Source organism: Actinobaculum suis, assembly GCF_900618115.1.
In the GTDB taxonomy this organism is placed as follows: domain Bacteria; phylum Actinomycetota; class Actinomycetes; order Actinomycetales; family Actinomycetaceae; genus Actinobaculum; species Actinobaculum suis.
Window position 1 is genome coordinate 1555596 of record NZ_UYIO01000001.1, and the last position, 57671, is coordinate 1613266.

Annotated in this window: 49 protein-coding genes and 2 tRNA genes (2 of these 51 cut by a window edge); 19 read left to right on the forward strand and 32 right to left on the reverse strand. The window is 56.4% G+C overall.

Going from position 1 to position 57671, the window contains the following annotated elements:
* Window positions 1–494, forward strand: partial view of an ABC transporter ATP-binding protein gene (locus H8274_RS06370; protein WP_049620147.1) — the 3' end only. The gene continues 1291 nt to the left of window position 1, outside the view; the window shows 494 of its 1785 coding nt (coding positions 1292–1785); its start codon lies off the left edge, out of view; its stop codon occupies window positions 492–494.
* Between the two features lie 219 nt (window positions 495–713).
* Here H8274_RS06370 and H8274_RS06375 read toward each other — a convergent pair whose 3' ends face one another.
* From H8274_RS06375 to H8274_RS06385, 3 genes are all read right to left on the reverse strand, one after another.
* Window positions 714–1376, reverse strand: coding sequence for an HAD-IA family hydrolase (locus H8274_RS06375; protein ID WP_185934116.1), 663 nt, complete (start codon window positions 1374–1376; stop codon window positions 714–716).
* Complete coding sequence (locus H8274_RS06380) at window positions 1373–1987, reverse strand: L-threonylcarbamoyladenylate synthase (protein WP_049620149.1); 615 nt, start codon at window positions 1985–1987, stop codon at window positions 1373–1375. Before H8274_RS06380 ends, H8274_RS06375 begins: the two co-directional genes overlap by 4 nt.
* A gap of 156 nt (window positions 1988–2143) precedes the next feature.
* Window positions 2144–2770 carry a hypothetical protein gene (locus tag H8274_RS06385; RefSeq protein WP_185934117.1) on the reverse strand — a complete coding sequence of 209 codons (627 nt, stop codon included), beginning with the start codon at window positions 2768–2770 and terminating at the stop codon, window positions 2144–2146.
* A 33-nt stretch (window positions 2771–2803) separates the two neighbouring features.
* Here H8274_RS06385 and H8274_RS06390 point away from each other — a divergent pair, with 33 nt between their 5' ends.
* Entirely contained in the window at window positions 2804–3259 is a 456-nt protein-coding gene (locus tag H8274_RS06390) for a hypothetical protein (RefSeq protein ID WP_185934118.1), read from the forward strand.
* Here H8274_RS06390 and H8274_RS06395 read toward each other — a convergent pair.
* On the reverse strand, window positions 3256–4023 hold the full coding sequence (locus H8274_RS06395; RefSeq protein WP_049619015.1) for an IclR family transcriptional regulator: 768 nt from the start codon (window positions 4021–4023) through the stop codon (window positions 3256–3258). The genes H8274_RS06390 and H8274_RS06395 overlap by 4 nt on opposite strands.
* Before the next feature lie 174 nt (window positions 4024–4197).
* Window positions 4198–5481 (reverse strand): enolase C-terminal domain-like protein, encoded by a 1284-nt coding sequence (locus H8274_RS06400; RefSeq protein WP_185934119.1) that lies wholly within the window; start codon window positions 5479–5481, stop codon window positions 4198–4200.
* 645 nt (window positions 5482–6126) lie between these two features.
* Here H8274_RS06400 and fucO point away from each other — a divergent pair.
* On the forward strand, window positions 6127–7278 hold the full coding sequence (gene fucO / locus H8274_RS06405; RefSeq protein WP_065415141.1) for a lactaldehyde reductase: 1152 nt from the start codon (window positions 6127–6129) through the stop codon (window positions 7276–7278).
* A 170-nt stretch (window positions 7279–7448) separates the two neighbouring features.
* Here fucO and H8274_RS06410 read toward each other — a convergent pair whose 3' ends face one another.
* From H8274_RS06410 to H8274_RS06460, 11 genes are all read right to left on the reverse strand, one after another.
* A complete protein-coding gene (locus H8274_RS06410) occupies window positions 7449–7955 on the reverse strand; it encodes a DUF3145 domain-containing protein (protein ID WP_049619018.1) in 507 nt (168 codons plus the stop codon).
* Between the two features lie 216 nt (window positions 7956–8171).
* On the reverse strand, window positions 8172–8663 hold the full coding sequence (gene def / locus H8274_RS06415) for a peptide deformylase (RefSeq protein WP_049619019.1): 492 nt from the start codon (window positions 8661–8663) through the stop codon (window positions 8172–8174).
* Between the two features lie 606 nt (window positions 8664–9269).
* Window positions 9270–9911, reverse strand: coding sequence for a TetR/AcrR family transcriptional regulator (locus tag H8274_RS06420; RefSeq protein WP_049619020.1), 642 nt, complete (start codon window positions 9909–9911; stop codon window positions 9270–9272).
* Window positions 9912–10333: 422 nt separating this feature from the next.
* Entirely contained in the window at window positions 10334–11056 is a 723-nt protein-coding gene (locus H8274_RS06425; RefSeq protein WP_176764458.1) for an HAD family hydrolase, read from the reverse strand.
* A gap of 99 nt (window positions 11057–11155) precedes the next feature.
* Window positions 11156–12730, reverse strand: coding sequence for a bifunctional phosphoribosyl-AMP cyclohydrolase/phosphoribosyl-ATP diphosphatase HisIE (gene hisIE / locus H8274_RS06430; protein ID WP_185934120.1), 1575 nt, complete (start codon window positions 12728–12730; stop codon window positions 11156–11158).
* A 306-nt stretch (window positions 12731–13036) separates the two neighbouring features.
* Window positions 13037–13741, reverse strand: a complete 705-nt coding sequence (locus H8274_RS06435) for a 1-(5-phosphoribosyl)-5-[(5-phosphoribosylamino)methylideneamino]imidazole-4-carboxamide isomerase (protein ID WP_074660543.1) — start codon at window positions 13739–13741, stop codon at window positions 13037–13039.
* On the reverse strand, window positions 13738–14457 hold the full coding sequence (gene hisB / locus H8274_RS06440; protein ID WP_221884773.1) for an imidazoleglycerol-phosphate dehydratase HisB: 720 nt from the start codon (window positions 14455–14457) through the stop codon (window positions 13738–13740). The genes H8274_RS06435 and hisB overlap by 4 nt, the downstream gene beginning before the upstream one ends.
* 142 nt (window positions 14458–14599) lie before the next feature.
* Window positions 14600–15580, reverse strand: a complete 981-nt coding sequence (locus H8274_RS06445) for a pyridoxal phosphate-dependent aminotransferase (protein ID WP_065415176.1) — start codon at window positions 15578–15580, stop codon at window positions 14600–14602.
* 58 nt (window positions 15581–15638) lie between these two features.
* Window positions 15639–16937 carry a histidinol dehydrogenase gene (gene hisD / locus H8274_RS06450; RefSeq protein WP_185934121.1) on the reverse strand — a complete coding sequence of 433 codons (1299 nt, stop codon included), beginning with the start codon at window positions 16935–16937 and terminating at the stop codon, window positions 15639–15641.
* Window positions 16934–17539 (reverse strand): ATP phosphoribosyltransferase, encoded by a 606-nt coding sequence (gene hisG / locus H8274_RS06455; protein ID WP_065415145.1) that lies wholly within the window; start codon window positions 17537–17539, stop codon window positions 16934–16936. Before hisG ends, hisD begins: the two co-directional genes overlap by 4 nt.
* Before the next feature lie 14 nt (window positions 17540–17553).
* Window positions 17554–18474 carry an ATP phosphoribosyltransferase regulatory subunit gene (locus tag H8274_RS06460; RefSeq protein ID WP_185934122.1) on the reverse strand — a complete coding sequence of 307 codons (921 nt, stop codon included), beginning with the start codon at window positions 18472–18474 and terminating at the stop codon, window positions 17554–17556.
* A 267-nt stretch (window positions 18475–18741) separates the two neighbouring features.
* Here H8274_RS06460 and H8274_RS06465 point away from each other — a divergent pair, with 267 nt between their 5' ends.
* On the forward strand, window positions 18742–19047 hold the full coding sequence (locus H8274_RS06465) for a YerC/YecD family TrpR-related protein (protein WP_065415147.1): 306 nt from the start codon (window positions 18742–18744) through the stop codon (window positions 19045–19047).
* Window positions 19048–19169: 122 nt separating this feature from the next.
* On the opposite strand, the gene H8274_RS06470 is transcribed toward H8274_RS06465, so the two are convergent.
* A tRNA-Asn gene (locus H8274_RS06470) sits at window positions 19170–19244 on the reverse strand.
* Between the two features lie 119 nt (window positions 19245–19363).
* Window positions 19364–19723 (reverse strand): hypothetical protein, encoded by a 360-nt coding sequence (locus tag H8274_RS06475; protein ID WP_185934123.1) that lies wholly within the window; start codon window positions 19721–19723, stop codon window positions 19364–19366.
* A gap of 133 nt (window positions 19724–19856) precedes the next feature.
* Between H8274_RS06475 and H8274_RS06480 the strand changes: the two genes are divergently transcribed.
* Window positions 19857–21158, forward strand: a complete 1302-nt coding sequence (locus tag H8274_RS06480; protein WP_185934124.1) for a lipid II:glycine glycyltransferase FemX — start codon at window positions 19857–19859, stop codon at window positions 21156–21158.
* A gap of 46 nt (window positions 21159–21204) precedes the next feature.
* On the opposite strand, the gene H8274_RS06485 is transcribed toward H8274_RS06480, so the two are convergent.
* The 6 genes from H8274_RS06485 to H8274_RS06510 all read right to left on the reverse strand — a co-directional run bounded on the left by H8274_RS06485 (window position 21205) and on the right by H8274_RS06510 (window position 29179).
* Complete coding sequence (locus H8274_RS06485) at window positions 21205–22449, reverse strand: carboxylate--amine ligase (RefSeq protein ID WP_049619028.1); 1245 nt, start codon at window positions 22447–22449, stop codon at window positions 21205–21207.
* 86 nt (window positions 22450–22535) lie between these two features.
* Window positions 22536–24815, reverse strand: coding sequence for a murein biosynthesis integral membrane protein MurJ (gene murJ, locus H8274_RS06490; RefSeq protein WP_244924542.1), 2280 nt, complete (start codon window positions 24813–24815; stop codon window positions 22536–22538).
* 276 nt (window positions 24816–25091) lie between these two features.
* Window positions 25092–25973: a 4-hydroxy-tetrahydrodipicolinate synthase gene (dapA, locus tag H8274_RS06495; RefSeq protein ID WP_065415151.1), complete on the reverse strand. Its 882-nt coding sequence runs from the start codon at window positions 25971–25973 to the stop codon at window positions 25092–25094.
* A 248-nt stretch (window positions 25974–26221) separates the two neighbouring features.
* Entirely contained in the window at window positions 26222–27001 is a 780-nt protein-coding gene (locus H8274_RS06500) for an amidohydrolase family protein (RefSeq protein ID WP_185934125.1), read from the reverse strand.
* A 40-nt stretch (window positions 27002–27041) separates the two neighbouring features.
* Window positions 27042–28319 carry an MFS transporter gene (locus tag H8274_RS06505; RefSeq protein WP_185934126.1) on the reverse strand — a complete coding sequence of 426 codons (1278 nt, stop codon included), beginning with the start codon at window positions 28317–28319 and terminating at the stop codon, window positions 27042–27044.
* 71 nt (window positions 28320–28390) lie between these two features.
* Window positions 28391–29179, reverse strand: a complete 789-nt coding sequence (locus H8274_RS06510) for an SDR family oxidoreductase (RefSeq protein WP_065415154.1) — start codon at window positions 29177–29179, stop codon at window positions 28391–28393.
* Window positions 29180–29373: 194 nt separating this feature from the next.
* Here H8274_RS06510 and H8274_RS06515 point away from each other — a divergent pair, with 194 nt between their 5' ends.
* Window positions 29374–30177 (forward strand): IclR family transcriptional regulator, encoded by an 804-nt coding sequence (locus H8274_RS06515; RefSeq protein ID WP_049619034.1) that lies wholly within the window; start codon window positions 29374–29376, stop codon window positions 30175–30177.
* Window positions 30178–30412: 235 nt separating this feature from the next.
* Here the strand turns inward: H8274_RS06515 and H8274_RS06520 are convergent, their stop codons facing one another.
* The 4 genes from H8274_RS06520 to H8274_RS06535 form a co-directional block, all read right to left on the reverse strand.
* A complete protein-coding gene (locus H8274_RS06520) occupies window positions 30413–31585 on the reverse strand; it encodes an N-acetylglucosamine-6-phosphate deacetylase (RefSeq protein ID WP_185934127.1) in 1173 nt (390 codons plus the stop codon).
* A 187-nt stretch (window positions 31586–31772) separates the two neighbouring features.
* Window positions 31773–31849, reverse strand: a tRNA-Ile gene (locus H8274_RS06525).
* A gap of 196 nt (window positions 31850–32045) precedes the next feature.
* Window positions 32046–34301 (reverse strand): DNA primase, encoded by a 2256-nt coding sequence (dnaG, locus tag H8274_RS09775; protein WP_244924543.1) that lies wholly within the window; start codon window positions 34299–34301, stop codon window positions 32046–32048.
* A gap of 245 nt (window positions 34302–34546) precedes the next feature.
* Complete coding sequence (locus tag H8274_RS06535; protein ID WP_244924544.1) at window positions 34547–35821, reverse strand: deoxyguanosinetriphosphate triphosphohydrolase; 1275 nt, start codon at window positions 35819–35821, stop codon at window positions 34547–34549.
* A gap of 294 nt (window positions 35822–36115) precedes the next feature.
* Here H8274_RS06535 and H8274_RS06540 point away from each other — a divergent pair, with 294 nt between their 5' ends.
* From H8274_RS06540 to H8274_RS06570, 7 genes are all read left to right on the forward strand, one after another.
* Entirely contained in the window at window positions 36116–38290 is a 2175-nt protein-coding gene (locus H8274_RS06540) for a choice-of-anchor M domain-containing protein (protein ID WP_185934128.1), read from the forward strand.
* A 377-nt stretch (window positions 38291–38667) separates the two neighbouring features.
* On the forward strand, window positions 38668–40305 hold the full coding sequence (locus H8274_RS06545) for an anchored repeat ABC transporter, substrate-binding protein (protein ID WP_244924545.1): 1638 nt from the start codon (window positions 38668–38670) through the stop codon (window positions 40303–40305).
* A gap of 209 nt (window positions 40306–40514) precedes the next feature.
* Complete coding sequence (locus tag H8274_RS06550) at window positions 40515–41681, forward strand: choice-of-anchor M domain-containing protein (RefSeq protein WP_185934130.1); 1167 nt, start codon at window positions 40515–40517, stop codon at window positions 41679–41681.
* Window positions 41682–41689: 8 nt separating this feature from the next.
* A complete protein-coding gene (locus H8274_RS06555; protein ID WP_185934131.1) occupies window positions 41690–42424 on the forward strand; it encodes an anchored repeat-type ABC transporter ATP-binding subunit in 735 nt (244 codons plus the stop codon).
* Window positions 42424–43284, forward strand: a complete 861-nt coding sequence (locus H8274_RS06560) for an anchored repeat-type ABC transporter permease subunit (protein WP_074660566.1) — start codon at window positions 42424–42426, stop codon at window positions 43282–43284. Before H8274_RS06555 ends, H8274_RS06560 begins: the two co-directional genes overlap by 1 nt.
* Window positions 43285–43458: 174 nt before the next feature.
* The gene (locus tag H8274_RS06565; RefSeq protein WP_143021719.1) at window positions 43459–45561 is read left to right on the forward strand and encodes a bacteriocin-associated integral membrane family protein; all 2103 of its coding nucleotides are present in this window, start codon (window positions 43459–43461) and stop codon (window positions 45559–45561) included.
* 104 nt (window positions 45562–45665) lie between these two features.
* On the forward strand, window positions 45666–46343 hold the full coding sequence (locus H8274_RS06570) for an ABC transporter ATP-binding protein (protein ID WP_218122526.1): 678 nt from the start codon (window positions 45666–45668) through the stop codon (window positions 46341–46343).
* Window positions 46344–46446: 103 nt separating this feature from the next.
* On the opposite strand, the gene dusB is transcribed toward H8274_RS06570, so the two are convergent.
* Window positions 46447–47733 (reverse strand): tRNA dihydrouridine synthase DusB, encoded by a 1287-nt coding sequence (gene dusB / locus H8274_RS06575; protein ID WP_185934132.1) that lies wholly within the window; start codon window positions 47731–47733, stop codon window positions 46447–46449.
* Window positions 47734–48123: 390 nt separating this feature from the next.
* On the opposite strand from dusB, the gene H8274_RS06580 reads away from it, so the two are divergent.
* Window positions 48124–48708 (forward strand): PRC-barrel domain-containing protein, encoded by a 585-nt coding sequence (locus H8274_RS06580; RefSeq protein ID WP_185934133.1) that lies wholly within the window; start codon window positions 48124–48126, stop codon window positions 48706–48708.
* Window positions 48709–48862: 154 nt separating this feature from the next.
* On the opposite strand, the gene H8274_RS06585 is transcribed toward H8274_RS06580, so the two are convergent.
* Both H8274_RS06585 and H8274_RS06590 read right to left on the reverse strand, forming a co-directional pair.
* On the reverse strand, window positions 48863–50032 hold the full coding sequence (locus tag H8274_RS06585; RefSeq protein WP_185934134.1) for a YibE/F family protein: 1170 nt from the start codon (window positions 50030–50032) through the stop codon (window positions 48863–48865).
* Between the two features lie 5 nt (window positions 50033–50037).
* A complete protein-coding gene (locus H8274_RS06590; RefSeq protein WP_065415182.1) occupies window positions 50038–51483 on the reverse strand; it encodes a glycine--tRNA ligase in 1446 nt (481 codons plus the stop codon).
* Between the two features lie 146 nt (window positions 51484–51629).
* Between H8274_RS06590 and H8274_RS06595 the strand changes: the two genes are divergently transcribed.
* From H8274_RS06595 to H8274_RS06615, 5 genes are all read left to right on the forward strand, one after another.
* Window positions 51630–52598: a metal ABC transporter substrate-binding protein gene (locus H8274_RS06595; protein ID WP_185934135.1), complete on the forward strand. Its 969-nt coding sequence runs from the start codon at window positions 51630–51632 to the stop codon at window positions 52596–52598.
* 141 nt (window positions 52599–52739) lie between these two features.
* On the forward strand, window positions 52740–53189 hold the full coding sequence (locus H8274_RS06600) for a Fur family transcriptional regulator (protein WP_176700802.1): 450 nt from the start codon (window positions 52740–52742) through the stop codon (window positions 53187–53189).
* 84 nt (window positions 53190–53273) lie between these two features.
* Window positions 53274–53918: a DedA family protein gene (locus H8274_RS06605; RefSeq protein ID WP_276330075.1), complete on the forward strand. Its 645-nt coding sequence runs from the start codon at window positions 53274–53276 to the stop codon at window positions 53916–53918.
* Window positions 53919–53937: 19 nt separating this feature from the next.
* Window positions 53938–54174 (forward strand): RNA-binding S4 domain-containing protein, encoded by a 237-nt coding sequence (locus tag H8274_RS06610; RefSeq protein WP_049619047.1) that lies wholly within the window; start codon window positions 53938–53940, stop codon window positions 54172–54174.
* Window positions 54175–54236: 62 nt separating this feature from the next.
* On the forward strand, window positions 54237–55535 hold the full coding sequence (locus H8274_RS06615) for a lipid II:glycine glycyltransferase FemX (protein ID WP_185934137.1): 1299 nt from the start codon (window positions 54237–54239) through the stop codon (window positions 55533–55535).
* 198 nt (window positions 55536–55733) lie between these two features.
* On the opposite strand, the gene dnaE is transcribed toward H8274_RS06615, so the two are convergent.
* On the reverse strand, window positions 55734–57671 hold the 3' portion of the coding sequence (gene dnaE, locus H8274_RS06620) for a DNA polymerase III subunit alpha (protein WP_185934138.1). 1596 nt of this gene lie beyond the right edge of the window; the window shows 1938 of its 3534 coding nt (coding positions 1597–3534); its start codon lies beyond the right edge, outside the window; it ends in the stop codon at window positions 55734–55736.

Here is a 57671-nt window from a genome sequence, read left to right on the forward strand (position 1 = left end):
CCCATATTGGCATGGTGCTGCAAGAAACTTGGCTGTTTGCGGATTCCATCTGGCGCAATATCGCTTTTGGCCGGGATGGGGCTACGAAGGCCGATGCGGTGGCCGCGGCCAAGGCGATTGGCATTGACAGGTTTATCCGTACTTTGCCGGGCGGCTATGATTCTCAGCTTGGCACCGACGGAGATAATATTTCCGCTGGTGAAAAACAGTTGCTAACGATTGCGCGGGCCTATTTGGCAGATCCGGATATTTTAATCCTCGATGAGGCCACTTCTTCGGTTGATACGCGTACCGAACAGCTCATTCAGAAAGCCATGGGTGAGCTACGTACGGGGCGCACGAGTTTCATTATTGCCCACCGGCTCTCCACGATCGTGGATGCAGACGTCATCTTGGTGATGGAACACGGAAATGTGGTGGAACAGGGCACGCACCACGAACTCCTCGAAAAGGGCGGTGCTTACGCCCGCCTGTACGCCAGCCAATTTGCCTAAGCAACAGGCGTTCGCCTAAGCAGCTAGCGGTTCACCTAAACAGCTAGCGATTTGCCAAGCAGCCAGCGAACCACCAAAGCAACCGGCAGCTTACCTAAGCAACCGGCAGCTCGCCAAAGCAACCAGCGGCAGCAAGCGCCCGGAAGGCCCCGCACCGAAACAATAATGTGCGGGGCCTTCCGGGCGCTTTTTATTTGTTTTATAGCTTGGCCAACGATTTTACAGCTTGGCAACGAGCTTGCCGATAGCAAAATCACCGAGCATTTGCTCTAGCTCTGCTACCGAGTCTGCTCTTCCCCAAGCTTGGTCAAATTCGCTTTGCGGGGCGTGGCTCCAGCCCACGAGAACCGTGGGAATCCCCCACCGGCCCGCGCCTTCAATATCGTGGATGCGGTCTCCCACCATGAGGGCGGAACTGGTATCCACGCCGCTTTCCGCTAGGCGGTCCAGGGCGTCGCGCACCACATCGGCCTTCGTATAGTTCGGCCGGTTCTCCGGATCCCCAGAAATAACCCGAAAATCCTTCGTGAGATTGTAGTGGTCGAGGATACGTAGCGTATTGCGCTCGTTTTTCGAAGTGGCAATCGCCAGGGGCACGCCGGCCCGTGCCAACCGCTCCACTATTTCCGGCATGTGCGGGAAAGGCTTCGTATCCAGCATTACCCGTTCGTATCTTTCACGGTAGCGCCGTGTGATTTCCACCGGGTCCGTTGCCCCCAGGAACGCAAAAGTTTCCATGAGCGGCGGGCCGATAAACTGCAGGTAGTAATCACGGGGATGTTCCTGGCCGAGTTCTTCCCGCACGGTTTCCTGCAAAACGCTGGTAACCACCGGAGCCGAATCGATCAGGGTGCCGTCAAGATCTATGAGGATTGGATTCACAGTTCAATTCCGGTGATGTCACCGGCTCCTTCCCTTCGCACCTCGCGAGTTACCAAATCCAAGACCGTAGTGGCGCCGCCACCTACCGGGCCATCGACGATAATATCAACGGCCTGGCCCAGCTTTTCTTCCACCTCTTCCCCAGTGGTTAAAGGCTCTTCTTCCCCGGGCAAAATAAGCGTGGAGGAAAGTACCGGTTCTTCATTGGCCTCCACGATTGCCTGCGTAATCTTGTGGTCCGGAATACGCACGCCGACCGTCTTCTTTTTCTTATTCAAAGTGGCGTTCGGGACTTCCTTCGTCCCCTTGAGAATGAAGGTATACGGCCCCGGGGTCAGTTGTTTGATCAAACGGAAATCCGGGTTGCTCACAATTACCAGGGTGCCTAGTTGCGCGAAGTTACGGCACAGCATCGTAAAATCATGCTTTTCACCGACCTTACGGATCGTCCGAATCCGCTCTAACCCGCTCTTATTAGCCATCCGGCTGATCAGGGCATAACCGGAATCCGTGGGGATTGCCGCGATGCCATCTTCCCGTAACACGTCCACCACTTTTGCCACATTTCGGGCCTGCGGATTATCCGGATGGATCTCAATGAAAGTTGCCATCTTTCCCTTTCTTGTTAACGCGTTTTCTCTTCCTGTCCCTTACCTATTCTATTTCTATTTACTTTTGAGTTGGGTAGGTCCGCTACAGGCGTGGAGCGGAATGAGTTGGATAGGTGCGCTACAGGCGTGGAATGGATTTTCCGGGCGGGTTAGAGGTTAGGCGGCGTCGCTGGGAGTAACAAGCGCGGCAAGTTCGCGTTTTTCGGCGTTATTTGCGTAAGGCACGTATTGGTTTGCATAGGTGCGGGCATCTTTCTCTCTCCCGGCTGCCAGAGCTGCTTCGATGAGGGCGCGTGCGGCCGCAAATCCGTGCGTGGCCGGATCCCAGTGGGCGAGCCCGAGGCTGAGAGCTTGGTCCGGCATCCCTGCCTGCGCCAAAATGTTTATGCATGCGGCCAATACTTGGCCGGAAGGGTTGCGGTCTGCCACGGTGTGGAGGCGACGCACGGCCCCGGAGGCATCTGCCGGCAAACTGAGTTTGGCCAGCTGCAGTTGCGGGTACCAAGAGGAAGGGTTGCCAGATAGTTCTTCGGCCAGCGCCCAGATCGCAAGATTGGCGGAAACCGCGGGCGCGGTACCGGTACCGGTGTGTTCGGCGGTGAGTGGATCGGCTGGTGGGTGTTGGGCTTCCGCATTTTGTGCTATTTCCACCAGTTCTGTGAAAGCCTCGATATCGTTTGGATCTGCAGAGAGCCTTTCGCGCAGGCGCTTCACCTGTGCCGGATGGTCACCAGGTTCGGCGGTATGCTGAAAGAGCTGTTTCATAAGATCCAGGAACGACATGCTTCGAGCGTACCAACTGAGAGGCGGGAAACCATGGACCACAATCCTCACGGCGCAGGAAACCGGCCCAACTCGGGCGCATCTACGCCGCCGGATGCTAATACCCCACTTTCTGGAGATGCCCTTGCTGCCCTTGCCAATCTGGGCGATCTAGCTGGGCTAAGTGATCTGGAGAGCTTGGATGAGCTTGCTGATCTAGCGGGTTTGGATGCTGTTTCTACTAGTGCTAGTAGTGCCGACGACGCCGAAACTACGCCCACAGCGGAGGACCCTCTCGCGGTGGAGGCTTTGGCAACTTTGACGGAAGAGGGCGTGCCGGAGCAGCATTGCCAGCTCGATCTGGAATTCGATTCGCCGTGGGTTGATAATTTGACGCGGTGGTCAGTGGCTGTGCGGGTGGAGGAGGCTGCCAAAAAACAGATTCCTGACGCTAAGATTCGGGAAGCGCGGACGGTGCGGGATTTATTGGCGGCAGTGCGGGTGGCTTAGTCTGCCGGATGGTATCCCAGCTGTTGGGAAATGTTGAGGGCGGCTTCTTTGACTTTTTCGGCGAGTTTGAGCCGCCGTTCTTCTCCCATGTACATGGCCGCACTCGAAATGGAGATAGCGCCGATTACTTCGCCGCTGGAATCGCGCACCGGCGCGGCCACGCAACGAATTCCCGGCTCGTTTTCTTCGATATCAGTGGTCCACCCTTGAGCTGCAAAACCTGCCATTTTGCCAATAAATTCGGCTACCGCTTCGGGTTTGGTGTCTAGCTGCATTTCTGCGGCTTCTTGGTTGTACAGTTGGGCCCATTGGGATGGCTGGTCAACAATTAATGCTCGGCCGAGCCCGGTGCGAGTAATGGAGCGGAAAGTGCCTACTTCGGAGCGGATTTGGATTCCGCGTTCGCCGTCGAACTTGAGCAAATAGAAGGCCTTGGAATCTTGTTCCATGCCCAGGTGCACGGTATCGAGGGTGACGCGCGAAAGTTCTTCCAGGATCGGGTAGGCCACTTTGATCAGCGAAACCTCGTTACGGGCCTGGTAGCCCAGGGAAATGAGGGCTGGGCCGAGCCGGTATTCGCCGCGGCCTTCGGTGCGCAAAAAGCCTTCGTTGCGCAAGGCCTGCAAAATCCGGTGTACTTTGGACCGAGACAGGCCGGTATCTTTCACCACTTCGGCAAGATTTTGGTTCCCATCTGCCACGCTACGCAAAACCTGCAGACCGTGCCGCAACGTCTGCGTTCCCGGAATATCTTCGCTTACCATAACCGTCAGACTAGCATTTCCCAACTATTGGAACATCTTTGACCACTTGCCGCGGCGCGCCCCATCCGGACCGCACCGCGGCAAACTCAGATATTCCAGATTTATTACTCTTGGCGCCGTTTCCTCGCTATCGTTAGCTAGTTTAACGACGCTTGCGTGCACTTAGGTTATTCCCTACCCGCGGTAGAGGTACTTTTCCGCAGTTTCTGGGATCATTTCGGCACCCGTGCCCGGCGCAGTTTGTGGCATGTAGTTGCCGTTCTTGATGATCGTCGGATGAACGAAATGTTCGTGTTGATTGTCTACGTATTCGATGGCGCGACCTTCCGTGGTCCCGGAAAGTGCCACGTAATCCCACATCGAGAAGTGGGCAACGGCTTCGCACAAGCCCACTCCACCAGCGTGCGGGCACACTTTCTTTCCGAACTTGTGGGCCAGCAAGAATTCGATAACCAGTTCTTGCGGGCCAGCCACGCGGGTAGCATCAACTTGCATAATTCCGAAGGCATTGAGTTGCAGGTATTGCTTAAACATAATGCGGTTGTGGATATGTTCGCCCGTAGCCACCGGAATCGGGTTGATAGCCCGCGCGATCGTAGCGTGGCCGACGATATCGTCCGGTGAGGTAGGTTCTTCTACCCAGGCAAGATCGAAATCATGGAATTGGTTGATCCAGGAAATCGCATCCGGCACGTCCCATACCTGGTTGGCATCTACCGCCAGGCGCACATCCGGCCCGATAGTTTCCCGCGCTAAACCAAGCCGGCGGATATCGTCTTCCACATTGCGACCCACCTTGAGCTTAATCAGCTTGAAGCCCTTTTCCTGCGTTTCTTCTTTGCACAGGGAAACCATCTTCTCATCCGAGTATCCGAGCCAGCCGGCCGCGGTAGAATACCCGGGGTAACCATTGCGGAGCAGATTATCAATCCGCTCTTCCTTGCCGCGCTGCCCATCGGTAAGGAACTCAATAGCTTCTTCCGGCCGTAACGCATCCGAAAGATAACGGAAATCAAGGGTAGCTACCAGTTCTTCTGGTTCCATGTCTGCAAGCAAACGCCAGAGCGGCTTCCCAGCGCGTTTAGCTTTAATATCCCAAAGCGCGGAAAGCAAAGCACCAATTGCCATGTGGGACACGCCCTTTTCCGGGCCCAGCCAGCGTAGTTGTGAATCGCCGACCAACAGATCCCAAGCCCGGCGCATATTATCGAGCAAGTCTTCTGTATTCTGCCCGAGCAAGTTGTGCGCCATGGAATCGATCGCCGCGCACACCACATCATTACCGCGGCCAATGGTAAATACGAACCCTACTCCCGTAATGCCATCATCTGCATCCGTTTTCACTTCCACATATGCGGAAGAGTAATCCGGATCCGGATTCATAGCGTCCGAACCGGAAAGAGTGGCGGAAGTGGGGAAACGAAAATCATATGTTTTAATGCTGGTAATCTTACTCATTTGAGCCCCTTTGCTATGTTCCTAGTAGGTCCTAGTAGCGTTCCTAGTAGAGCCGTGGCAAACGGCGCCACTTGCTTGCAAACACCTTCTGCACACACACTCACCTTCTGCGCACACACTGTGATTGCACTATATAAAGCCGTTGCATGCGTTCCGGTTCAGCATTTTCCGGCGGCGCTGCAGCTGCTTCTTCACCGATTCCTGCAACGAGGCTACTTCCCGGGAGGAATGGCCCCGCATCGGCTTATCCCATGTATTGGATACTATTCCCAAAATAAACAAATCGCAACGCCCCACCCGCCCCAGCTCCAACAAAACCCACTAGAGTCGCGAATCCTTGCCAAATACCAGCCATTTACGCAAGCTGTGCGGCCATCCGTGCGAAAACGACGCGGCAAGTCCTCACCCTAATCAACTATTGCCCAATCCCAACTATTGTTCAATCGGGTCACTTTTTGAGAAATTGTTACTTTGGTCCGTCGATTTTCTATGCGGGTGCTAGCTACCATGAAAGTGCGCGTGGTGAAAACGTGTGCGGTGCGTACAGCGGCGTCGTCCGTACTTATTCACCGCACACGCGTGCGCATACGTAAGCACCACCGCAAAGACACACCGTAAAACACTCAAGCGGAGGATAAACCTACTATGACGTACCGAATGATTCTCAATCAGACGGCCTATTTCGGCCGGGGCGCTCTCGATAATCTGGTTCCTGAACTGGAGCGGCGCGGTTTCCAGAAGGCACTCGTGGTGACGGACAAGGGTGTGGAAGAAGCAGGGATTTTGGCCCAGCTCACCATGAAACTGGAAGCCGCGAATTTTGCTTACGCCGTGTTCGCGGACGTGGTGCCTAATCCCCCGGTCGAAAATGTGCAGGCCGGAGTAGAGGCTTTGCACGCTGCCCAGGCCGATGTAATCATCGGCATCGGTGGTGGTTCCCCGCAAGATACCGCGAAGGCGATCGGCATTATTGGTGCCAATCCGGAGTTTTCCGATGTGGTCTCGCTGGAAGGAACGGCCGCCACGAAGAATCCGGCAATTCCGATTATTGGTATCCCCACGACGGCTGGTACCGCCTCGGAAGTCACGATCAACTACGTGATTACGGATACCGCGAAGCAGCGCAAGTTTGTGTGCGTTGACCCGCATGATATTCCGGTAATGGCGATTGTGGATCCTGATCTGATGGACGGTATGCCCCGCTCCTTGAAGGTCGCTACCGGTTTGGATGCTCTCACCCACGCGATCGAAGGTTTCGTTACGCCCGGTGCTTGGGAGCTTTCCGACGCCGTTCACGAAAAGGCTTTCCGCATGATTGCCAAGAATTTGCAGCCGGCCGCTGACGGTGATTCGCAGGCCTTAGAAAAGATGGCTTACGCTTCTTATATCGCCGGTATGGGGTATTCAAATGTAGGCCTGGGCTTGGTGCACGGCATGGCCCATCCTTTGGGTGGGCGTTACGATGCGCCGCACGGAGTGGCAAACGGGATCCTATTGGCCCCGGTAATGGCATATAACCAGGAGTACACGGGTGAAAAGTATCGGGATATTGCTGATGCTTTCGGAGTTGCCGATGCTTATTCGCGTCCTTTGGAAACCGTACGGGAGGAAGCTGTTAGTGCGGTAGCGAACTTGACGAAGGCGCTGGGTAATCCCACCAAGATTTCGGAAGTGGGAGTAACCGAAGCGGGACTCGATGATTTGGCCGCAGACGCCTATGCGGACGTTTGCACGCCTGGCAATCCCCGCCCCGCCACTTTGGAAGATATTCGCGCGATCTACGCATCCCTCTTGTAAACATTTCCTGCTCGGAAGCGCCTGCCTCGCAAGTATTCCTTGCCTGCCAGGCGCTTTTTGCTGGCAATTATCGGGAAACGCATAAAGTTTATTGCCAGGTGAGTTTGGCGTACGTGCAGGCCCTATTAGTTCCGAGCAGGCTCGAATAGTTACGTGCACGCCCGGTACTTTTATCCCACGCGGTGCAGCCAGCGGATCGGTGCGCCCGCCCCGGCATAACGGAAGGGTTCGAGTTCATCGTCCCAGGCCTGGCCGAGCGCAAGGTCTAGGCGACGCCGCAGTTCTATCGGATCATTACCGGCTTCTTCAATTGCGGCTCGCACCCGGTTTTCCGGGATCACTACATTGCCCGCCAAATCTGTTTGGGCATAGAAAATACCGAGACCGGGTGTGGCACTCCACCTTCCGCCCTCGGAAATCCCAGTTCCATCTTCGGTGATCTCATAACGCAAGTGCTCCCACCCGTTCAGGGCGGAAGCGAGTACCGCGCCGGTACCGATCTCCCCCGTCCAGGGAACCTCCGACCGGCTCATATTGGGTAGCGCCGGTTGCTTCGTCCACTCGAAGTGGGGCTCGTAACCGAGCACAGAAGCAACCGCCCATTCAACATGCGGTTGAACGGCCGGAGTTACCGAATGAATGAATATGACGCCTCGTGTGACGTGTTTTTCAGCCATTGTTACCTCCTGCGTCTGGGTGGCTTTCCCCTTGCTACCCGACCTGCAGGAATGCATATGGCACTACTGGTTTTTTACTATACCGGCGCAACCGCATTATGGAACAGGCCCTTTGGCCGTTCTTTACGGCAACCTAAAAGATGTGCCTTAAATTTAAAAAGGCCCCAGTACTGCCGGCCCGGAGACCCGCCGCAGCACATAGGGCCAAGGTAAGCCTTAAAGAATCAACTCGCGAATTTCCCGCATCGCCCGTTTCCGAACTTCTTTAGAAAGCCGATCAATATAGATGTGCCCATCTAAATGGTCCACTTCATGCTGGATGCAGCGGCCCATGAGTCCTTCGCCTTCTACGATCTTTTTCTTTCCGTCTAGATCGATCCCCTCCGCCCGGGCATACCAAGCGCGCTTCGTGGGGAAATATAGCCCGGGTACCGAAAGGCACCCTTCATCGCCATCTTGGAATTCATCCTCGGAAAGGGCGACGATCCGCGGATTGAGAATATAGTCAATCTCGCCGTCAATATTCCAGGAAAAAGCCCGAAGGGAAACACCGATCTGGTTTGCCGCGAGCCCGGCACGTCCGTCGTCGTCAACGTTTTCTAGCAGATCTTCCACCAGCTGCTTTACCCCCGCATCAATCTCGCGAATTTCTTCGCACGGGGTACGCAGGACGGGATCGCCGATCACTCGAATTTCACGAAAAGCCATGCATCTATTCTTCCACACCCGCGCCCGCGATCCAGGTGCAGGCCACAGTGGTCTGCCTATCTTCCTGGCAGCGCTCCCCAGTCCTGGCAGCACTCCCCAGTCTTGGTAGCACTCCTCCTCTTGGCAGCACTTCCTCCTCTTGGCAGCAGTCTCACCTTTCCGGCGGCGCTTTATTTTCTTCGACGCCGCTAGCCGGGAGTCACCTGCTCAGTAACGCTGCGCGGCGGGAAGCTCTTGTGGCTAAACTGGTTTAGCCGGGCACGATTCTTAGGCCGATCGGCTAAATCTGGTAGCCAGCGAGCTGGGGTTCCACAGATATAGATCGGCCCCGGTTTAAATTCGGCCGCGGCTTAGATTCGGCCGCGGTTTAGATTCGGCCCCGGTTTAAATTCGGCCGCGGCTTAGATTCGGCCCCGGTTTAGATTCGGCCCCGGTTTAAATATGGCCCGGGTTATTAGCACCCGGGCCGTTACTCTATACGGGGATACGGCTCGCAAATTGATGAGCACGAGCCTCTCTACGCCGTTTTTTGAATTCCTGTTTTCTGGCGGGGTATTAGGATCCCGGCGGAAAGCAGCAAGCTAGGAAATTGCGCTGGTGAGAGCGCTATTCTGCGGAGCCCGCCGCATCGCTGTGGCGGCTCTGCTTCGATGAGAATGTGTTGTCCATAAAGGAGTAGAGCACATCGCGCACTTCGTCCGTGCGTTCGGGAGATTCCTCCACGATGGTGAGCGCATTGACCAGCAGACCGGAAATCAATCGCACTACCAGCTCCGGATCGCCTTCTACTGAAATCACATGCTCGCGCTGCGCGGCCCGCACGATTGCCACGGCGGTACCGTAGAGTCGGCGCACCGCCGGAAAGTCCCGCAAATTCGGATTAGTACGCAAATTCGCGAGTGCTACCGAGTAGATCTTCTTGGCAAGAGCATCGGCAGCATAGGAATCAAACAGAAGATCCACCATCTGGCGGAGCCGGTTTGAGACCTTTTCTTCCTCGTTAAAAGCAATATGATCCAATTGTTGGGACAAAGACAGATGGTCTGCCGCAACCCGTGCGAACAGTTCCGCTTTATCCGAAACATAGTTATACAAAGTATTGCGTGCTATGCCTGCGTTCTTCGCGACGTCACCCATGGTGATCCGCGTGTATGGCTCCTCCAGGAGAAGTTGCTCAAACGCGGACTTGATTCGACTCCAAATTAGTTTACGGTGTTCCTCCACCGTCGGTGCCTGGATTTTTGGCATCGGTCTCATCCCTCCGCTAAATGACCTGTATCGAAATGTCTTTTGGCGTGAGCCCGTTGGGGCTGCTTACTAAACATCTTCGTCAGCTCAGCATACCCGTAGCAGAGTTATCACAATCGGTATTAGATCACCGCTCGCAATCCGCCCTTGACCCCCTACCAAAGTTCTAGCGTACACGTTAATGAGTGTTTTGCGGCCATTTTGCGCCATTCGTTAACTGATCTTTCAACTGAAGGTGATCTAACTAATTGGTTAAATCTCACTTTTTGCGACACGCCGTCTTCCGCAAGAGGAAGTCGCTTTGCCGCTTATTTACCCCATTTCCTCCCACTATCTCATATCTGTGGAGCATAAAATGCGGCGCATGAAAACTATCATAGCGCCGCCACAATTATGTACATTGCCCCTGCTAATTGATGCTATTAGGGGTGTTGTTTAGCTGTTTCTTGCGCATTGAGTTCAGAAATGATGGATGGTACTTGCCGTAAATGCGTGATCACATAATCCGCTTTTTCTAGGTATTCCTGCCCGCCCATCCCGAGGTCGAAGCCGATTGCCGCGCGCGTAGATTGTGCATATTCAATATCGACGGCCGAATCGCCCACGTACACCACCTCCTGTGCAGACAGCGCAAAACTTTCGCAAAACGCGTTTAGGGATGCCGTGTGGGGCTTGGCCGGGAAACGATCAGCCGCACCAATAAAAGAAAAGTAAGGTGCCAAACCGGTTTCCTCCAGAATTTGTTTAGTTGCCTCGTGGTGATCATTCGTCACCACCCCCAATACGTAACCTTGGCCGGCAAGTTCCCTGACTACCTCAGTGGCCCCATCCATAAGCCGATCCACAATGTTCTCTTCCAGCGCGGCCCGCCGATAATGGTCATCTACGTATTGCACAGTTTGCTCGAACGAGCGCCCTAAGAGCGGGGCGAGGCAGGCCGCCTGCTCGCCAATCGATCCGGCCACAATCAGGGAGTTGAGTTGTAAACGCCCGCCCACAAATCCCATCTTTTCTCGGAAGCTTGTAGCCTCCGTTTCATTTAGCCCTGCCTGGGCGATCGCCTCCTCCACAAGTTGCCGCGCTGGCTCTTCAATCGTGAGTTCCAGCAGCGTTCCATCTTTGTCAAAAAGCACACCCTTAATCACGGGCATCCCTTCCTTATCTGTTTTAGTAGCGTTTCCTGCGTGCCTGCGGCAATTTGTTTACAGCTTTGCGTGCCTGCCACTCTCGGTCTAGTACCGTGCCTACCACTGCGTGATGTCCCGGCGTTTCTGGAATTGTTGTTTCGTACCGTGCCGGTTCGCTAATTCCGCGTATATTGCGGCAAGGTCAACTCCCTGGTAGCGCAAAAGTACCAGCAAGTGATACAAAACATCGGCGGTTTCATTAACGAGTTCTGCGCGGTTTTGATTCTTTGCCGCCAGAATCACTTCTGTACTTTCTTCGCCAAATTTTTTGAGAATCTTATCCAGCCCTTCGCTCACAAGGTATTGCGTGTAGGAACCTTCCCGGGGGTGGGCGAAACGTTGTTCCACGGTTTCTTCCAAAGTTCCAATCTCGAAATACTCCTGTTCGAAACAGGAAACGGTGCCTTGATGGCAGGCGGGGCCGGCAGCTTCCACGCGTACAAGTAACGTATCGGCGTCGCAATCCACCGCAATACTTCGCACCCGCAGCACATTCCCCGAAGTCTCGCCCTTCATCCACAGGGTCTGCCGCGAGCGCGAATAGAACCAGCACCGCCCTTCAGCTAGCGTGCGCCGATAAGATTCGGCGTTCATATAACCCACCATGAGTACTTCGTTCGTGCGGTTATCTTGTACGACGGCGGGGAGCAGGCCGTTTCCGCGCGAGAAATCGGGTTCACGAGTGGGGCGTAAACCGGCCCGCGGCTCACTCCCAGTTTCGATTCCGGCCTGCGCAAGCGCAGCCTTGAGCGCGGCAATATCAATGCTTCCGTTGTGGAAGACGGAAGCGCCCAGGCCAGCTTGGCATTGCGTCTTGGTGAACAGGTCCACGAAATCTGCAATGGAACCAGCCCCACCCGAGGCAATAATCGGCACCGCAAGCTCGCGCGAGATTTGCCCTAAAAATTCCAGGTCAAAACCATTTTTCGTGCCGTCGTGGGAGATGGAAGTAACGAGCAGTTCGCCGGCGCCTAAGTATTCGCATTGCCGGCACCAAGCACGAGCAGAGATTTGGGTCGGTTTCGTCCCTCCCCCGAGGTATACCACCGGTTCCGCGCCGCTCGCCCTTGCTACACCACTTACGTTTCCTGTGCCACTCACGTCACCTGCATCGCTCACGTCACCTGCGTCGCTCACGTCACCTGCAGCGCTCACGTCACCTGCGCCGCTCGAGTTTTCCTCGCCCCTACTGTCTGTATTTGCCGCGGGATTTGCGGAAGTTGCGGGGCGTGGTGCCGGGCCGACGTCTATCGCTACCACCACGCGTTCTTTGCCGAACTGGCGGGAGATTTCGGTAATGAGGGCCGGGTTGCGCAGCGCCGCCGAACCGATGGAGACCTTATCGGCTCCGGCGTCTAGCACTGCGGCCGCATCGGTAAGGCTTTGGATTCCGCCGCCCACGATAAGTGGGATGGAGATAGCCGCGCGAATAGCGCGAATTGTTTCCAGGGCGAAGGGGTGGCCGTCCCGAGATTTCGTGATGTCAAGGAATACGAGTTCATCAGCTCCAGCCGCGGCATAGCGGCGGGCAAGTTCTACCGGATCGCCTTGGTCTTGCAGGTTTTGAAATTGTATACCTTTGACTACTCGGCCAGCCTCATAATCCAGGCAGGGAACAATCTTTCTTTTCACGCTAATACCTCTTGTGCCTTGTACGTTCGGGACTCGAGTGCTTCAGTACGCCGAGTACTTCAAGTACGTCGAGTACTTTGAGTGCTTCTTCTACTCTCGGTTTCCGTATGCGGGAGCCGATGGTGGTTTGTAGAACTATTGGGAACTTCGGGAACTGTTGCTATTTTTTGAGAAACGGCCCGTGGCTTCGGGAACCGCAGATGGCTTCGGGAACCGCTGATGGTTTCGGAAACTGCTGATGGTTTCGGAAACTGCTGGTGGTTTACAAATCCGCCGGTAGTTCAGAAAACTGCGCAGAGAAATGCGCTAGCGGATTTCGCGCCAAAACTCTTTGCTATGCGCGGCTTTTCCTACAATGGCCTGGCCTATTCCGGCCTCCGCTAGAGATTCCAGGTCGGCACGGCTACGCACTCCCCCGGAGGCAACCACCGGCAGGTCGGTGAGTTTTTGCAAGGCGGCGGTACGTTCCACATTTGGTCCGCTTTCCATCCCGTCCCGAGCAATATCCGTATAGATAATCCCGGCCAAATCTAGATTTTCAACGAGCGGCAAATAGCTCTCAAAAGTGTGTGCAGAAGCTTGCGTCCACCCGTTTATGTAGAGCCGGTTTTCCCGCGCATCCAAGCCGAGGAAGATCCGGCCCGGATAAGTTTTGACCATGGCAGCCAACCATTTAGGGTCAGTGATCGCCCGCGTTCCCACAATGAAATAGGAAACGCCAGCCTGCGCGTAATACTCCAGGTCTGCCGCGCTGCGTAGCCCGCCCCCGATCTGCAATGGCAACGTAGACTGCGCGGCCAGGTCAGCAATGAACTGAGCTTGCTGCGGGCTGCGTTCGCGTGCCCCTATTAGATCCACCACGTGGATCCGAGTTACCTGCGAAAACTGAGAGTAAAAGGCTAGGGCTTGCCGCGGCTGGAGCGCCATTTCCTGGCTGGTCTCATAATCGCCTTGGCGTAGCCGTACCGATTTACCATCAATAACATCAATAGCAGGGATAATCTGGATCATTGGATCACACCCTTTGAAGACGGCACCCCGCCACTCGCCGGTGCCAGCGCAATCTTCAAAGCTCGGGCAAAAGCTTTAAAAATCGCTTCGATTTCGTGGTGGGTATTTCCCGTTTTGAGGAGGTCAATGTGGAGCGTCAGGCGCGCGTTAATCGCCAGCGCGTAAAAGAACTCGCGCACTAGTTCAGTGGCGAATTGGCCCACGGTATCGCGGGAGAACTCGGCATCCATGGCCAGATAGGGCCGGCCCGAAAGATCAATCACCACGCGGGCCAAGCATTCATCCATAGGCATGTAGAAGCTGCCATAGCGCTGATAGGAGCCGCGATCTTTGTAGATTTGCCGAATTAGTTCGCCCATCACGATTCCGATATCTTCCACGGTGTGATGCCCATCGACCTCCAGATCGCCATCGGTTTGGACGTCCAGATAAGTTTGCGAGTGGAAAGCGAAAAGAGTGAGCATGTGGTTAAAGAAACCAATGCCGGTGTTGATTTTTGACTCTTGGAAATCCCGGTTCAGGTCAATCGTCACCTGAATTTTTGTTTCCAAAGTATTGCGTTCTTGGTAGTAAACGCCCGGCGACGGCGTACCGGTTGCGCGCGTGCCGGTTGCGGACGCCCGAGTTACTGACGCGCCGGTTTCGGGCGTGCCTGCGGCGGATGTGCCTGCTGCGGATGTGTTGGCGGCAGGCGTGGTGGCTGTTTTCTCGCTCATGTTTTTTCTCCTTCTGGTAGGGCGGACAGTTAGCTAGTAGTTACTGGAAAGCCCGGTTGGGACTGTGTGGTTAGGGGTAGCTGCCGAGCTACAGCTACCGGCTTGTATTCTGAGAAACGGGTTGTATTGCCGCATATTGGTTTTATTCGCAAGTGTTACGCCACGTGGCAAGTGCAGTTTCTAAGGCCGGATATTCTTCTAGACGGATCACGGAATAGCGGGCATACCCCGCCAACAGAGGATCTTCACCGTAAGTGCGGCCCCGGAAACCCTGAGCGGCCAAAAAGTTTGCTAGTTCTCCGGCCCGCGGCCCGCCAGTAAGCACGTAATTGGCCTGCGTAGGAAACACTTTGACCAGGTCTGCTACCTTTTGGAAGGCCTCTTTGAGCCGGGTTTGGCTGGCTCGTTGATAGTCCACAAACTCGCGTACTCGCCCCGGGTCTTCAAAAAATCCGGCCGCTAGATTTAAGACCAGCGAGTTCACCGGATAAGGATGGTTTACCCGGCAGATACGCTGGAAAGCTTGGCCGCGGCCCAACGCGATCCCCAGCCGCAAGCCCGCCATGCCATAAACCTTAGAAAGCGTGCGCAAATAGATCACATTCGCATCCCTAGGCCGGCGGTATTCGGCCGCGAATTCCACATAGCATTCGTCGATTACTAACCACCCGCCTTGTGCGGCCATACTTTGTGCCAGGTTTTCTAGTTCATCCGCCGAATACACCGCGCCGGTAGGGTTATGCGGGTAGGAAATAATCGCTAGCGAAGGGCGTTTCCGCGCTATCACCTCTTGCATATCCGCAATTTTGCAGGCCAAGTTTTCACGGGCAGGTACCGGATAGTAGGCCCGGCCTAAATCCTCGCAATACTGCTGGTACATGCCAAAATCAGGAGCAAAGAACACCACGCCTTGCCCGCCCAGCGTCAAAATAACTTTCTGGATCCACTCATCGGAACCATTAGCAAGTTCCATACCGGCCGGATCAAGCTCGTAGTAGGCCGCATAGGCCGCTTTGAAACGCTCTGCCTGGCCCTGCGGATAGGCCTGCACGGGAGTTTCCCGCGCGGCCCGCAAAAAATCTTCTGCCGTAAAAGGACTTACGGGAGAAGTATTCCTATCCATAGAAATCACGGAAAACCACCTGCGCTACTGTGTTGTCAACTTACCGCGGCAAGCGCGCCTACTGCGCAGTTTCTGCGGCTTGCGCAGCTACTGCGGCTTCTGCTGCTTCTGCGGCAGCCCGCTTTTCGCGGATTGCCAGAGATGCTTTGTGGGCGAATAGGCCCTCTTCCCGGGCGATCCGTTTGGCCGCTGGAGCAATATCGGCATAGGTGCTAGCGCCGAGCTGAATTACCGCGTGGCCGTGCAAATAAGAATTCACATTCAAACCGTTAGAGAATCGGGCCGCGCTCGCCGTAGGTAGTACGTGGGAAGGCCCGGCAATATAGTCACCGATTGCCACCGGCGCATAAGGCCCCACGAATATCGCCCCGGCATAGGTGATCGCCTCGGTAATTTCTGCGGCGTCTTCCGGTGCGACCAGCACGGAAACGTGCTCGGCCGCGATCCGGTTTGCCACTTCCAGCAAGTTTTCCCGGCTGTCTACCACCGTGTAATGGCAATTTTCCAAAGACGCCGTAATAATCTGCGCCCGTTTTTGCCCGCCCACCAAATCCGCGATGCGCGCGCTCACTTTAGCGGCAAAATCGGCAGATTCGCTGAGCAGATACGTGCGGGCATCCACATCGTGTTCGGCTTGCGCCAGAATTTCATAGGCGACGTCGTCGACCTGCGCGTTCCCATCGGTATACACCAGCACTTCCGAAGGGCCGGCCACGGAATCTATACCTACCTCCCCGTAAACGATGCGTTTCGCCGCCGCCACGTAGGCGTTACCGGGACCCACAATCATGTCCACCTTGGGAATAGTTTGAGTACCGTAAGCTAGGGCGCCGATAGCCTGCGCGCCGCCCAGCCGGTAAACATTTTTGATACCCAAAAAGTACAGCGTGGCAAAAGTTATGTTATTCGTATCGAACATTGGGGTAACCGCATAAAACTCTTTTACTCCGGCTACTTGGGCGGCTACTACCGTCATGAGCACGCTGGAGGGGTACAGGGCGGTACCACCCGGAATATAGAGTCCCACGCGTTGCACCGGGTTAAGTACATAGGAAATCTCCCCCAGATCCTTATTCTTTTCCCGGATCTGCTGCTCATAGTTTTCGATGCGGTTACGCACCAATACCATGGCTTCTTGTAATTCCGGTTCTAGCCCCTCCCACGAAGCTTGCAACTGGGCTTCCGGAACCAAGAAATCCGCTACTTCTTCCCCGTCAAAACGGCTCGTATATTCGCGTAAGGCCGCATCCCCGCGCTTTTTTACGTCCTCCAAAATGGCCAGGGTATTAGACATTACTTCCAGATCGGTGGCCGAACCGGTGGCCTGATACTGGGCTAAAAATTCTGCCGCGTTCATCCGATTACTCCTAACTGGTTCATGAACTCGTAAATCTCATCTTCTTTTGTGTAATAGGTGCGTTTATTCGCTACGAGGCAGACGGTGGAAGTCATGATCGTTTCGTATTCGATCAACCCGTTCATTTTTAGGGTGGCGCCGGAGTCCACAATGTCTACAATGCCGTCTGCCAGGCCCAGAATTGGGGCCAGTTCTACCGAACCGCTCAGATGAATAATCTGCACCTCTTGGCGCTGATTCAAAAAGTATTGGGAAGCCAAATGATCATAGGAAGTGGCTATGCGGCGAAATTCTTCTACGCCGGGCGGGCCGGCCAAGCTCAGGCGGCACCTACCAAAAGGCAGCTCTAGCACATTGAGCACGTCGTAGCGTTTTTCGCTAATCCGATCCAACCCGGTAATCCCCAAATCTGCCACCGCGTTTTCAACGTACGTCGGCACATCTGATGCCTTAGCGAACAAGAATCGCACCGGCCCGACCTGTACGTATAAGGCCCGGTCCGGGTTTTCTAGAGCCTGCCGGTAGGCGTCTAAACCCTGCGCCTCCAAAAAGGCGAGGAAACTTTTCAAAAGCCGGCCTTTCGATAATGCGACCGTAATCATCGTGTGCCTCCCGGTTACTGTGCCTGCGTATTGGCGTCCGTGCTTGGGGCCGAGCTTGCGGTTGCGCGGGCGGTTGCGCGGGCGGGCCCGTGCAAACCTGTGCTTGCACTGGTATTCGCCGGCGAATTTGCTGGCAGTACCGCCGCTTTGGCAAGCGCGCCCAGTGAAATTCCGATCCCAAAACCGTCCCGATAGGAACCGCCACTCATGAGAACTTCCGCTTGCGGCCCAATTACTTGGAAGAAGAACCCGTTGTAATACTTTTGCGGCGGCCGGAAAGACAAATCCAGTACCACTCTTTCCGTATCTACCCGCAAAGCATCCCGTAGCTTCTCCAACCAAGCAAGGGCCGGGCTTTCCGGAAAGTCCGCGCGAATCTGCGCAAACTGTTCGCTCACTTTGCCTTTGAGTACGCGCGTAAGTGGGTGATCCCAGCCCAGGGAAGCCGCCAGCCGGGAAAGGTTCTTCTCGTAAACCAAGGCGGCGGTTTCTTTCCCTAAACCAGAGCTTTCCAAGTACAGGTTGAGGAGTGATTCGTCATTGACCACCACCAGATCCAGGTTCTGCCCGGTCCACTCTTTGAGGAAATCGACGTGCCAACGCAGGCAGGGGTAAATATCCTCCGGCGCGGGTGCATACAGCTCCACCCCGGCCTGGTTATACGAACCCGTGCCGCGGACCACCGGCCCCACGTATCCCACGCGGCTACTGCGCATGCGGTACCGCTGCCGATATTTTATGAGCGACCACGTCCAGTCACTGCGCAGCGAATACAGGCGCCCGCTTTGTGCGTAGACCACAGTAGAAGGATGGTAAAGCTTATCTTCCTCATGGTAGGGCTCCACTAGGTTGAGGTTCATGAGTTCATATCCCTCACCTTCCAGCCGCGCCGCGTAAGCTGCCATGAGCTCCTGTTCGCGTCTGAGTGCCTGCATGATTTTCACCTCTTTCCTTCCCCGCGGTTCCTATGCCGCGTACCGTTACACCGAAGCTATGCTCTAATCTCGTACCGCTCTAGCGCTTCACCTCGCTAAAGCGTTAGGGGTTACGTTACCGGCCCTGTACCGGAAACGCAAACCCCATTCGCCGGTACCCTGTATCGGAGAGCTCACATTTCGGTGACGACGACGCCGAATGTAAGCGGGCATGGACAATACTTTTGGCAGACCAGTTGGCAGACCAGTGAGAAATGAAGTGGATCGATGAATATTGACAAGTTACGCGACGATGAGCTCGATAAGCTCTTCGCCGGAATCCTCAGCCTGAAAAACATCGAAGAGTGCTACCAGTTCTTTGATGACCTGTGCACAATCAACGAGATCCTCTCCATGAAGCAGCGCTTCCAGGTAGCAATCGCCTTGGACCAACGCAAAACCTACACCCACATCGAAAAAACTACCGGGGCCTCTTCTTCTACCATTTCCCGGGTAAACAGATGCTTGGAATACGGATCTAACGGCTACCGGACGGTAATCTCCCGCTTGAAAGAAGAAGGTACATTGCCGTAAAGAGAGGCTGGCCTGGCCGCGGCTGCTAAACGCCCGCGGCCGCCTATTACCTTTTGGCCCCATTTTGCGGGTTAAAACATTTTCCCCGGAAGCACTCTTCGAGGTGTTTCCGGGGTTTTATTTGGCTCCCGCAGCTGGATTCGAACCAGCAACCCTCCGATTAACAGTCGGATGCTCTGCCGTTGAGCTATGCGGGATCGCAACGAGTAACTACTTTAGCAGGGGTGGCCGAAAAAACCAAACCGGCAATTCCGGCCCGCATCACCCCTCTCCGCTTCGAGGCCCCTTTTCTAACACCCCGATTTTTCGCCGCGTTTTAGCCATATCGAGCCGGCCCAGGGAAGCTATCCCCGCTCGCACTCGCCTGCACCGCATACGAGTAGAGAGAAAGGTCACCCCCAAGAGCGGCGGAATCAATGTGCTCGCGTAGCATGCGTCCGGCAAAGAAAAGCAAGACCATCAAAACTAGTCCAAACACGAAGGCGATCAGCAGCCGCATGCGCATTACGTGCTTCATCTCTTCAATTTCCTCCGGGGTCATACTCGATTTTGTTTTCTCTTCCGCCTGTTTATCACCCGCCGGTTTATCGCCAAATTCTTGCATGGCTGGGGCCTGCGCCGCTTCGGGAGACATAAGCGGCGTACGCTCTTTTTTCTTTCCAGGTTTTTCGCACATATGGTCAGCATAGCCCGCTTAGACGAGGACAAATTTGGACCTTGCAAACTTCGCCAAATGCAATACCTCGACCCAAGCTTTCAACACTCCCCTAAGGTAGTCCTAGTCGATTTTCTGTACACAACGAGGAATTATGTTCGAATTTGTATCACTATCGGAAGAGGCCTATGCCAACGCAGTTACCAGCCAGGTAAGCCGCGGGTCCTACCGTTTTCTGCTCCCGCAACTTCCCGAATACGGGCAGGTGATGAGCCGTCACGATGAGAAACAGATCGAATACCTTGCGGTACGCGAAAGAGGCTCGGCCGAATCGGCTAACCCGGCTACCGGTGCGCAAGGAGAAATTGTGGCTACTGCCCTGGTGTACTACCAACCCTGGCGCAAGCTTTTCCGGCGCGCCATAATCACTTACGGCCCGGTACTTGATTGGGATAATGAACCTCTGGTGCGCTTCTTATTTACGGAACTGGAAAAGTATCTTTCCGTGCGCAAGAATGTGGTGAGTTTACGCATAAATCCGCCGGTTGCCAAAGCTTACTATCAAGATATTGAAAAGACTGCGGAGAGCGAGCAAGGCCAGGCCGTCCACAATTTCCTCACCTCCCAGGGCTTTGTGCGCACCACGAAAGAGTTTTATGACCAGCCGGATATTCCTATCCGCTACCTGTACACGAAAGATATTGCTGGGAAGAGTTTCCCTGAGGTTGCCGATACCCTCCGCGGCACGATGCGCCGGCAGGTAAAACATCGCGGCCGCTACGGCGTCGAAGTAGAGTTTAGCGGCGCCGAAAACTGGGATGTATTCCATAAACTGTATGAGGCGAGCCGGGAGCGCACCGACATGGAAGAACTATCTGGTTCCTCCGCGCAAATGTACCGTGACCTCCTGGCAACCATGGGCCCGCAGAAAGCTTTTATTGGCTTGGCCTATGCGAATCCAGAAGAATACTTAGCCCAGTTGCAAGCTGATTCGCAGGATCTAGAGACCCGTATTGCCAAGCTGGAAGAACCACCCGCTACCGGCAAGAAAACTCGCGCTTTGAAAGAACTGCGCAACCAGCAGCAGGCATCCACGCGGCGGATCGCGCAAATCTCGCAGTTACTGAATACCTACGGGCCCGGGCGGATTGCCTTTGCGGGAGCGCTAGCTTTCCGTTGCGGCGATGAACTCGTACAGCTTTTGCGTGGCTTCAATAAGGATTTCGGGTTATTCAACCGGGACTATCCGCTCGAATCGGCTCTCTTGCGCTGGGCGTGCGAGAACCAGATCCGGATTTACAACACCTTCGGAGTTTCTGGCATCTTCGACGATTCCGCACCCGACGCCGCCGTTCTCGAATACAAACGAAACCTGCACGGCAATATCGAAGAGTTCATTGGCACATACACCCTAGAGCTTTCGACGCTTGCCAGCCCGCTCGGTGCCCTCGAATAGTTCGCTGCTGGCGCGCGGCGGGTTTTAGAAGCGGCATCAAGGCACGCTAGAAGCCAGTATCGGTGGGTTCGGGATAGTAGGTGCGCATGGTTTTGATTTCCCGGGCCCCGTGAATGGCCCGGTAGGCCAGGCGTTTCATATTTCGATCGGCCGGATAGTCTAGCGGGTCAACCACGCCCCCTTCCTGCTGTATGGTCTCGATGCGGGCCAAGAGTTCTGGATCGCGAATGTACGTTTCATTTGCGAGTTGTGAGGGAATAATGGCGAAGATTTTTTCTTGCGTGATCCGCTGCCTATTGCCGCGCACATTGAACATATCGTCTAGTACGGCCCGGGCCAGGTTGACGCCGCCTACTTTCAAATAGTAGTGGCCGCGCCCGGCCCGCGGGTTGAGGTCCAACCAGTATTCTTTGCCATCTCGCGGATCGATTTTCACATCGAAGGAGAAAAAGCCCCGCAACCCCACTTTCTGGGCTACCCGGATTCCGTCCTCCACGAGTCGGCCGGCGGTATCCGTGAGAATCAGACCCGCATTGCCGAGATAGTTGGGACTATGCAGGCCGAGGAGTACGCGGCCCGAGCCGGCCGCCGTCGCCTCCCCTAACGCATCTATATAGCCGTTTACCACCCACTGGGTAGTATCGTCACCGGGAATTAGTTGCTGTACGATAACCGGCACCCGCACCCCGGCAGTATGCAATTCTCCGAGCTTACGAATCAGCGCATCCGGGTCAGTGAAAGGTTCCACTTTTGCAAGCCCGGAAGCAAAGTTTTCTTCCAAATCGGTACCGTCGGCAGGTTTGAGCACCACCGGGAAAATCATTTCCGTAAGCTCTGCAATCCACGTGCCCGGCCGGGAAAGCTCTAGCGTACGAATTTGCGGCACATGCAAGCCCAGTTCGCTAAACACACGGGCCATCTGCGGTTTGGAATTGGCGGTATGGACCGCGGCCAGGGGCGCATATGGCAACGCCCACCGCGAAGCAATCCGGTCACGGTTCCCCGCAATCAGTTCTACCCCTTCGTCGCTGTTAATGAGGGCGATGAGGAACTTGTCTGGAAACTCGCGGGAAAGGGAATCGAAAATCGCCAGCGTTTTTTCCGGGTCTTTCAGAGCTTGCCGGCCCACAATCCGGGTTTCCAAAATCCGTGAATCATTGATTGGACCGCGCGCGAAAGGTGCGATCACCAGGCTTTTCAGCCCCGCAGTTTCATGGAATAGCCGCGCAAAGCTATAGGCCTCAATCTCGTTTCCGAAGATGACGGGCAAGATATTCCGCGTCTTCCGCACCTTGTTTCCTCCTTGAATACGCAAAGCTCGCCAGTGGCGTGGCTATTTCTGTACCAACCGCGCCCGCAGGCCCAACCGAATTGCAGTTAACTCTTCTTCAACTTACTGAGGATTTTACGTACCAGGTTCCAGAAAACGCGAACTTCGTCCATCCGCAAAATAGCCATGAGTGCAAGGTAGATCCCCACTATTGCAACTCCCCCAACTATCAGCGCTCCGAAAGCCGAGCCGAGGGATATGGGGGCGAAGAGCGGACCAAATAACCGGAGCACCAAGAACCCGCCCAGCATGGCACTAACCGAAACCACCGCGAGCTTCAGGTGGAATGTGAGTAGATCTGGATAGTTCCAGCCCCCAACCCGCGGGCTTAGTTTTGCCAACATTACAAAAGTGCAGGCAATATTAGTTGCGGACATCACTACCCCCACGCCGACTACTACCCACTGCGGGGGTAGGAAACCGCACAGGAAGAATCCGGCTACGCCGGCAATCTGGAAGGGCAGATTCACCCAGAAAGCTCCGCGGGTATCTTCGAAGGCATAGTAGACGCGGTCTAGCACCTGCACGGCGCCGATCGCGGTCAAGCCGATGGACATTGCGGCCACTACCCGTGCTAAAGTCACAGCTTCTTGCGGGGCTGAAGTGAGGGCAAAAATACGGGAGATCGGTACGGAAAGCACGATCAGGCCTACCGAACACAAGAACATGATGGTGGAAACAACTTTTAAGGTACGTTCCACATCTTCCCGCATGCGTATGATCTCCCCTTCCGCTACCGCGCTAGACATTCGGGTAAAAACGGCGGTGGCAATGGAAACCACGAATAGCGAAGTGGGAATCGAATAGATCGTGTAGGCGGTGTCATAGGCAAAGTTACCGGCCACGGTTTGCAGGTCCATCCCGGCCTGTTCGGCGCGGGCCGAAGCCCCGGCTGCCACATTAGAAGTAATTGCCGTGGGAATAAAGGATACGAGCATGGTGAGGGCCATCCACCATGAAGCCCGGCCGGCTGCTCCCAAACCGGAACCACGCCAGCGGAAATCGAAACGGAAACGGATCCCTGATGCCCGCAGCGGCCACACCAAAATAATGGCCTGGGCGGCGATTCCCAATGTAGATATGCCACCAATCGCGCCTACGCGTTGCGCTGTCCAGGCACTCGGATCTGCCCCGTCAGCCGGGGTAACCGGCCCCCACACCGCCAAAATGGCGAGGAAACCCGCGATTGCCACCACATTATTGAGCGCCGGCGCCCACATATACGGCCCGAAACTTTCCCGTGCGTTCAGCACCTGCCCCATTACGGTATACATGCCGTAGAAGAAAACTTGCGGCAAACACCAATAGGCGAATTGCACGGTGAGGTGATACCAGTCATCGTCCATCGTGGCGGCCATCATTTTCACAATGAATGGTGCACCGGCCGTAATAACGACAGTCACTGCACCCAGACCCACGATGGCAATGGTCAAAAGCTTGTTGATATAGGCTTGCCCGCCGTCGTCACTGCGTTTCGTGGCCCGCACGATTTGTGGGACGAGTACCGCGTTTACGATCCCGCCCACAATAATCATGTAGATCAGATTGGGCAGTTTGTTAGCCACATTGAAAGCATTACCGGCTTGGCTAGTGAGCCCCACTACCGCAGCCAATAGGATCGGGCTACGAACCAGGCCCAGCACGCGGGAGACCAAAGTACCCACAAACATGACGAAAGAGTTATAGGCAGCGGATTTCTTTTCCGGTTGCTCGGTTTCGGTGGCTACTTGCGCATGTGCATCGGCGTCGCCGTATTCGTAATCCTCGTGGTAGGCGTAGTCCGCATCGTATTCATAAGCTTCTGTGGTTGCGTAGGGTTCGCCGTAGCCGTGCGCGTGTTGGGAGGCCTCCCGGGCAGCGGCTTCTTGCTGGGCCGCTTCCCAGGCAGCGCGGCGCTGGGCCCGCCGCCGGCGTTGCCAGGCAATCTGGGCGTCCGTTACTTCGTCTGCTGGCTGGTAGCGCGAACTTTGAGTTTCTTGCCGTTCCGGGCCGGCCGGGTAACGCAAGGCGGGCAAGGTGCGGGTGGCGCTCGGATCTTCTGGGGCTTCCTCCACCGGCACGCGCGTATCACGAATTGGACGCGGTGGAGCGGCACGGCGTACCCTATTGGACGGACGTGCGGGGCGCTTCGACGCCGATGAACCCGGCCCCTCGGGGCGAATAACCGGTAGTTCCCCGGTCAAACCAGAAATAAAATCTGCGGCCCCAGGATTGGGTTGCAAGCCGGTGGGTTCTTGCATCGAAGGGTAAGTTGCCCACGGACGCATCCCCGCATCATCGGAAAAGTGCCTGCCTTTTCGAGTGCCTCTACTCGGCCTATCACTCATGCGTTGATGCTATCGCAGGATTTGGCGGGCACGAAAAACCACGGCATGTACAACCCTTCCTCTTCGCCTTGCAGCATTCTTTGCCACGGCGCGTGCGGGCAGCGGCAATCCAGGCGATGCTCTCGTATGGGCCGGTTAGTCTGGCCCAGGCGCGTGCGGGCAGCGGGCTCGCTAGAAAGCCGTGCCCACTATTGCCGGCACCAGTCTTCCGGATTATTCACGCATCTCATTATTCACGCATCTCAGATTCTTACTTCCCAGATCTAAGATTTCAGCCTAAGATTCCAAAATGTTACGTACCGCGGCCTCGGTCTGCGCGTTGGCTTGTAGGGCGGGTTCTTTCGCCACAGTGTTAATCGGCAAACCCTTCACTTTAACCGCGGCTTTAATAGCAGTGATAAAAAGATCGGAAACATCGTATATCCGCATTAGATTTGCTACCCGGGTGGCCTGCTGGATAGCAATCGCATAGTCCCCGCGTTCATAGGCGCGATGCATGGCCACAAAGGTTTCTGGCTCCACATTCGTCATTCCGGTGAGAATGCCGGCGCCGCCGCTCACCCGGTTGCTTAGGTAATATTCGTCATAACCGGAAAGCACCGAGAAGTCCTTCCGGATCGGATGGACGGCCTGCACAATTTTCCGCGTGTGGGAAGCATTATCCACGGTGTCTTTAATCCCCACAATTGATTCATATTTGCCGGCGAGCCGAGCCACGAGTTCCGGCGTCAAATCTGAACCGGTGCGATCCGGGAAGTTATAGAGCAGGATCGGCAGCTTCGTATTCTCGGCAATAGCCGAGAAGTACTTTTCGGCAACTTCTTCGGAAGGGCCAAAATAGTACGGGGAGACGATCACCACGGCGTCGGCACCACATTCATCGGCATAATTCGTAAGCGCAATGACTTCTTCCTGGTTAGTACCACCGGTACCCACCAAAAGTTGCGTGCGGCCGGCCACGTGCTTGGTCATATGACGGATGGCTTCTTGCTTTTCCTCTACCGTAAAAGCGTAAAACTCCCCGATTGATCCAAACAGCAAAACTCCGTTGATGCCGGCCGCAATCAGGTTATCAACGTGCTTCTCCCAGTTCTCCAAATCAATCGAACCGTCCTCCCGGAGCGGCGTGATCGACGGCGTGTAGATTCCTGCAAACATTTTTCCTCCAGTGGTTCTCAGCTCACGCCCGCAGACTCTCAACTCGCGCCGCAGGCACCTAACTCGCGCCGCAGGCACCTAACTCGCGCCTACAGGCTCTCAGCTCGCGCCCGCAGGCTGCGCTGATAAAGTACCTGCCGTAAGCTGTGCGGTGCAGCCCAGCTTACGGCAGGCTATCTGGCGTGCCCTCTCCTAGCGCGTTATTACTCTCTTATGGACCTTATACTGTGTACGCCAGCGCCCGGATTCTACGCCGGTAGCCCGTACGCTTTCCGCGCGTTTCCAGCAAAGAAATCAGGGCAATCTGCAAACAGCGAGCGCATCAGTTCGAAGTGAGCTTCGAAAGTCCCGTTCATCGTGACCACCGGGAAGTTCGAAGCAAACAGCACCTGGTGTGGGCCGAAAGTATCTTTCACAAACTTCACAATATCCGGATTTACGGGATTATCGCCCGAAACCTTCACGTATGCATGCGGGAGCCGAGCAATTTCCTCCAAAGCTTTCCGGGTATCGCTATCCAATTCGGTGACATTCCCCAAGTGATCCAAAATCATGGTTAGCTCCGGAACCTGGGCGAAGGCCTTCGCAATATCACCAATCTCGGCACCACGGTTAGTTACCTCGAAAACTAAGCCGTGTTCGGCCAGGGCACGCAAGCCCGCAATAAACTCCGGTTCCAAACAGCGCCCGCGCGGCGAATCCCCAGTATGGAGCGGTTCACGCACACCTTGGGCGTTGAGCGGCACCCGCATCGCCGGCCCTACTTTGGCGCGCAACATGCGGGCCAAAATACGCGGATCCTTATTTGCTTCGAGGAGCGCATCTTCCTGCTCTGGGTTTTCTTGATCTACTTCCACATAGACGCCGCCCACAAACTCCACATCCGAATACTGCTCATATTTCGCGGCCAGATCTGCAATCGTGTATTTGCGGGTAATCTTGCCATTCGTATCTGCCAACCAAGGTAGGTTTTGTACCTCTGGATCCCAGATATGGAAGTGCGTATCTATGACCTGCAAAGCACTCATAAAGTTCTCCCTTCCGGCTCGAAGCCGTTCCTTTCCGGGCTTATGCCTCCACCTTGTTATTTTCCGGTACATCGCTCCGGTTCAACTTCGAACCCTTGAAGGCGTACCAAGCGCAGTACACGAAGATTAGAGCGCCGAGCCCGAAGGCTGATTCGATTCCCCAGGTATCCGTCATCAGGCCCATAATCAGGGGCACGATTGCCGCGCCCACGATAGACATGGTGAGCAAAGAAGCACCCGTCTTCGCGGCATCTCCTCTAAATCCGCGCAGTGAGAGCGAGTAAATGGTTGGGAAACCAATGGAAATGAAGAAGTAGGCAATAACGATCGCCCAGGTAGAGAAGACACCCAGGCCGGCCACGCCCACGGCAAAGCAAACGGCCGCGGCAATCATGTAGACGCCCAGAATCTTCGATGCCTCCCACTTGGCCATCAGCGGTGTGGTCACAATCCGGCCAATCGCAAACAGAGCGGTGGCAACGGTTAGATATATTGCTCCCTGCGCCGAAGAAATCTCGCCCATATGCTTGACTGCATAGCTTGCAATAAGTGCCATGCCACCCACTTGGGCGCCGATGAACAAGAACTCCGCGAGAATACCCGTGGAGAAGTGAGGGAACTTCAACAAGCTCGAAATCTTTGCAGATCCAGCACTTTCTTCTTCGTCTGCCGGTGGTTCAGGTAAACGAATCCCCACGAAGGCCACCAAAATCAGCACCAATACCACCGCGAGCACGATGTAGACCACACCGATATTGTTAAACACAGCTTCACGGATGCTGGCCATCTGTTCGGGCGAGGTGGCTTCCAAAGCGGCCTTCGGCAACAACGCGGAAGCAATCAGCGGGCCTGCTACTGAGCCCACCCCATTGAAGGACTGGGCAATATTGAGACGCAAAGATTCGCTTTTCTCATCGCCGAGTTTCGTAATATACGGGTTTGCATTCGTTTCCAAAGTGGTAGCGCCCGCCGCAACCACAAACATGGCGAGTAGGAAAATGGCGTAGCTGAGCGCATTTACCGCCGGAATTGTAATCAAGCAACCGGCCGCAAAAAGCGCCAAGCCCATAATGATTCCAGCCTTATAGCCCCAGCGTTTGGCCACCGCGGCCGCCGGAATTGCCATCACAAAATAGGCGCCATAATAGGCAACTTGCAGGAGCGTGGATTCTGTAGTGGAAAGCTCCATATACGTTTTGAAGGGCTCATTGAGGGAATTGAGCAGGTTCATCGTCAATCCCCACATGAAGAAGAGGAGAATAACTAGCCCGATCGCGAGTTTCGCGCTCCCCCTCTGTTTTCCAGGTTTCGCGTTCATATCTCTTTTCTTTCTCAGTGCTACGTTGGTCAGATTGTGCGGCGAGTCGGCACCCGCGACTTCCCTCCGCTTTAGCTCAGCGCGCGGTCCAGATGTACATAGCCGCCGTCGACGAACACCCACTGCCCGGTGGTGTGCGAAGAAAGCGGGGAAAGCAGGAACACTCCCATATCGGCAATTTCTTCCGGCTTGGTCATGCGCTTTTCGAGCGGAATCTTGTCCGTAATAACCGCGAGCCGCGCTTCTTGTTCTTCCTTCGAGCCGAAGGTCTTGATCCAGTTTTCGTATAGTGGCGTCCAGCATTCAGAAACCACGATGGCGTTGACCCGCACCTGATCCTGAGCGAGCGCGGCTGCCCATTCCCGGGTGAGTCCCAAAATCGCTGCCTTGGCGGCCGCATAAGCAGAGGTCTTGCCCTGGCCCGTCAGTGCTGTCTTGGAAGTAATATTCAGTACCGCGCCGCGCGATTCGCGCAGGTAGTTCACGGCGCTATGCACGGTTTCGTAATAATGGGTGAGGTTTCCGTGCAAAGACTTTTCGAAGTCTCGCCAAGAGGTGCCGTCCAAATCCTTATTATCGTTTGCCCCCGCGTTATTGACGACGCCGTCTATCTTCCCGTACTTCTTGTACGTGGCCTCAATAATGGGCGCAATCTTATCGGTCTCATTCAGGTCAATTACGTGATACTCGTAGGTGGCCCCGTACTCTTTCATAGCCGCGGTAAATTCCGCGGTTTCGGCTTCCTTATCAAGCACTACGGGAATTGCACCTTCCCGCGCCAAAGCGTTCGTTAACCCGCGGCCAATTCCCTGTAGACCGCCGGTGACGATATATACGTTGTCCTTGATTTTCAAATCCATTTTCTATCTCCTTTGATGTCAAACGGGTATATGCCTACCCCCGAGTAGAGTTCCACTGGATAAAACCCGGTTCCATTTCTGGCTGGTATCTTGGATAATACTCCTGTATTCCAAGACACACAAGGGACTACGAGAGTAAGCTGAAATGGCGATGTAGTTACGGATACGTAACACGGGAAGGGGTCGGTAGCTTTATGGCAGCGGAAAAACTCACCGCCGCAGATAAGACATTAATGGTGCTTATTGCGGCCATGCAGGAGAGTCGATTTACAGATATTGTGACCGCTACCGGGCTTTCTAAATCCACGGTGCATCGTCTTTTACAAACCTTGCTCAACTATGGCTTTGTAACGCTTACCGCCGATGGGGAATATTTGCCGGGCCCTTCCGCCCTGCGGATGGCTGGCACGGCTTTCGAATCCATCGACATTTCGAAGATTGCCTTGCCATTTATGGAAGAACTATCAGCGGCTACCGGTTATACGATCCATTTGGGCGCGCTCAATGGCACGGAAGCTATTTATATTGCGATCGTGAATGGGGATGCGCCGTACCGTATTCCTTCCGGCATTGGTGACCGTTTGGCTTTGCATTCCACTTCTATTGGCAAGTCCTTGCTCACCGGTTTTTCGGAGCGGGCACTGCGCCGGTATTTGCGCGATCCGGGCTTGAGCCCAAAAACTCCCAATACGCACACCGATGCGCAGGCCTTGCGCACAGATTTACAAGCTATTCGCGAGCGCGGCTATAGCTATGATGATGAGGAAAACGTGCCGGGGATTCGTTGTATTGGCGCGCCGATTAGATCGCATACCGGTCAGATTACGCATGGGCTGTCTCTTACTTCCCTGGCCATGGAAAACTCGCTTGCTGATTTAGAAAAGCTTGCTCCGCAAGTGATTGCTACCGCGCAAAAGATTTCCACTGCCCTGGGTGCACCTTCCGCCGGTACCGGTATCGCCAGCGTCGGTACCGGTACCGTTACCGACGTCGCTTAACGTACCTCTCGCGCGGCGCGCCAGTAGCGGGGGTACCGAGTGCGGCAACTACCAATATTGCCAAACCGCTAGAGGTACGAATACCGCCAATTCCGCATCTGCAGTGCGCTAGCCGCGGCCGGTAACCAGGTGGCCAGCCGTAGCAACCGGTCAGCAGTAGCAACTGGCCAGCCGCAGCAACTGGCCAGCAGTAGCAATTGGCCAGCCGCAGCAACTCGCCAGCCCTAGCAACTGGTCAGCCGTGCAAGCCAGAGAATTTTTCGCCGTCGCGGTAGACCGCGAGCGGTTCTAGTTGCCCATTGGTGATTACGATATCGGCGATATTGCCGGGGCGTAGCTCCCCGTGTTTTTCGAGTCCGATCACGCGGGCCGGCGTGGCTGAGGCCATGGTTACCGCATCGGGTAGGGCGACGCCGGCTTGCCAGGTGGTTCGTACTACGTCAAGCAGGTGCGAGGTGCCGCCGGCCAGGTTGCCGCCCCGCAAACGTGCCACGCCTTCGGCCACATGCACCAAAATACCGCCGAGTTCGTAGGTGCCGTCTTCCATTCCGGTGGCGGCCATCGCGTCTGTGATGAGGCTGATCCGGTTCGGGCCGAGCGCGTCCACCAGGTTCTTCACCAAAGAGGGGGCGATATGCACGCCGTCCCCGATGAGTTCTATCGTTGCGTTTCCGCAGGCTGCGGCCGCAATGTATTCGGGTACCGGCCCCGGGGCGCGGTGCATTACCTCCCGCATGGCGTTGAAAAGATGCACGGCGACGGGCCGGCGATCCGAACCGGTAGCTTTAAAGGCTTCTACCGCAATTTCGAGCATGTGCCGGGCTTGAGCGGCGTCGGCATTGGTATGCCCAAAGCCGGGGGTTATGCCTTGTTCCACCAGGTAGCGGACGAGTTCTGCGGCTCCTTCTCGTTCCGGGGCCACCGTCATCGACCAGGCGTACCCGCGCGCCGCTTCTAACAGGCTGGCGGCCGCTGATATATCCGGGCCGGTAATAAAGGAGCCGTTTTGCGCACCGGCGCGTTCTGTGGAGAGGAAAGGACCTTCGATATTAATAGCGGAAATCAGCCCGGTATCGCAGGCATCAGCTAGCAGACCGGCAGAGAACTCCATGCGGTCAAGTTCCATGGTGGAAAGGGTGGCGGCCAGGCGCGTGGTGCCGTGGCGAATGTGTTCGTGGGCGGCGCGGGCCACTTCTTCCTTGTTTACGGCGTCTGGGAAGGATTCTCCGCCGCCGCCATGTACGTGTTCGTCTACTAAACCGGGGAGAACAAAGTTATCGGAAGGGGAAAGATCTGCGTCGGTAGGGCGCGCAGGCCCCACGTAACTAATTGTGTCTGCTTCCCAGGCGACGACGCCGTCCTCCACGATTTCATGCTTGCAAACAATTCGGCCACGCACTGCCGGCATTCGGCGCCTCCTTGCGCTTTACGGCATTACCTGGTGTAGCGGTAATGCCTCGCTATCCCTGTACGCTCACGCTGTGGGCGGTCCTGTACCACAAAAGAACCACCCGTGACGTACGTCCCAGACTACCTGAGTTGTGTCGCAAACCCAAGCTACGCGAACTGGGTTCACGCGCATCTTCTCCGCAAACTGGTGCCCCGGGCAGGACTTGAACCCGCGACCGATGGATTATGAGTCCACTGCTCTAACCTGCTGAGCTACCGGGGCATAATCATTCGCACCAACCGCGCCGGGCGCGGGCAAGGCTGCTTTACGCGGCCACTGCTTGGGCGAACCTAAAAAATGATAGCAGGAGGAGGGCGAGTTATGCCCATCCCGCATCGCATTCTGGGCGTGCAATGCGACTCGCTTCACTCTACCGGCTACGTTACCCGCACGACGCTAGCTGATCTTCTCCGCGATGCTAGCTGATTTGTTCTTCGCAGGCACGGCGTTGGGCTTCGAGTTCCATGAGCCGGCCAAAAAGTTGCTCGTAGGTGGCATCTGCGGGATTAGTGCGCTGCAGGGCGCTACGCACTTCCGTAATTTGCCTTTCGATCCCCTGCCGGATCAAGGACAGCGTAATCCCCCACACGTAGCGCGGGAGCCTTTCCGCACTGTCTTCGGGGAGGGCTTCGGCCGCTAACTGAGATACTGCGGGAGCCAACTGCGGCCCGGCTTGCTCACTGACAGCCGCAATATAATCCGCATTTGCGGCCCTCTCTGCTGCTTCCGAGCTGGCCCCGCTTTGCACTAGTTCCTCGTATTTTGTGGCCCAAGCCTGCGTACCGCCAATCTCCCGGATGGCTTCGTGAATACGCCGATGGAGCGGATGGGCGAAGGTCTGGGATGGCAAAGAATCCATTTCCGCGGCCCGCGCAAAAGCCGGAAGCTGTAGATAGACATTCAAAGCTTCATGCTCTACGCGCTCTGTGGTCTCCCTAATTTCTCGGCGGGCGGGCAATAACTGGGTTGCCACTAATTCCGCGTTTTCGGCGTTTTGCGGCTGTTGCGGGTTAGGCGCGGTTTGTAGATGCTCCGAACCAGGCGCAATTTGCTGATCTTGCGGCTTAGAATCACCTTGCTGATTCTGGCCGTCTCGCTGATTTTGCCCGCCCGGCAAGTTCTGCCCGCCCGGCAAGTTCTGCCCGCCCGGCAAGTTCTGCCCGCCCGGCAAGTTCTGCCCGCCCGGCAAGTTCTGCCCGCCTCGGTGATTTTGCGGATTTGCTATTCCCTGCCCGCGGCTGGCGCCGGTCAGGCTGCGCGGCGGACGGGCCGGGGCAAGTTGGGATTGCCGGCGTTCCCGGCTCTGGCTAGGCTGCCGGGCAGCTTCCGCTACCGCGGCCTGCACTACCGGCTCTTCCATTCCCAACCAACCAGCTAAGTTCCGCGTATATTCACCGCGCAATACCCGGTCTCGAATGCCGGCCACAATTGGGGCACCTGCCCGCAACGCCATAGTGCGGCCTTCTGCCGTATCCAAAGGCATAGCATCAATCATGGTACGGATCGCAAATTCGAAAAGCGGGCGGCGGGAAGCCACTACCTCCCGCAAAGCCGCATCCCCCATTTTTTGCCGCACTTCGCACGGATCCATACCGCCCGGCGAAATCGCCACAAAAGTTTGGGCCGCAAAAGACTGATCTTCTTCAAAAGCCCGCAAAGCTGCTTTTTTACCGGCCTCATCACCGTCGAAAGTAAAAATCACTTCACCGCCATAGGAACCACCACTGCGCAAAGATACGCCAGCAGCCGGATTGGCAGCGTCGCCCAATAGGCGCCGCACGATTCTAATGTGTCCCTCTCCGAAAGCAGTACCGCAGGTAGCAACCGCAGTTTTAATACCGGCAAGGTGCGCGGCCATTACGTCCGTATAGCCTTCGACGATCACGATTTCTTTCTTCCGGGAAACTTCCTGTTTCGCCAGATTCAAACCGTAGAGCACGCTGGACTTGTGGTAGATCGAAGTTTCGGGCGTATTGAGATATTTCGGCCCTTTGTCATCTTCGCTCACGCGGCGGGCGCCGAAACCTACCGGCTCGCCAGTAATCGAATAAATCGGCCACATGAGGCGGCCGCGGAACCTGTCATAAAGGCCGCGTTTGCCTTGCGATGCTAGGCCGGCCGCCAAAATCTCTTTATCGGAAAACCCGCTTTGCCGCAAAAACGAAGTCAGCCCATCCCATTCATTGCGGGAAAAACCGACCTGGAAATGGTCCATTGCGGCCTCATCAAAACCACGCTCGGCTAACATTTGGCGGGCTGCGGCCGCTTCCGGCGTTGCAAATTGGCGCCGATAAAACTGGATCGCCACCCGGTGCGCGTCAATCAGGCGGATCTTGCGTGGCTCTCCCGGTTTGCGTTGCGGGCCGCCTTCCTCATAGTGCAATTCGATACCGTAGCGGCGGGCCAGCAGCTCCACGGCCTCCACAAAACCAATACTCTCGATTTTTTGCACGAAGGAGATAACATCGCCGTCTTCCCCGCAACCAAAACAGTGATAGCGCCCGTGATTAGGACGCACGTGGAAAGAAGGCGTTTTTTCGTCATGAAAAGGGCATAAACCGAGGAAAGAATCCATACCCGAAGGCTTTAAAGTGACGTATTGCGATACTATTTCGTCTATACGTGCAGTGCCCCGCACCAGATCAATATCTTCACGTCGAATCAGCCCGGCCATGGCACACATTCTACGAACTTCTCCCCCGCCGCGGCGATGTTACTGCTTACGGCCTGCCGTGTCGCGCGCCTGCTGTGTCGCGATTCTGCGGTGTCGCGAGTCTGCCGTGTCGCGCGCCTGCTGTGTCGCGAGCCTGCCGTGTCGCGCGCCTGCCGTGTCGCGAGCCTGCTGCCGGCGTCGGCCCTGCTACCTCCGGAAACACGTGCCACCGGAAACCCGGGCGCGTACGTCAATCGGCTAACACTCTAGTTTCGTAACATGCCTACCAGGCGCGAGTGCCATTCGCGCGCCGACTGGTCTGTAAGGGAAGCCACTTGGTCAACCACGAGGCGCAACCGGCCAGCCGCATCGGCCGCGGGCCATAGTTCGTAAAGATGCGGTTCTAAGGCGCGCGGATTGGCTTCCAAAGCGTCTACGAGGTCGAAAATAATCGTCCGCTGTTCCAGGTAGCGCGGATCATGTTCGCGCGGAGCCATCACGTAAGTAACCGCAATTCCCTTTAACGCGGTAATTTCTGCCCAGGTTTCTGCCGGTATCACGATTTGCCCGCCGTAGCGGCGCAGCGGTTCGCGTCCGTACTTGGCCCAAGTAGCGTGGCAAATCGCGCCAACGAAACGCCCGATCAAGTCTGAAGTAAGATCTTTCATCGCCGCTAGATCCCGGTGCGAGCCGGCAAACCCAAACGGCCAGTTTTCCTCCCGCACCAAACGATGCAAAGCACCGTCCACCGCCGCTGCGTCGGTATAGCCGTACCATTGCGCGCACGCGGCCGCAATGCGGGCACGTTCTTCTGAATCGCGCAAGTTTTCGGGGTGTAAAAATCCGCGTACGACGGCGTCTTCCACGTCATGCACGGAGTAAGCAATATCATCTGACATGTCCATGATTTGGGCTTCCACCGCGCGCTGTTTGCCGCGTTGCTGATGCAACCACTCGAAAACCGGGTAATCATCAGCGTAGTAATTGAACTTGCGGGTGGGCTTGCCTAGCGGACCCAAAGGCCCTTCCCCGCGCGCCCAAGGATATTTAATGGTGGCATCCAAAGTAGCGCGGGTAAGATTGAGGCCCGCTGCTTGCCCGTTCGGATGCAAACGTTTCGGTTCCAGCCGGGTCAAAATCCGGAGGGTTTGCGCATTGCCTTCAAAACCGCCAATATCTTTGGCTACTTCATTGAGGGCGGTTTCGCCATTGTGGCCAAACGGCGGGTGGCCTAAATCGTGGCTCAGGCACGCCGCTTCTACGAGGTCTTGATCGCACCCGAAATTCTTGGCTAAAGAGCGGCCCACCTGAGCTACCTCCAAAGAATGGGTGAGGCGCGTGCGCACAAAATCATCGGATTCTGGGCCTAATACCTGGGTTTTTGCGCCCAGCCGGCGCAGGGCCGAAGAATGCAGTACGCGGGCCCGGTCACGTTCAAAATCGGTGCGAGAACGTGATTTTGGCGGTTCTGGTACCCAGCGCTCCGTATCTTCTGCTTCGTAACCACGCGGTATATTTCCCGCGTTTACATTAATGCTCACACCTCAAGGGTAACTGCAATATCTATTCTGAGCCCACAGTATCCACACGCGCGTATCCACAAACGCGCGGGCGCCGTGAAATACCGCTCACCTCTCGAAAAATCGCCCGCCTCGCTTGAGATTGCAATGAGAATCATTACCATTATCGTTGTGTGGAAAGAGTGTGCCGTCCCTATTTGCTTCTTTTCTCTGAGCAGTGGCGGCCGTGCGGTAAGCACCTTCTTTTCCGGCAATCAAAGGTGCCGCGCGCATAGTTCGTGGCGGGCCGAATTACAAGGATAGAAAGAACAACGAATGCGTTCTACATTCACGCGACGCACGCGGGGCACTATCGCGGCACTTGCTGCTCTCGCGATTTCTGGGCTGGGGCTGAGTTCACCAGCATTCGCGGCCGGAACTAGCTCGCAACCGGCCACTCACAATGCCATCCTCCTCAATAAGGGAGTGACGGCACCGAATGTATGTGCCAATCCCGTCCACAACACTTTGACTCTCGAAACTGGACACACCGATATTTTCAACCCGGTAGTCAACGGCGATGGTATTTCCTTGGTTCTCAAGGAAGATGCTTCCAAGCCCGGAACCGGAGTTTTCCGCAACCCGAACTACGTGATTTTGGGGGTGCGCGAGGGGGCTTTCCAAAAGCAAACCGCGCAATTCTCCGAAATTGGTACGAGCGGTTATCTGCTCCCGGCCAATCAGGACCAGAACCTGGTGTGGCCGGGCTGGGATTCCCTCATGTTGGCTAACGACGCGAAATACGAAAACCCAGTTTCCGTGCGTTACGTTTTCGATACCGTTACCGGCCCGGGCCGGGCTTTCGTCTTCGGCTCCGGTGCTTTCGGGGAACTGAACCCGCGGCTAAATACGGGCGGTACGCAGATTACGGACGGTTCCTATGCGGAACAGGGCTTTTTGGCTCATGAACACGTGAACTGGTTGTTTGAAAAGCCGGGTGACTACGTGTTCACGGTCCATGCCGAAGTACATGCGCAAGACGGCAACGTTTACCATTCCGAGCAGGCCAGTTATCGCTGGGCAGTAGGCGATGCGGCAATCGCGCAGGCGAAGGAAACCGCTGCTGCCGAATCTGCGGTTCGTTGCGCCGGGGAAAACGGTGCTTTGGATCCTGCCGCTACGGCGAAGGAAGAAGAAGGTTTGGCCGCCGCGCAGGTGGTCAAGGCAGAAACCGCGGGCACCACCGAAACTGGCCAAGACGGTAGCAACCAGTCTGATGCCGGTAAGAACGACGCCGCTAACTCCGCCGCACCGGGTACGGGCACAGATACGAACAATTCGCAAAACAATGCCGGGCAGCAAACTGGTTCCCCAGATGCCACTTCCGGCAAGGATAACGCTGGCAATAACGCCCCGGCAGGCGATCAAGGCGGGGCTCAGAGCACTGCCCCTGATGCCGACCAGGGCGGAGCTCAGGGTGATGTCACTCTGTCTCCGGTAGCCACCGGGGCAGATAGCGGTTCTCCGGAGGCACCGGCTGCGGGCGGTACTGCTGCGGGAGGCGGGCAAGAAATCTGCTTGCCCACGGAAGTGAAGAAGGAAGTTTCGAAGGAAGAGGCCGAAAAGGTTAAGGCCGGCGGCAGCCAGGGAGCTACCACCGCTGATTCTGGCACCACCAAGTTGGGTGATTCGCACACGATTCCGGCCAATACGCACGTTCATCCGAACTGGATCTTCACTAAGCCGGGCACTTACAAGGTGCATTTCACGGCTGCCGCTACTTTGAAGAGTGGCGAAAAGGTTTCCACCCCGGTCACCTTGACTTTCAATGTGGGCGGTTCTGGAAATGCGAATGATGGCCACTTCGATTTGGGTGCCACGGTGAAGGACGGCAAGCTGGTACCGCTCGTCAAGGACGATCGCCGGCAGCCAGCCCAGTGGGTTGATCCGGCCAGTTTGACGTTCGGCTTGGGTGACAAGGCGAAGACGAAGGCCCCAGCCGGCCTCGAATTCATCGCTCCGGCCGGCGCGGAAATCTACACGATTTCCGCCACCCAGGTAGCCGGCGTGCCTTGGCTGGGCATGAACACTATGAACTCCGATTTCCTCAGCCAAACCACTGGCGAACTGCACTGGACCTTGCAGGGTGTGGACGGGCCGGGCGCGCTCGCCGTCTTCACCTCCGGCAACCTGGGCCAAACCGTTGGCGAACACTGGTTCGGTGGGCTTGCCGGTAAGGGCGATGCTCAGGCTCCGGCCGGCACCACCGGCCAGGCCCCGCAAAATGCCAAGGTCAGCGAGGAAAACGGCAAGTACTACGTGACCACGATCGAAGGTCGTACGCCCAGTGGGGAACCGTGCGAACTAGATCCGGCGAAGCGTCCGGGTGGCAAGCTCTCGCACACTGGTGCAGACACCACCTCGGCTACTGTTCTGGCAGGCATGTTCCTGTTTGCCGGTGCTTGCGCGGTGATTTCTGGTAATCGCTCCTACCGCCGGCGCCAGGCCTAATCACAAAATATGAACTGGACACCTTTCGGGCGGCCCCATCCGCGTTTTGCGCGGGCACGGCCGCCCGAAAGGCCGTCAAGCCTTCGTGTACACAGGCCACAGATTCGCTCGCCACAGGCTCACGCGCCATAGGTTCACGCGTCACAGGCTCATGCACCACAGGCTCACGCACCACAGGCTTACGCACCACAGGTGCACGCCCAGTTTTACCTACCCGTAGCTTTGCCCGTACTCCCGCGAAGTAAAAACGTAGAGAAGGAATACATCGCAATATGAGATTCCGCAGCATTCACCGCTCGCGCCCACCGCGTACCGCGCACGCGAACCGGCCCAGGCGGCGTCGGTTACCGGCACTGCTGGGCAGGTATGCAACCAGTTTGGCGCTTCTCGGAACGCTAACGCTCGGTGGTTGTACAGCCCCGGAAGCGCGCAGCGACGATACCGTAACGGTGGCTGCCTCTACCCCGATCATCGCTGACCTCGTTAGCAATGTTGCGGGCACGCGCGCACACACCACTTCGATCGTGCCCTTCGGCGCCGACCCGCATACTTATGAGCCCTCTTTGGCGGCGCTGAAGGATATTGCGCGGGCAGACGTCGTTTTCTCGAATGGGTTGCTCCTAGAAAGCCAGGCGCTCACGAATACGATTGACGCCAATCTGCCGAAAGGGACGCAAAACATTACGCTTGGCGATGCTGCGGTTGCGTACGGGGCACGGAATATCGCCCTGGTCGAAGATGCTTCGCTCGCTACCGTGTGGCTCGGTTTCCGGGTGGAAGACGACGCCGCCGCGGCCGCCAGCCACGGCGGTACGGATCCGCAAGCAGATACTGCGGATGCGGCAGATGGCGCGGATGCGGCAGATGCTGCGGATACTGCGGAGGCTGCGGCCCGCAAACAAAAGTCGAGCGTCACGCTCACGGCAAGTGCGGAAGGGCCCGGCCAGCTTTCTGCCTTCACCACCGGTACTTTCGGCCAGCCTACGGCCTGGATTGTTTCGGACCGAAAAGCGAGCGAAAATGAAATCGAATTGCCGCTAAACGCACACACCCACATGTCTTGGGGGTTTTCCGCCCCCGGGATTTACACCATGCATTTACAAGCCCACCTCAATGAGCCCGGGCAAGAGCCACGCCCACTCGGAGAAACCGATGTGACATTCGCGGTGGGTGTGGACCCGGCGCAAACCGGCCGCGAGCACCAAATAGATTCCGGGCACGTCGATATTACGGCCTACACTTCCGGCGCGCTCGATTTCCGCGGCGAAGTAGGCACAAAACAAACCACGCGCTGGGGCACGGATGAATCCGTAGTGGTAGTCCCCCATTCGGCGGCAACCACGGTACCGGGAGATCCCAGCTGGAACTTTTTGGGCCATCCGGGTAGCGAGGCCTGGGTTTTGGCGCAGGCCGTGGTTGGCAAACACGTGCATGGAGATATCGATCCGCACATGTGGCTCGATATTTCTAATGCGATCGCCTACGTGGAAGTAATCCGCACGGAACTAAGCCGTGTTGACCCGGCAGGTGCACCAGAATATGAAGCCAATGCAGCGGCCTATATTGAGCAACTTAGCGCGCTTGATGAATGGTCTGCCGGGGTTATCAGTTCCATTCCGAAAGCCAACCGGAAGCTGGTAACCACCCATGATGGTTTCGGATACTTGGCAGATGCCTACCATTTGCAGGTAGCCGGTTTTGTGGCACCTAACCCGACGGCGGAACCTTCCGCCCAGGCCCTTGCCAATCTCACCCGCACCTTGATTGATCTGCATGTACCAGCCGTATTTGCCGAACCAGGCTCGCGCGCCCACCGCGGCGAACTCGAAGCGGCCGCCCAAGCCGCAAACGCGCAAGTATGCGAACTGGTATCCGATACTCTCACAGAGCAGGCACACAGCTACGTGGCCCTAGTGGAAACCAATACCCAAACCCTGAAATCTTGCTTGGATCCGGGGGCACTGCCAGCCTGGCCGCCAGATTATTTAATACCGCAGCCCGGTTCCACCGCCTAAGTTGCAGTGCCACCGCCAAAGCACCGGTCGCGCAGCCAAGTATCAGCTGCGCTGCCTACTAAATTTGGGTTGCGCTGCCTAAGTAGCGGTTTTAGCACCGCCTACGTTTTGGTTTAGCCGCGGTAGTTTTCACCGGGCAAACACCCACAACCAGCGCATACGAAAAGAAACACAACCGGTACACACAAAAAGGAAAGAACAACAATCTCATGAAAAGATCTCGATTCACTCGCGGCATCCGCACCATCCGCGCCGGCGGCGCTACCCTGTGCGCTGCCCTGTGCGCTGCCCTGTTTGCCCTTACCGCCTCCCCGGTAGCTCTTGCCGATGAAGAACAATCCACGAATGCTGATCCGGCACTAACCCAAGTATTGGAAGCCGATGAAGAGGTTGCGCCCCTGGGCACACCCGCCGAACTCGACGAACACCATGCCGATCTAGGCCCGCGCCTCATCGACGGCAAGTGGACGCTCATGGTACGGGACGATTCAAAAGCCACGCCCGTATGGCGGCACCTGGAAGACGTAGTTTTCCGCGTGCACGACGCCGGCAAAATGACCGTGCCAGACACCAGCGATTACGCTTTCGTCAACGCCACCGGCGAGGCCTATATCATTCCCCAACAAGAAGTTCCCGGCGTTTTGTGGCTGGGCTGGAGCACCCAAGATCCCGAAGTAGTAAATACCGTCAACGGGCAAGTAAAACTCATCTACGGCGGCATGGAAGGGCCCGGCGGTTTCAATCTCTTCGTGCAAGCCGGTAACTTCGCCGGCCCCACCGAACTGTGGAACTCGGCCCAAGAAATCTCCCAGCCCATGAACGTAGACCTCAATACCCACACCCATGCCAACTGGGTTTTCGCCCAGCCCGGCGTGCATCTAATGCGCGTCACCGCTGCGGCCACCCTCACTGATGGCACCGCGGTAGAAGATACCCAAATCCTGCGCTTCGCCGTAGGCGACCAAGTCACCACGGAAGAAACCCGCCAAGCTACCTGGCCCGGCACCGCTGCCAACCTGCCCAGCGCGGAAGAAGCAAAGGCCGGCGCAACATCTGGCAATAGCGCCGCGGTTTCCACCCCCGCCACCAATTCCGGCGGAAACTCCACGGCCGGAATTATTGCGGTATGCGCCGTCGTTATCGCACTCGTGGCGCTCGCGGTACTGATCGTGTTTGCCCGCCGCCGCAAAGCCGCCCAACTCGCGGCCCTTGCCGGCCAAGCCAAAGAAAAGGCGCGCGCTGCCGGCTCCGAAGCCGCAGCCGCCACAACCGGTGCTAGCTCCCGGACATCCGGCTCGCCAGCAACAGATTCCCCGGCAACAGATTCCCCGGCAAACGGCTCGCCGGCCCCGCACTCCCCCAGCACAGAAGGGTAATAACTCGCATGCAACTGAAGGTGAAAGATCTGCACGTTTCGCTGGGCGGCCGGGAAGTGCTTACCGGCATCAACCTGGAACTGAGCGAGGGGCAACTCACCGGGCTGATCGGCCCGAACGGGGCAGGAAAAACTACGCTGATGCGTGCGATCCTCGGCCTGGTGAAAGCTAGTTCAGGAAGCGTGGAACTGGACGGAAAACGGCCGCAGCCGGGCGCGATTGGCTATGTGCCGCAACTTTCGCTTACCGAATGGACCTATCCGATTAGTGTGCAAGAACTAGTGGCTACCTCGTTTAGCGGGCAAAAACGCCGGTGGCGGCGCCGGCGCGCCGAAGAATGGCGGAAAGTCTATGCGGCCTTGGAAACCGTGGAGCTGCTCGACTATCGCGAACGGCCTATCGCGGAGCTTTCCGGCGGGCAAAAACAGCGCGTCGTGGTAGCCCGGGCGCTTGCCACCGATCCAGCCGTGCTCCTTCTGGATGAACCATTCACCGGACTGGATTATCCGAACCAAGATTCTTTGGCCACTTTATTTAGTTCCCTGGTGGGCACCGGGCGCGCAATCCTCATGTCTTCACATGATTTGCCGCAAGCCATGGACGTATGTACGGACTTGGTAATGCTCAACCGGACCGTGCGCGCACACGGCAAACCGGAAGAATTGCGCGATCCGCAACCCTGGCAAGAAACCTTCCAGGTTGGTAACGATTCTTCGCTTTTGCGTGTTTTGGGGGTCATCTAGTGAATATCATCGAGTTCTTCAACGATCTGAGTAATCCGGTACTTGCCTTTTTGCCGCGCGCGCTAATCGTGGCCATGCTTTCTTCTGTGGTGTGCGGAATTGTGGGAACGCACGTGGTTTTGCGCGGCATGTCCTTTGTGGGAGACGCCCTTTCACACGCGATCTTCCCCGGTATTGCTATTGCGTTCGCGCTTCAGGGGTCGATTATGGCGGGCGGGATGATTGCCGGTGGAATCGTGGCCCTGTTGATCGCGGCCGCCTCCCAAAACCGCAAGCTTCGGGAAGATTCCCTCATCGGAATTTTCATGGCTGGAAGCTTCGCCTTGGGCGTTATTATTATTTCCCGCATCCCCGGGTACACCGGTTCTTTGGAATCTTTCCTGTTCGGTTCGCTCACCGGCGTTTCCGATTCGCAATTGGTAACGGTTGCGATTACCGGCGCACTAATTTTGCTCTGCCTTGCCTTCCTACATCCGCAACTGGTGGCCTCCACAGTAGACCGTGACTACGCGCAGACCTTAGGCATCCGGCAAGGGCCTTTGGACGCCGTGCTCTACCTGTTAGTAGCCGCAACCGTGGTGATCTCGGTGCAGTCGATCGGCAATATTTTGGTGCTCGCCTTACTCGTAACCCCGGCCGCAAGCGCGCGTTTGCTTACGAACCGGCTCGTGCCAATGATGGTTATTTCTCCCCTGCTCGGCTGTTTTGCGGCTTTTATGGGGGTGTGGATTTCGTGGTCCTGGGATTGGCCGGCCGGTGCTTCTATCGTCATGGTGCTCATGGTGGTTTTCGCGGCCGCCTGGGTGGTTTCTTCCGTCCGTACGGCTCGGCGCCGCCGCGGGCAGGCCGTGCCGGCATAGGCCGTACCGGCATAGTTCGAAATTTTCCTATCCGAACCAGCTTTGTTTTTTTCACACTCGCCTAGAATTACTTCGGAACGAGTACCGGAGCAATGAAGACCGGCGTGCGTGCCTCTCTGCTTGATTTCGAGTTGTGTTCCTAAGGTTTAGCACCCGAAAGAAGGCAGGATGGTTATGCATAGGCTCGCAAAAGTTTCCCTCGTGCTCGCAATCCTCTATTCGGCTTTGTTCTCCTTCCAATTGCTGGTAGACCTTGATAGCTATAAGCCGCTCGGGGCGCGGAGCACTTTCACCGTGGAGGAAGTGAGTACCGAAAGTAAAGCCGCAGCTTTGCAGGCCTTGCAGGAAAGTGCCGCAACACATCAGGCAAATATTTATAAAATCGCGCATCGGCAAGACAATTCCTTTGAGGGGCGCATCCTCTTCGCTTTTATTGGTGATACCGCTAGTTTTGAGGAAGCGGGCGGCGAAGATTATCCTTCCGTAGTAACCGGTAAACACGCTACTCAGGTGCGTGCCGGTAGCGAGATCACCACGGAGGATTTGCGTGGCACTTACGCCACCTCTTTGGCTTACTCCAGTGCTGACTATGCCGCTCTCCTGGCAGATTTGGAAACGGCCGGTTTTCGTTGCACTTCGCAACGGGTTCCTACCATCGCCCTGGTGCTTTTCACGGTGAGTACGAATAACAGCTCCGCCACCATGGCGATCCTCTTTGTTCTCACCCTTCTCACCTTTGGATACGGTGCTTCCCAAAGCCGCAAAATCCGCGCTCTGGAAGAAATACACGGCTATTCCACCGCGCAAATGCTCCGGCGGGACGTGCGTGATCTGAGCAAGATTTTTGCGCTGTTCTTGCCTCCAACTTTGCTTGTGACCCTGCTCGCTTTGTTTGTTTATAACAGCCTGCAACAGCTGAGCCGCTACTTGCAGATTTTGGTTCTCACCTGGGCGGGGTTTTATGTTTTTGCCCTGCTGGCTTGCGTGCTTGCCACGATCACTTTGGGTATTCGCGCTCCGGTCGCCGTGCTCAAAGGGGACCGTGCGGGAAGGAGCCTCGCGGTGTTTTCCACTATCGCCGCCCTCGGCACGCTCATTATTGTGTTTGCGACGACGACGGCCACCTGCAACCGGATCGACGCCGTAAACACTCTCACCAAAGAATCGGCACAATGGCGCGCGAATGGCCAACTATATGCGTTGCGTCTTACTACCACCGGCAACCAGTATGACGATATGGAAGCAGCGCCGGCCTTCCAGCAAATCGTGGCCCAAGCCGAGCAAGACGGCAAAGTCCTCTTGGTCGCATATAACGACTATGCGCTTATAGGCGAAGCCGAACCACCGATGGATGGGTATCCGGCCAGCGATCCATACGCGAGGGGTGGTAGCAAATCTTTGCTAGTGAATGGAAACTATTTGGACCGCCAAACAGTGGTGGACGTTTCCGGGCGGCGGCTCACGTCCGCCGTCGTACCCACCGAAACCGGGCACTACCTACTCCTGGTACCTGAAAACTATCCCGGAGATGTAGAACTACTTGCCGAAAAATACAATAAGGATTTCACTCCTTCGCACTGTAAGCCTGAGCTGGCTTCGGAGGTAACAGATCCCGAACCGTGTTTCACGCTCCATGCACAGGTGATAAGGATTCCGGCGGGTCAGACATACAGCACGTATGGTGGCACCAAATATCAGCCGGCAGATGATCAAGCAGCTACCCGGCTGCAAGATCCGATTATTGCCGTAGCCTCCGCTGCTTCGCAGGTAGTGCCCCCGATCTCATACATTTCCTATGCTTCTACCGATGATCTGTTCTTTACAGATTCGCAGGCTTTGGATGCCGCGCTGGTACAGGCCGGGATCCGCGGTAACTTCCAAGGGATAGATAATGCCGCGGATGCCGTGACCACTTCGGTGCAACTTGCCCAACAGGCTCTCCAACAAGATCTTATTAGTATGGCGCTTGCCCTGTTCGTGCTAGTAACGGCAGCGATTATTTTCGCTGAGATCTATTGCGACCGGTTCCAGAAACGTAATTTCTTGCGCAAAATCCACGGGTATCCTTTCGCGGTTCGGCATCTGAGCTATCTCGCGGTGGAAATCATGGTGGTGCTCCTGGCTCTGGCCTGCAGTTTTGGTATCGCCCACGTAGAACTTTCGGTACGCAACTGCCTGCTCCTGGCGGGGCTAAGCGGCCTGTACCTTTTGCTTTCGGTATCCACCCTGATTGCTTATGAGCGGCGTTTCAATGCCACGATTATCAAACGGGATTAGCGAGGCGTTAGTAGACCTCACAACCGTACTCACAACAACAAACTCTCCGCACCTGTTTTAGTTTTATCTCTCTTTATCTCGCCCACCAGAAAGGGGGAAACATTATGGCAAGCCAGGCAACTGCAGGCCCGGTGCTGCAAGTGCAGAACTTGGTGAAAAAGTTCGGGAACCACACGGTACTTCCCGGGGTGAGTTTTTCGGTTCCGGCCGGCACCATGCTGGCGGTGACCGGGCCTTCCGGTTCCGGGAAAACCACGCTTTTGAATTGTTTGGGGCTGCTGGAAAATTTTGATTCCGGCGAGTTTTCCTTCGGAAGCTTTCACGCGGTTAAACATGGTTCCCGGAAGGCGCGTGGGTTCTTCCGGGATGTGCTCGGGTTTCTATTCCAAAACTACGGTTTGATCGAGGATTGGACCGTGGCAGAAAACTTGCGGTTACCTTTGCAAGTGCGGCAACTCCATAAAACGGAAAGACGGGAGCGGATGGCGCAGGCCCTGGCTCAGGTGGGTTTGACGGGCCGTGAAAAGTCGAAGGTCTACACGCTTTCCGGTGGAGAACAGCAACGCGTGGCGCTGGCCCGATTACTGCTGAAAGAACCGCAGCTGATTTTGGCGGATGAGCCTACTTCCGCGCTCGACGCCGCTAATTCGGACGTGGTGATGCAAGCTTTGCGGCAACGCGCCGCTGCGGGCGCGCTGGTAATCCTCTCCACGCACAACCCGGCTATCGTTCAGCTTTGCGATTCGGTGCTCGACTTAGGCACAGCCCCGGCCCAACAATAACGGTGAGTGGCCGGCAGATGGCTGGCCCGCCGGAAACGGAAACCGGCACGCACACGGCAACCGGCAGGCACACGGCAACCGGCAGGCTTAGCTACCGGCCGGGTTAGGCTTCGGCCACTTCGATTTCTCCGGAAGCTATTTTCGCGGCCTGTGCCGGGCTCAGTTCGCGCGAATCCAGCCACCCCTCGGGTAGGGCCGCCGGTTTTTCGGTACCGCCCCGGCCGCGCCGGCCTTCCGCCGCATCGGGGAAAGGCTGGGAAAGATCGAGGGTAGCGAAAATGTTTTCCAGGTCTGCCAAGGAAGATACTAGCGAGAGCGCGTGGCGGGCCGGGCCGCCTACGCTGTACCCGTGCATATAGTTCGCCATATGCCCGCGCATATGCCGCATTGCTTGTTCTTCGTTACCGAAATGACGAACCGCAAGTTTGGCGTGGCGCATTATCTGCGCGGCTACCTCGGCCAGCCCGGGCCGTTTGCGGGCAGGGCTGCCGTGGAGGGCGGCTGCGATGTCGTAGAACAGCCAGGGGCGGCCTTGAGCGCCGCGGGCCACCGCTACTCCGGCTACCCCGGTTTGTTCCATCATGGCCAGGGCGTCTGCGGCTTCAAAAATATCGCCATTGCCGATCACGGGTAGCTCGGTCATGGCGGCTAGCTCTGCTAAACGGTCCCACTGGGCGTCTGCCGAATAGCGCTGGGTGCAGGTGCGGGCGTGCATGGTAAGAGCGCTAATACCGGCATCTTCGGCAATATGGACGAGGTCGCGGAAAGTTTCGTGTTGGCTATCCACACCGATCCGGAACTTCGCCGTCACCGGGATAGTAAAATCTCGGTCCTGGCTAGCTTCGCGAGCCGCGCGTACCGATTCTTCTAAAACCTGGCGGAGTAAATCGGTTTTCCATGGCAGTGCCGCTCCCCCGCCTTTCCGGGTGACCTTCGGCATCGGACACCCAAAGTTCAGGTCAATATGGTCTACCCGGTTTTCGCTTACCAACATGTGTACTGCCCGGCCCGTCATCTTCGGGGAAACCCCATAGATTTGAATAGAGCGCACCGGATCACCCGGATCGGGAGCAATCATGCGCAAGCTCACTTCGCGGCGTTCTACCAAGGCCCGGGAAGTTATCATTTCGCACACGAACAGCCCAGCTGGCGCGAAAGTGCCCGGCGTGGCATTACGTTTAGCCAGCTGTGCCGCCGGATCATAGCCTGCCGCGCGGGCTCCAGCTTCTGCTTCCTCCCGAACCAGCTGGCGAAATGGTGGGTTGGTTACACCGGCCATTGGTGCTAAAACGAGCGGAGTACCAACCGTAATATCGCCAATCTGTAATTTGTGTTTGCCGCCCGGCGTTGGCACGGCAGTAGCTTGCCGATCTGTGTTTTCTTCACTCATTCCCGTGTGCTCGTACCTTCCCATAAAATCCGCAGAACCGGCTTGTAGCATTGCCTAGCAGAATTGCGCTACCGGATTGCCGTAGATCCGTATTGCCGCAGGTCCGCAACTACTGTAGGTCCGCAGCTACTGTAGATCTGCAAACTTAGCTGCGCTAGCGCATTCTAACCACTTTGCCCCGCCTTCGCCTATCGGCTTTCGCATATATCTCGCCTGGTAGTCTGCCTATGTCAGAAAGAGACATTAGGGATTTTGTCAGGGACTTTGAAAGTAGAGGACCGTCCTGTTCGCCGCCCTAAAAACAATTTGGCGGGCGGGCACGGAAATATCCGTGAGCTGGCGGGCGGCGAAAGCCGGCGGGCGCTAGCTCTAGCAGTAGTGGAGGTTGCTATGGCAGAAAAGGAAAAGGCAGCAGCAGGAACCGCAGAAACCACGGGTGGCTCGGCGGAAGAAGCCACCGGCGCCGCGGAAGCAACCCCGGGCACCTGCGCGAGCGAAAACACAAGCCCAGCGGATGAAGCCACCGGCGCAGCGGATAAAGCCACCGGCGCAGCGGAAGAAACCCAGCGTGGCCCGGCTGCGCCTGCCCCCACTCCCCTTGATATTGTTGCCCTCCCAGAAGCCACGGCGAAAGAAATTACGGCTTTGCTAGACCGCGCGGTGCGCGATAATGCCGGGGAAAAAAATGGCCGCGTGAAAGACGTCTTCGTCGATAACGAAACACAAGAGCCCGTCTATGCGCTTATCGCCCATGGACGATTGCATCTTTCTACCAGTCTGGTCCCGATTGCGGGGCTCAAACTGGATACTTCCGCCAAACGGCCTTTCGTGGCCTGCAAATATGCGGCAGAAACGATTTTGAGCGCTCCCGAATACGATCCGGCTCTCGGCCTTACCGAGGAAGTGCGCGCCGCGATTGCCGCGCACTACGCCGCGGATACTGCCGCTTCTTCGGCTGCTTCTACTGCTGTCTAGGCGCGCTAAAACTGCCGCTACCTAGGCGCGCTAAAGCTGCCGCCCGCCTAGCGCGCTAAAGCTGCCGCGGGGCGCGGCTCACCGTAGCGGCATGGTTGCCATACACCGCTACGGGTCTTGTACACCGCTACGGGCCGGCGCCGCCAACTGCTACCTAGTCCAGATTCTTTTTCTCCCGGCTGGGAGCTACCGGTGCCAGCATGGCAGCAATTGCTGTGGTAGCCGGGATCGCCAGTACCAGCCCAATGGAAGCAGCCAGAGTGCGGGCGATTTCTTCGGAAATCTGGGCAACTTGCAGAAGGTCTAAGAAAGGCCGATCGTAGAGCGAAGCCAAGATGAGGAGCGGCAGCGCGCTTCCCACATAAGCAAAAGCCAGGGTGTAAACCGTGGAGGCAATATGGTCTCGGCCAATTGCCATACCTCGCATGAACAGCCGGCGGCGGGAAGAATGCGGGCTTTCCGCATGCAATTCCCAAATTGTGGAGACTTGCGTAATCGTCACGTCATTGAGCGCGCCCAACCCGGCTAGCACAATCCCGCACAGCAAAAGCGAACGCATATTCATGCCGCCCAGGTTCCAAGACAGCATGGCCCCTTCATCGCCGGTAGCGCCCGTCAAGTTCTGTGCATCTACCGCCCAGGTAGCCACGCCCGCCGTGATTACCAGCCCGAAAGCCGTCCCGAGAATCGCCGTCGTCGTACGAATAGAAACTCCGTGCGCCAAATATATCGAAAGGAACATCATGGCGCCCCCGCCGGCAAGCACCACGGGCAAGGCGGAAGTGCCGCTCGCGAGCGCCGGGATCATAAACAGGCCGACCACGAGGAGAGAAGCTCCCAGGCCGAGCAAGGACATGAATCCTTTCCGGCCAGCAACTAGTAAAACTACGGCAATATATACGGCGAGGAGGGCGAGCATGGCCGGGCCGCGTTCGAAATCTACGAATACGTAGGCCACGCCTGATTCCAGCATGGATGGGGTGAAGCGGGCTTGGATGGTATCGCCTACGGATAGTCCGGAGGCTACTACTTCGGCAGGAACGTGTACGGGTACGGAGATGCCGTCTACGTTCATTTGGACTTCGGTTTGGCCCAGTTCATCGGTGGTTCCTACGGAAGTAATTTTTCCGCGTACCAAGGATGATTTCTCGTCATTGAGAGGAATTGATCCTACCGGGGTTTCCCCGCGCGGCCATAAAACGATGAGGCCGATTATGGTGGCGAGAGCCATCGGCACAACGATGGCCGCCAAGATTTTCGCGATGCGACCGCGCGAGGCGGCTGACAACGGGGTCGCCGCCCCGCTCGGCGCATGAATGTGCATATGGATTAGGCCCCCACGAGCTTTCCGGCCAGGTAGCTTTCTACCTCGGCAATCGGGATGCGGACCTGTTCCATGGTGTCGCGGTCTCGGACCGTAGCTGCGTTATCTTCCAACGAATCGAAATCGATGGTGATGCAGAACGGGGTGCCGATTTCGTCTTGCCGGCGATAGCGGCGGCCCACCGCGCCCGAATCGTCGAAGTCCACGTTCCAGTATTTACGCAAGCTGTCGGCCAGTTCGCGGGCCAATGGCGTGAGCTTTTCGTTTCGGGAAAGCGGGAGTACGGCTGCCTTGACCGGGGCGAGCCGCGGGTCGAGGCGCAGTACCGTACGCTTATCTACCCCGCCCTTCGTGTTTGGCGCTTCATCTTCGGTGTAGGCCGAAACGAGGAAGGCCATGAGCGAGCGGGTGAGCCCGGCGGAAGGTTCGATCACGTACGGGATGTAACGCTTGCCGGTCTTCTGGTCGAAGTAGCTCAAATCCTTACCCGAATGTTCAATATGGGTAGAAAGGTCGAAATCGGTGCGGTTGGCAATGCCTTCGAGTTCTCCCCATTCCCCGCCGGCAAATCCGAATTTGAACTCGATATCTACCGTGCGTTTTGAATAGTGTGAAAGCTTTTCTTGCGGGTGTTCGTACAGGCGTAGTTCTTCGGCCGGAATGCCCAGGTCTTGGTACCAGGCGAGGCGGTGGTCAATCCAGTACTGATGCCATTCTTCATCGGTTCCCGGTTCCACAAAGAATTCGAGTTCCATTTGCTCAAATTCGCGGGTGCGGAAAATAAAGTTACCGGGCGTGATTTCGTTCCGGAAAGATTTTCCGATCTGCCCGATCCCGAAGGGCGGCTTCATGCGGGAAGACTGTTGCACATTAGAGAAGTTTGTGAAAATTCCCTGCGCGGTTTCCGGGCGCAGATAGTGCAGTGCGGATTCGTCTTGCACCGGCCCCAGATAGGTTTTAAGCATCATGTTGAAATCGCGCGGTTCCGTCCATTTTCCGGTTACCCCGCACGCCGGGCACTGTAGTTCTGCCAGTTCGATGCTTTCCGGTTCAGCAATATCGTGCTTGCTTGCCTGTTCTTCTTGCAGCTGGTCCATGCGGAAGCGGCGGTTACAGTTCAAGCATTCGATAAGCGGGTCGTTAAAGACGCCCACGTGGCCGGAGGCCACCCAAACTTCCCGGGGAAGGATAATCGCGGAGTCTAGCCCCACCACATCACCCCGGCTTTGCACCATGTATTTCCACCACTGGCGCTTAATATTTTCCTTTAACTCGGTCCCCAGCGGACCGTAGTCCCACGCGGAGCGTGAGCCCCCGTAGATTTCACCGGATTGGAACACAAAACCTCGCCGTTTTGCGAGGGCAATGACGTTATCGAGACGCGTGGGAGCTTTTTTCGCCACCTTACTATTATCCTTTCCCGCGCATCCGGCTGATGCGCGCGAGGCCATTGTACGGGTTGCGCCGCCTAAGCAGTATGCCAAACCTCCCGGAGTGCCGAGTTTTTTACCGCCACCCGATCCGCGCTTCGTGCCAAATACGCGGGTATCCACCTGCCGCTTTGACAAGATTAGCGTGAATCGGCACGATAAGTTACGTGAGTACTTTTCTTCGCCGCCTCAGCGCACTTGCAACGGTTTGTATGCTTAGCCTTGCTGGTTGTACGACGCCGCCGCCCGGCCCGGCTGCTTCTTCTTCCGGCCCTGCAGCTGACTCAGACACTGTGCAAACCCCCGCTGCGCCGAAAATTCGGGTAACTGCCACTAGTTATCCCATTGCCTGGGTGGCAGAACAGATTGGCGGCGAATATGCCACCGTTAGCATGGCCACCCCGGCCGGCGTCGATCCTTTACTTTATGCTTATACACCGGATGAGCTGGCGCAACTGGGTGAGGCTTCCGATGTGCTGTTCTATGTTGCGGGTTTCCAGCCGGCCCTAGATGAAAATCTGGCACAGGTGAGTACGCCTGCGGTCGATTTAGCCCCGCACGTGCAGCTCGTCCACCATCGCGCGTTGGCCGGTAACCACGGTGATGAATCCGGAGAAGCAGGCCGCCAGCTCGATCCGTATTTCTGGCACGATACCGAAAGGCTTACCCGCCTGGCCGGCGCCGTGCGCGAGGCTTTGAGCAATATGGATCCGGCGCATGCCACCGAATACGCGCAGGCACTGGATTCGCTTACCGGGAAGCTCAATGAGCTGGATGCGCATTATGCTGCCGGGCTAGCCCAGTGTGCCACGCGCACCGTCGTCACCTACCGGCCCGCCTACGCTTATATGACAGACCGTTACCATCTACAGCAAGTAGCAGTGCAGGCGATGGACCCCGCGATCACTCCCACCGCAAAAGATATCCGAAACGTAAAACTCGAGATCAACGCCAATCACGTGGGCACAGTTTTTACGGAAGGCGGTAACAGCGAAGCAATAGCGCAACTAGCCGCCGAAACCGGCACCCAAGTGGCAAGCCTGGATTCTCTTTCCACTCCCCCGGCACAAGGTGACTATTTGAGCGGCATGGAAGACAATCTGCAGTCGCTACGCGCCGGGCTGGGGTGCCAGTAACGTTCCCGCACGGGGACGGCTAAGCTAAGGGATAGCCGGTTTGGGCTACGTGCAGGCCGCAAATAGCGCCAGTACCCCGTCCCCCGTACCGGTTTGTTTAGGCAGTGCCCGTATTCAAGTTTTTTGCGTTAGGAGATGACCATGACCGCGCCGAGGCAACGTGTTACTGCCCAGCGGCGAGCCATTATCGCTGTTCTGGAAGGCACGGATCAGTTTATTTCTGCACAAGACCTCCACGATAAGCTCACCGAGGAAGGCACCCGGATCGGGTTGGCAACGGTGTATCGCACCCTGCAATCGCTAGTGGATGAGGGGAGCCTGGATACCATTATTGAAGAAGGCCAAACCCTGTACCGGGCCTGTGAAACCACCGATCACCACCATCACTTGGTGTGCCGAATCTGCGGGAAGACCGTAGAGATCATTCCGCCCAACACCGAAAATTGGTTCACCAGGGTGGCTGCCCAGGCCGGCTTTTCGGATGTGGAACACACTTTGGAACTCATTGGGCTGTGCTCCAAGTGTGCGCCCAAAGTCGCGGCCGTGAAACAACAGCGTGCTGAAACAGGCCCGGCGCGCAACGCGGAGTAAGCCCAGCCAGTTAAGCGAAACCCACTAACAAGGTGAGACAAAAAAGCGTTTACTGTCGCTAATTTTTCAGTTAGGGTACCCTGCATGGATGGGTACTCCTTTCTCGCCGGAAAACCTTTTATCATCGTCTATTTAGTGCTTTTTCTAGTGGTTTCTTTGCGTTCCACCGCCACGTTTTGGCTCGGCCGCTACGCCGCATATTTGGTACTAAAACAAAAAGAGCCCAGTAATCGCATCGCAAATTACGCTTGGTCCTGGGCCCATAATCCCAAAACTTTGGCGGCTGCAGATCGCATCCAGCGCCGCGGCTGGCCGCTGGTCACCCTCTGCTTCTACACGATTGGCATCCAGACGGTGATCCTTATCGGCGCAGGGCTAACCCGCATGCGGGCCTGGCGTTTTACCGCTGCCGCTTTCTTCGGTTGGGTTGGTTGGGCACTTATCTATTCCACGGTGGGCATGGCCGCGCTGGCCGCCGTCTGGTCCGCCATCCTCGGTTCCTGGTGGGGCATAGGAATCATTGCGGTGCTCATTATTGCCGCGGGTAGCTACGTGTTTATACGGCGGCACCGGAGAACGCAGCGCATCAAAAACCAAGATGCTACCGCGCGCATCACTGCGGAAACTGAAAACCCCGATTCGGCAGTCTCGAAGGCCGCGAACCTTGCGACCGCCGATACGGTGGCACAGACCGCACAATCTTCAACGCGCGAAGCACCGCACGCCTAAGCGTGCAATACTAGGCATCATGCAGGAAGATCTTCCAGAAATTGAAGTTCGCGTGCCCATCAAACTGGGCCAGTTCGTCAAGCTTGCGAGTTTTGTGGGCACGGGCGGAGAGGCACGCGAAGTTATTCAAGCCGGGTACGTATTCGTAAACGGCGAGCCGGTTTCCGAACGGGGGCGCCAGCTGTACGGAGGCGACGTCGTAGAATTTGACGACGGCGAATATGTTCTCGCGGTACGCGTGGCCGAAAGATCGTAGACTCTCTGCGGGGGCACCTGCACCCATTCTCTTTTCCGTTGTTTCACTATAATGCTGGGATTATGATGCGCTTCAGACCTCTCACCGCTTCGGAATACACGAATTTCGTCAAAACTGCACCGCGCCTTTTCGTGCAGCAGTTACCCGAGTACGCCCAGGCGCGTACCGAACTTGGCTCCCGCGTCGAATTTGTGGGAGTTGTGGAAGAAACTCCGGGCCCGGACGGCCAGGCCGGCGAACCGCGGGTTTTGGCGGCCGCTTCGATTCGTTACCAACCGTGGCGGCGCTTCTTCTGGCGCACTCATATCCAGTACGGCCCCACGATTGACTGGTCTGATCTGCCGCTCGTAAAATTCTTCTTTACCGGCTTGCGTAAGTATTTGGCGAAACAAAAGCGAGTGCTTTCGCTGCGGGTCACGCCACGGCTGGATATGCATACCTATGAAGATATTAAGATCGTTGCCGATAATCCGGCGGCCGGGCCGGCTTTAGATGTGCTTTCTCAAATAGGTTTCCAGCGGGTGAATATTGAGTTCTTTGACCGCGGGGATATTCCGGGCCGTTTTATTTATGTGAAAGATATTGCGGGTCTGGATTTTGAGGAAGCTACCGCTACTTTGGCGAAAGGTTTGCGGCGGCGTTTCCACAATGAGGGCCGTTACGGGGTGACCGTGAAGTTCTTAGGTCCCGAAGATTTCGGGTACCTGGATGGTTTGCACGAGTCGACGACGGACCGCGTGGAAGGCATGCCCACGATTTCGGAAGATTCCCGCCGCCTATATATTTCGCTCATGAAACATTTGGGCCGGGAACGTTCCTTCGTCTGCGTGGCTTTCTTCTCCCCGGTTGCTTATATCAGCCAACTGGAAACCACCCGGGAAGAAAGTCTGGCACGCATCGAAGTATTGCAAGAACGCAAACAAACGAAGGCGCGAGATCGCGAGCTTGCGGAATTGGATAAAACCTTGACCCACACCGCGGAGCAAATCGCCGCGGCCCAGGAAGTGCACGAAAAATACGGGGATAACATTCCGATCAATTCGGCCCTCGGTTTCCAATGCAATCAGGAACTGATCTTGCTTCTGGGTGGTATGGACAAGCGTTTCACCCAGTTCGCGCGGGACTACCCGGTAGAAAGAGCTGCCTTCAAGTGGGCCTGCGATCGGCAACTCGATATTTACAACACTTTCGCGGTTTCGGGAATTTGGGACGAAACCGCGCCCGATGCCCCGGTAATCCGGTTCAAACGCTGGCTCAATGGCCGCGTAGAAGAATATCCGGGCACCTACGATTTAGCGCTCTCGCCCCTCGCCCGCCCACTCGGCGCCACCGAGGGCGGGAAAACCCTCACCACCGCCTAGGGCGGCCTGGCACCCGGGCTGGGCGGCGTCTAGGCCGCCGCCCAGATCCGTCACAACTTAGGCCGCCTCCCGGGTGACAACCTGAGGGCTGCCAACTGATTCCGGTTACACCGGCGCCGCAAGCTGGGCTGCCGGTGTAGCCGGCACCCGCGCCACCGGCAACAGCGGCGGCGTGCGGCGGCGTACCTCACTTCATAACTAGCTCATAATGCAGTTACGGCCGAGCAGTACCCGTAGGTCGGAGAAGAGCGCGCTGACCGGGTTCACATAGAACTTTTGCGCCACCTGTACCACCACGGTTTTTCCGGGGCACCGCACATGCAAACGCACGGGCGCTGAACCCGGATAGTTCTGGAGCACTTGCCGCAAGGAATCCATCAAGGAACTCGTGCACATCCGCTCCCCGAGCTGCAAATCAACCGGGGAATCCGGCATGAGATCGTGCGAAGGTAGCGTCATTTCTTGGGCGGCTAGTTGCAGGTTGCCGTCCCGGTCTGAAACCCGGCAACGCACGATCGCTACCTGGTCGGTCTGCAGATTCCCCGAAACTTGCTGGTAGGTGTTCGGGAAGAAGTTGATTTCCGCGGAACCGGTGAGGTCTTCGAGTACCACCGTGGCCCACATGCGCCCGTTTTTCTTGGAAATCCGGGTTTCTACTTTGGTGATCAGCCCGGCCAGCGAAAGCGAAGCCCCATCCGGAATGGTCTCTTCATTCATCAGCCGCACGATCGTTGTATCAGCGGCCCGGTCCAAAATGTGTTCCATTCCGGAAAGCGGATGGTCCGAAACATACAGCCCCAAAACGTCACGTTCTTTATTGAGCTTTTCGCGCTTATCCCATTCGGGAATTTCCGGAATGGTTACTTCCACGCCCTCTTGCACCGAAGTGCCGCCAAAGAGGTCGAACTGGCCTACTGCTTCATTCTTCTTCAAAGCGGCCACGGAATCTACTGCCTCATCCACGCGGGAAAGCAAAGCGCGGCGCGAATACCCAAAACTATCGAAAGCTCCAGCCTTGACCAGCGATTCAATCGCCCGCTTATTGAGCACCTGGATCGGCACCTTGTCCAAAAAGTCCTGGAAGGATTCAAAACGGCCCTTTTCTTTCCGGGCTTGCACAATCCCTTCCACGATCGGGATACCCACATTTTTTACCGCGGAAAGGCCGAAACGGATTTCTTTGCCCACGGCCGAGAAATTCATTTGCGATTCGTTTACGTCTGGCACTAGCACGCGGATGCCCATGCGCCGCGTCTCCCCCAAATACAGCGAGAGTTTATTGCGGTTATCGCGCCGAGAGGTAAGAACCGCGGCCATATATTCCACCGGATAGTGGGCCTTAAGCCACGCCGTCCACATGGAAATCACGCCATAGGCCGCCGAGTGCGACTTGTTAAACGCGTACGAGGCGAATGGTTCCATGGTTCCCCACAGAGCCTGCACTGCGTCCTTCGAATAGCCATTCTCCTTCATGCCTGTTTCGAAGTCCACGTACATTTTATCCATCTCGTGTTTCTTCTTTTTGCCCATGGCTTTCCGCAAGGAATCGGCTTGCCCCATGGAGAAACCAGCCACTTTCCGGGCAATCTGCATGATCTGTTCCTGGTAGACGATCAAGCCGTAGGTGGGCCCCAAAATTTCGTGCAAGGGCTCATCGAGTTCGGGATGGATAGGCTCAATTTTCTGCATCCCGTTCTTCCGCAAGGCATAGTTGGTATGCGAATTCATGCCCATCGGGCCGGGCCGGTACAGGGCCGAAACCGCGGAAATATCATCGAACCCGGTGGGTTTCATTTGCCGCAGCAGCGTCCGCATACCCGACCCATCCAGCTGGAATATGCCCAGGGTTTCTCCGCGTTGCAAAAGCTCCATCGTGGTTTGGTCTTCAAAATCGACTTCCTCAATTACCACCGGTTCTTTGCCATTATCGACGATATTCTGCAGGGCATCGTCAATCGTGGTCAGGTTGGAAAGGCCCAGGAAGTCCATCTTCAAAATGCCCAGTTCTTCGCATAGTGGGTATTCAAACTGGGTGATAACGGCGCCGTCGGCCGGGCGTTTCATAAGCGGAATAACATCGGTGAGCGGGACCGAACTCATCAGCACCGCACACGCATGCACACCCCACTGCCTGGT

Excerpts from the sequence above, each read along its gene's own strand:
- H8274_RS06510 (WP_065415154.1), bottom strand. The coding sequence starts at position 29,179 with ATGGATTTGAAAATCAAGGACAACGTATATATCGTCACCGGCGGTCTA.
- H8274_RS06500 (WP_185934125.1), bottom strand. The coding sequence starts at position 27,001 with ATGAGTGCTTTGCAGGTCATAGATACGCACTTCCATATCTGGGATCCA.
- H8274_RS06610 (WP_049619047.1), top strand. The coding sequence starts at position 53,938 with ATGCAGGAAGATCTTCCAGAAATTGAAGTTCGCGTGCCCATCAAACTG.
- hisD (WP_185934121.1), bottom strand. The coding sequence starts at position 16,937 with ATGAACGCGGCAGAATTTTTAGCCCAGTATCAGGCCACCGGTTCGGCC.
- H8274_RS06615 (WP_185934137.1), top strand. The coding sequence starts at position 54,237 with ATGATGCGCTTCAGACCTCTCACCGCTTCGGAATACACGAATTTCGTC.
- H8274_RS06390 (WP_185934118.1), top strand. The coding sequence starts at position 2,804 with ATGGACCACAATCCTCACGGCGCAGGAAACCGGCCCAACTCGGGCGCA.
- H8274_RS06475 (WP_185934123.1), bottom strand. The coding sequence starts at position 19,723 with ATGTGCGAAAAACCTGGAAAGAAAAAAGAGCGTACGCCGCTTATGTCT.
- hisG (WP_065415145.1), bottom strand. The coding sequence starts at position 17,539 with ATGATTACGGTCGCATTATCGAAAGGCCGGCTTTTGAAAAGTTTCCTC.
- H8274_RS06580 (WP_185934133.1), top strand. The coding sequence starts at position 48,124 with ATGGCAGAAAAGGAAAAGGCAGCAGCAGGAACCGCAGAAACCACGGGT.
- H8274_RS06600 (WP_176700802.1), top strand. The coding sequence starts at position 52,740 with ATGACCGCGCCGAGGCAACGTGTTACTGCCCAGCGGCGAGCCATTATC.
- H8274_RS06520 (WP_185934127.1), bottom strand. The coding sequence starts at position 31,585 with ATGCCGGCAGTGCGTGGCCGAATTGTTTGCAAGCATGAAATCGTGGAG.
- hisB (WP_221884773.1), bottom strand. The coding sequence starts at position 14,457 with ATGAGCGAGAAAACAGCCACCACGCCTGCCGCCAACACATCCGCAGCA.
- dapA (WP_065415151.1), bottom strand. The coding sequence starts at position 25,973 with ATGTTTGCAGGAATCTACACGCCGTCGATCACGCCGCTCCGGGAGGAC.
- H8274_RS06460 (WP_185934122.1), bottom strand. The coding sequence starts at position 18,474 with ATGCAGGCACTCAGACGCGAACAGGAGCTCATGGCAGCTTACGCGGCG.
- H8274_RS06445 (WP_065415176.1), bottom strand. The coding sequence starts at position 15,580 with ATGGATAGGAATACTTCTCCCGTAAGTCCTTTTACGGCAGAAGATTTT.
- H8274_RS06550 (WP_185934130.1), top strand. The coding sequence starts at position 40,515 with ATGAAAAGATCTCGATTCACTCGCGGCATCCGCACCATCCGCGCCGGC.
- H8274_RS06395 (WP_049619015.1), bottom strand. The coding sequence starts at position 4,023 with ATGGTAAGCGAAGATATTCCGGGAACGCAGACGTTGCGGCACGGTCTG.
- fucO (WP_065415141.1), top strand. The coding sequence starts at position 6,127 with ATGACGTACCGAATGATTCTCAATCAGACGGCCTATTTCGGCCGGGGC.
- H8274_RS06385 (WP_185934117.1), bottom strand. The coding sequence starts at position 2,770 with ATGTCGTTCCTGGATCTTATGAAACAGCTCTTTCAGCATACCGCCGAA.
- def (WP_049619019.1), bottom strand. The coding sequence starts at position 8,663 with ATGGCTTTTCGTGAAATTCGAGTGATCGGCGATCCCGTCCTGCGTACC.
- H8274_RS06565 (WP_143021719.1), top strand. The coding sequence starts at position 43,459 with ATGCATAGGCTCGCAAAAGTTTCCCTCGTGCTCGCAATCCTCTATTCG.
- H8274_RS06400 (WP_185934119.1), bottom strand. The coding sequence starts at position 5,481 with ATGAGTAAGATTACCAGCATTAAAACATATGATTTTCGTTTCCCCACT.
- H8274_RS06555 (WP_185934131.1), top strand. The coding sequence starts at position 41,690 with ATGCAACTGAAGGTGAAAGATCTGCACGTTTCGCTGGGCGGCCGGGAA.
- H8274_RS06380 (WP_049620149.1), bottom strand. The coding sequence starts at position 1,987 with ATGGCAACTTTCATTGAGATCCATCCGGATAATCCGCAGGCCCGAAAT.
- H8274_RS06480 (WP_185934124.1), top strand. The coding sequence starts at position 19,857 with ATGTTCGAATTTGTATCACTATCGGAAGAGGCCTATGCCAACGCAGTT.
- H8274_RS06590 (WP_065415182.1), bottom strand. The coding sequence starts at position 51,483 with ATGGCCTCGCGCGCATCAGCCGGATGCGCGGGAAAGGATAATAGTAAG.
- dnaG (WP_244924543.1), bottom strand. The coding sequence starts at position 34,301 with ATGGCCGGGCTGATTCGACGTGAAGATATTGATCTGGTGCGGGGCACT.
- H8274_RS06505 (WP_185934126.1), bottom strand. The coding sequence starts at position 28,319 with ATGAACGCGAAACCTGGAAAACAGAGGGGGAGCGCGAAACTCGCGATC.
- H8274_RS06605 (WP_276330075.1), top strand. The coding sequence starts at position 53,274 with ATGGATGGGTACTCCTTTCTCGCCGGAAAACCTTTTATCATCGTCTAT.
- H8274_RS06570 (WP_218122526.1), top strand. The coding sequence starts at position 45,666 with ATGGCAAGCCAGGCAACTGCAGGCCCGGTGCTGCAAGTGCAGAACTTG.
- murJ (WP_244924542.1), bottom strand. The coding sequence starts at position 24,815 with ATGAGTGATAGGCCGAGTAGAGGCACTCGAAAAGGCAGGCACTTTTCC.
- dusB (WP_185934132.1), bottom strand. The coding sequence starts at position 47,733 with ATGAGTGAAGAAAACACAGATCGGCAAGCTACTGCCGTGCCAACGCCG.
- H8274_RS06420 (WP_049619020.1), bottom strand. The coding sequence starts at position 9,911 with ATGCCAAAAATCCAGGCACCGACGGTGGAGGAACACCGTAAACTAATT.
- H8274_RS06540 (WP_185934128.1), top strand. The coding sequence starts at position 36,116 with ATGCGTTCTACATTCACGCGACGCACGCGGGGCACTATCGCGGCACTT.
- H8274_RS06585 (WP_185934134.1), bottom strand. The coding sequence starts at position 50,032 with ATGCACATTCATGCGCCGAGCGGGGCGGCGACCCCGTTGTCAGCCGCC.
- H8274_RS06435 (WP_074660543.1), bottom strand. The coding sequence starts at position 13,741 with ATGATCCAGATTATCCCTGCTATTGATGTTATTGATGGTAAATCGGTA.
- H8274_RS06465 (WP_065415147.1), top strand. The coding sequence starts at position 18,742 with ATGAATATTGACAAGTTACGCGACGATGAGCTCGATAAGCTCTTCGCC.
- H8274_RS06410 (WP_049619018.1), bottom strand. The coding sequence starts at position 7,955 with ATGGCTGAAAAACACGTCACACGAGGCGTCATATTCATTCATTCGGTA.
- H8274_RS06515 (WP_049619034.1), top strand. The coding sequence starts at position 29,374 with ATGGCAGCGGAAAAACTCACCGCCGCAGATAAGACATTAATGGTGCTT.